We start from the raw sequence: 57,671 nt of genomic DNA on the forward strand, positions 1-57,671 counted from the left end.
TTTTTCACGGCACCGTAGAAGCTGTTCTCGTTGGAAGAGCCCATGGCAAATTCATCCATGTTGGTCTTACCGAGAGAAACCATGCCTGCGCTATTAAACTTATCCACTACTGTGGCATCGTATGGCGCAACAAAGTTGGACAGCATCTTAGACGCACAGGTGGTCAGCACGCCGTTGGTGCAGAAGATATCTTTATGGGCAACGGGTACGCCGGTCAGGGCTTTGGCGTTACCGGCCGCGCGAGTGGCGTCTGCCGCTTCTGCCTGCGCCAGTGCCTGTTCAGGCGTCACGGTGATAAAGCTGTTGTACTGGCTGTCCAGGGCATCAATACGCCCCAGAAAATGCTGGGTCAGTTCGACGCTGGAAAATTCACCGTCGGCAAGACCTTTGGCAAGTTCAGCGATAGTCTTGTTATGCATGGAGATAAAGTCCTTTGCTACGGTTTGATACCGCTCCCTTAAAATCTTTATTCACAGATCAATCCTCAGATTAAGCTGTCAGTGTATGCCGGTGCATATTGGATAAGCATGCTTGCAGCTACAACTGGTATTTAAGGGAAAGAGTCTTTTTACAGTTTTGGGTAATACTTTTTTAGCTTCTGACGTATTGAGTCAGGAGGCATCACTCGATAACTTTCGGTACCAGAAATAGCCCAGCTTCTTTGGCTGGCGCATTCTGCTGGAAGTGTTCGCGCTGATTGCTTTCGGTCACTTCGTCGTGGCGCAGGCGCTGAGTCGCATCCAGAGGGTGTGCCAGAGGATCTGTGCCGTCAATATCAACCGATTGCATCTGGTTAACCAGTTCTAAGATGCTGGTCAGATCACGGGTGTATTCCGGGATATCATTGTCTTCGATTTTGAGTCGCGCCAGGTGCGCTACTTTTTCAACATCGGATCTTTCTAGAGCCATGATGTTTCTTCCTGCCCTGATTGAACCAGTAATCAGCCAAAGGTCCTATTATGTGCAGTAACCAGAGTCTCTGCAGGCTGTTAAGACGCAGTGGAGTGATTTTGATTGGGTTAAATAACAAAATAAGCGCGCAATTTAACATATTTCCGAGCTGCTGACACATTTGTATCTTGCCGTGGGGGGGCTGCGGTTGATAGAGTTCTGCCAGCACAGGGTAAATTGGATTTAGGTGAAAAAAATCACATGTTTAAACGACTCAGAGGACTGTTTTCGAGCGATTTGTCCATCGACTTGGGTACAGCAAATACTTTGATCTATGTCCGCGGTCGCGGTGTAGTTCTGGATGAGCCATCAGTTGTGGCTATCCGTCATCATGGAAATCAGCGCACGGTCGCTGCTGTTGGTTTGGACGCCAAGCGTATGCTGGGTCGTACACCCGGTAATATCACTGCCATCCGCCCTATGAAAGATGGTGTTATTGCAGATTTCCACGTTACAGAGAAGATGCTGCAGCACTTTATTAATAAGGTGCATGAAAACAGCTTTCTGACTCCAAGCCCTCGTGTTTTGGTTTGTGTGCCTTGCATGTCTACTCAGGTAGAGCGTCGTGCAATTCGTGAATCAGCTATGGGTGCGGGTGCCCGTGAAGTGTTTCTGATCGAAGAGCCTATGGCGGCTGCGATTGGTGCAGGTCTGCCTGTTGAAGAGGCTAACGGCTCTATGGTCGTTGATATCGGTGGTGGTACTACCGAAATCGCGATTATCTCACTGAACGGTGTGGTGTATGCTCAATCCGTTCGTGTGGGGGGGGATCGTTTCGATGAAGCCATCGTCTCTTATGTGCGTCGCCATTACGGTAGCCTGATTGGTGAGGCAACCGCTGAGCGTATTAAAGAAGAAGTGGGTTGCGCTTATCCGGGTAGCGAATTGAAAGAAATTGATGTCCGCGGCCGGAATCTCGCAGAAGGTATTCCCCGCAGCTTTACCCTCAATTCCAATGAGATTCTCGAAGCCTTGCAGGAACCTCTGTCTGCAATTGTTCAGGCCGTGAAAAGTGCTTTGGAGCAGTCACCGCCGGAGCTGGCATCGGATATCGCTGAGCGGGGGCTTGTACTGACAGGGGGTGGTGCTCTGTTACGTGATATCGATAAACTGATCGCAGAAGAAACTGGTCTCCCCGTTATTATTGCAGAAGAGCCTTTAACCTGTGTGGCTCGTGGTGGTGGTCGTGCCCTTGAAATGATCGATCAGCACACATTTGATCTGCTATCAACGGAAGGTTAGATTCTGGCAGATGGCCTAAATCACAGCTAAAAAATGGCGGTTTGAATACCGCCTTTTTTTTGTTTAATCTTTCCTGAAACTGACTTCTCACCATTTATGATCTGATTTGACCTTCCTGACAGATCGGTGTCTGATCTGAGTTCTTCGGACAACAGACAGGCTTAAGGAGGCTGCAATTAACCCTTTGTTTGTTAAGGGCCCTTCATTAGGGCTGCGATTACTGGCTTGTCTGATCCTTTCTTTGGCGTTGATGTTTTCAGATTACCGCTACCAGCATATGGATCAGGTGCGTTCTTTTTTGACCGTTGCTGTAACGCCTCTGCAATGGGCTGTGGATCTGCCCAATCGACTCTGGTCCTGGGGTGCGGCAACATTTTCTGACCGTAATGCCTTACTGGAAGAAAATGCTCTGCTTAAAGAGCAGGCACTACAGTTATCCAGTAAAAACCAGCGTATGGCCTATCTTATTGCAGAGAATCTGCGTCTTCGGGAACTTCTGAATGCTAAGAAGCCTAATAAAGATCGTTTTTTGCTCGGGGAGGTCATCGGTCTGGATGCCGATGCTTTTACTCATCAGGTGCTGGTTAATCGCGGCCGCAGAGATGGGGTCTATGAAGGGCAGGCGGTTGTCGATGCCCTTGGTCTGATGGGGCAGGTTGTGTCGGTGAGTACTTATACCAGTCGTGTGTTGCTGGCTGCAGATACGGCCCATGCGGTTCCTGTCCTGATCAATCGAAACGGTTTTCGCGTGATTGCTATCGGCTCCGGCCTGATCGATGAGCTGACGCTAAGCCATGTACCGGATACGGCAGATATTCGTGAAGGTGACCTTCTGGTTACATCAGGCTTAGCTGGTCGTTTTCCCAAGGGGTATCCTGTTGCAGAGGTCAGTACTGTCCGGCATGAGCCCGGAAAACCTTTTGCAACGGTATCGGCACGGCCGCTTGCTCAGCTGGAGCGGAGCCGATACGTGTTAATGCTGAACCCTCTCGATGTGATTGATAATACAAATCTGCCAGTTACGGGCTCTGCCAGTCCGGAGACGAGGGAGCAGGAGTAGTTATGTTTGTAATTCTTTTAACCTTCGTGTTTGCTCTGTTATTGGCGGCTATGCCTCTGCCGGATACTTTTCTGTGGATCCAGCCTGAATGGGTCACGATGGTACTGATTTACTGGTGTATCGCCTTACCGCATCGCATTGGTGTTCTTGCTGGCTTTTTTCTTGGCTTGTGTATGGACCTGCTGGACGGTTCTTTACTGGGACAGAATGCAATGGCGATGTCTGTGATTGCTTATGTCGCACTTTTGCTTTATCAACGCATGCGTAACTACGGCGCTTTACAGCAGGCGTTAATGGTAGGGTTGCTAATCAGTATCAGCTTGCTGATTTTTCAATGGATACAAAACTTAACCAGTGTTGCTGCAGATACATTGGCATTCCTTCTGCCCGCGATCACAAGCATGTTGCTTTGGCCATGGTTCTTTATTGGCATGCGTACAATACGTCGTCGGTTTCAGATTCATTAACAATCTGCTCCAGAGGTTAAGTACTTTTCTATGCCTTGTGGAGCCAACCAATTTTTATGACAAGAAACGTTTAAACAGATGCAAAATAGCGATAGCTCTTATGATCTTTGTCTGGCTTCGGCATCACCGAGGCGTGAGGCATTACTCGAACAGATTGGTCTTAAATGCCTTAAGTATCCGGTTGACCTGAACGAAAGTGTTCTGCCAGGAGAGGCGGCTCCTTCTTATGTGATGCGACTTGCAGAGCAGAAGGCTTTGGCAGGGCAGGAGCGATCGGGCACAAACCTTCCTGTATTAGGCTCTGATACCTCAGTGGTACATCAGGGCAAAATACTAGGAAAGCCCAAAAATAAACGCCATGCTGTTGATATGCTGATGCAGTTGTCCGGACAGACCCATCAGGTTATGACGGGAGTTGCTGTATGTCAGGGCCGTCGCATTCTGTCACTGATCAGTGTGACAGATGTTTCCTTCAGGGTTCTGACGGAAGATGAGTGTCTGGCTTACTGTGATTCCGGTGAACCTTTTGATAAAGCTGGAGGATACGGTATTCAGGGGCTGGCAGCTGTATTTGTGCGCTCCGTTTCGGGAAGTTATAGCAATGTTGTTGGGTTGCCTTTGTTTGAAACAGCAGAACTGCTGAACCAATTTGGTATACGGGTGCTCGAACCTTCATAACGGCTTCATCGGTTCGGGGTTCAGGGTAGTTTGTCGCGGGGGAGAGAAGCGATGAGTGAAGAGATTTTAATTAATATTACACCGATGGAAACCCGCGTTGCGGTGGTTGAAAATGGTGTTTTGCAGGAAGTTTATATTGAGCGAACCCGTCGTCGGGGCATTGTGGGTAATATCTACAAGGGTAAAGTGGTCCGTGTTTTACCGGGTATGCAGGCGGCTTTTGTTGATATCGGGCTTGAACGTGCTGCATTTATTCATGCTGCTGATGTTGTACCTGCGGACAGACCTAATGGTGCTGAAGTTGAAAGTATCAACAGCCTTCTGCATGAGGGACAGTCTCTCGTTGTTCAGGTAACAAAAGAGCCCATTGGTACCAAAGGTGCCCGACTGACCACACATCTTTCTATACCTTCCCGATATTTGGTTTATATGCCACATACCCCTCATACCGGTGTGTCACAGAGAATTGAAGATGAGTCTGAGCGTGACCGCTTGCGCCAAATTGTTGAGAGTGCCGCTCCTGATGGTGAGACAGAGGGCGTTAGTAAGCAGGGCGGTTTTATTATCCGTACAGCTGCGGAAGGTTTTGGTGAAGATGAAATTCTTGCTGATACGCATTTTTTATACCGGCTCTGGCGTGCTGTAGAGCGTCGTTGTAAGGGGGCTAAAAACAAGACGATTATTTACGAAGACCTGCCGCTTTTTATGCGTACCATGCGTGACTTTGTCCGGCCGGAAATTGAAAAAATCCGCATCGACTCCAGAGAGAACTACACTAAACTGAAAGAGTTCGTGCAGGAGTTTGTTCCCAGCCTGGAAAGCAAAGTTGAGTACTATCCGGGAGAGCGTCCGATTTTCGACCTTTACGGTGTCGAAGATGAAATCCAGAAGGCTCTCGGTCGTAAAGTACAGCTAAAGTCCGGTGGCTATCTGGTTATTGATCAGACTGAGGCGATGACCACCATTGATGTCAATACCGGCGCATTCGTGGGGCACCGAAATCTGGAAGAGACGATCTTCAAGACCAATCTTGAGGCGGCGACAGCCATTGTTCGCCAGCTCAGGCTACGTAATCTTGGCGGTATTATCATTCTGGATTTTATCGATATGGAAGATCCTGAACATCAGCGCCAGGTGTTACGTCTGCTGGAGAAAAATCTGGAGCGTGATCACGCTAAGACGAAGCTGACGGGTGTGACGGAGTTGGGCCTAGTTCAGATGACGCGAAAACGCACTCGCGAAAGTCTTGAGCAAGTGATGTGTGAGCCCTGCCCGACCTGTGAAGCAAGAGGCACTCTTAAGACGCCGGAAACCGTTTGCTATGAGATCTTTCGGGAGATTCTGAGAGAGGAGCGCGCTTATGGTTCAGATACATACCTTGTTCTCGCATCCCAGCCTGTTGTTGATCGTTTACTTGATGAAGAGTCAGCAAGTGTGGCTGACCTGGAGCTCTTCATTAATAAAACCATTAAGTTTCAGGTAGAAACCCTCTATAGTCAGGAGCAGTTTGACATTGTTCTGCTCTAACCGACCACTATAGCCTTTTGATGGTATTTTATCCGAAGGCTTATTTGGTGTGGCCTGACTATTACAGAGTGATCGCTTTGCCTGTTCTTTTTTCGTTATCAATGCGCTTCTGCCGGTACCGGACTTAACTTATGTCTTTGCCTCGGCATATCTTTAATCACAGTATCATATGGCTGGTTCTGCCGGTGGTGGTGGTTCTGGCTCTGTATGTCAGCATTGGCCGCTATTTCTTTCCTCTACTGGAAAACTACCGCGACGATCTTATGTCCTGGGCCAATACACAGTTGGCTATTAACCTTCAAATTGATCAGTTGCATGGTCAGTGGAATGACTTTGATCCCTATATTCACCTTGATCAGATTGAAGTGTATGCCCCGCAGGTACATGCAGAGGACGGTATCAAGCCAGCCCTTGAGGTTCGCAACTTTAGCCTCGAGCTGGATAGTTTCAGGTCCTTCCGTTATCAGTTTCCTGTCATTCGCCAGGCCTCTATTCAGGGGGTTACGCTTCGTCTGAAACAAGAGGAAGATGCCCGCTGGTTACTCAATGGCTGGAATCAGCAGACTGGTGTTTCAGATAAAGCTGACCAGATTACAGAGCCATCTGGCAAAAGTTCAGATCCTCGTCAACGTGGCAGAAGTGATCGTCTGCGGGATGAGGTTGCTCCAATTACCCGTGTTCTCGAGTTCTTGCTGAGACAGCAACACTTGAAGATGGAACACGTCTGGCTCGAGTTAACAGACCGTTTCGGGCGCGAATACCGTGCCTATAGTCGTCGGCTTGAAGTTTATGAAGTTGAAGGGAAGCGCAGGCTTCAGGGGCAGTTGCAGCTGGACCCGGGCTCGCCTCAGCAGATTGGCTTTATTCTGGAGATTGCCGGTGACCCATTTGACCAGAAGTCATTAACCGTAGAGCTATATCTTCAGGCTGATTCTCAGTCATTAAGTTCCTGGTTGGAGAAAATAGAACATCTGTTGCCTTTTGATATACCTGAGCTTAATGGTGGCCTTGAACTATGGAGTGACTGGCAGGGCGGGCGATTGCAAAGCCTTAAGGGGCGTCTTAAGGATGGTGAGCTGGAACTGGATCTGCCGGAACAGCCTAAAGTATATCTGGCAAACCTTAATACAGAACTCTTTTGGCAACGGGAGGCATCGGGCTGGGAGCTGATTACAGATAACCTGTCTTTTTCTTTGCAAAATCGCCCGTTCGTTCTGAAGCAGGCTGTTGCGCGGCAAAAAAATGATGATTGGCAGGTACAGCTGTCGAACCTGGATCTGGAAAAGATCAGCGACACCTTTCTTGAGTGGCCGGACCTGCCAGAAAAAGCCCGGGATGCATTGGTACGATTAAAACCCCGGGGGGAATTACATAATCTGAGCATCAGCCAGTCAGAGAGCGACGGTTTTCTGGTTAAAACTGAGGTGGAGTCTGTTAGCGTTGATGCTTATTACGGTGCGCCGGTTTTACGCAATGTACATGGTTATGTGCAAAGCAGTGCCCATGATGGTTTTATCCGCTTTCATTCGGATGAGTTTTTCATGGGGTATCCTCAACTGTATAGCGGTGGCTGGTGGTTTGATAAGGCGATAGGAGAGGTGCACTGGCAGATAGGTGATATGTTACGGGTATTTGGCCTGGGTCTGCAGTTAAATCGTGGTGCTACAGAAATTGCCGGTGAATTTGATCTACTGCAACCTGAAGAGGGTGATGACCTTTTTTACCTGAATGTTGGCCTGACCGGTACGGACGAAGCGTTTGGGCTAAGGCTTGTTCCTGATCTTATTATTCCGGAGTCTTTGAGTAACTGGCTTGGTAGTAGTATTAAGTCAGCAGAGGTTAAGCAAGGCGGTTTTATTTATGATGGCACGTTAAACCTGAACGCATCACTTCCTGATAGAGAAGTGGCGACTCTTCTGTTGCTGGATGTCGAGAAGAGCAAGCTTCAGTTTCTGCCGGAGTGGCCCGCTGCTGAGGCTCTTGATGCTCAGGTCAGGCTTGATGGGACGGATCTTAATGTTAGTCTGAACTCGGGTCGTTACCTTCAGAATGAAGGTATTTCTGGTAATGTCACTTTGAGAGATGATGGTGTTGGCAGTGTTGTCGGCTTAAACCTTGAGGGGCGTGTTTATCCTGAGTGGGGGTGGCAGGTACTCACTGAGACTCCATTGAGTGCTCTCATTCCGGAGTCTCTGCTTGATTGGCAGCTGTCCGGTAAGCCGCTCGCATTTTCGACAAATCTTATTTTCCCTGTGGATGGGCGCAAGGGTAGCGGTCAGGTTAATGTTCAGGCTCGGGATGGAGTGCTACTCATTCCTGAGCTTGCTACTCCGGTATCCCGGCTCAATGGTGATGTTATCTATGATATTGATCGTGGGCTTTCTGTCCCGAAAGCAACCGCTGAGTTTTTAGGTGGCGAAACAGCCTTCGAGGTGGAGACGGATATGCGTACAGCTGCTGTTCGTGTTGCTGGCTCCGGGCAATCTGATCTGATAGCGATTAACCAGTGGCAGCCTATGCCGTTTTCCTCCTGGCTGAGTGGAACGCTGGATTATCAGTTTAGTGTGAATTTAAATAAAGAGAGTCAGCTACACCTAACATCAAAGCTTAATGATGTTGTGGTTAGCTTGCCGGAACCAATCGGAAAAGAGATTAATACGGAGCGCCCTCTTAAGGTTGATATGACCTTTGCACCGAAAGCGAATTACTTTTCTGTGGCTTATGATCACCGCGGCTCAGAAGGTTTTTTGATCAGTCATGGTATTTGGGGCGGGGATCAGCAGGGTTACGGTGTGGGTGTGTGGTACGGTGATGCGACTGAACACGCCAGATTACCGACAGTGTCAAATCAGAGAACTGATATTTATATTAAAGAGTCTATTTTTAATGTAGATCCCTGGGTTGAGTTTGCATCTGCGGAGATTGCCCGCCAGTCACTGGCAAGCTCTGTCCTCGATTCAGGTGGACAAGGAGTGGCTGAACAGGGTTCGGCAGCGGAGACACAGCCGGTCAGAATGCACCTCGAAACAGCAAAAGCTATCTATGGGGATACTGTAGTCAATGACCTGGCCATTGATGCTGTCTTGAAAAATAAGACATTGGACGCCCGTTTTGCAAGCCAGCAACTGGAAGGTGCCGCAAGGCTCACACCTGATCTTTTGCAGTTAGATATGCAACGTGTTTTTATTACACCGCCTCAGGATATAACCTCTGAACCCGCTAACGCGGTCTCAGCTAAAGAAAAACGTCATGATATGTTTGAGCAGGTTTTCAGGTCCGAATGGCCTGATTTTGACCTGAAAATTGCAGACTTTTCAATTTATGGTGTCAGTGGTCAGCAGCTGGATGCAGCATATAGAACTGAACGGTCTTCAAGGCAGGTTCGTTTGTCCAATTTATCCCAGGGCAGCGCTCATTTTTCGGGCACCCTTGATTGGTTGACCGGAGATGCAGCCGGTAGCACTGATGCTCAGACCTCTCTGATTCTGAATATCAAAGGCGGTGATTTAAAAGATATACAAACCGGTTTTGGTATCCCTGCCGCTATAACCAGCAGTAAATCGGATTCAACGATCCGTTTAAACTGGCAGGGACTTCCTCATGATGTTCGATCTGAAACGCTTAACGGGCAAGTGAGCGTTGACCTGGAGCGAGGCTCTTTTGAACAGGTCGTGTCAGTTCCCGCTTTAAAATTGTTATCATTGCTTAATTTTGAATCTTTGGTGCGTCGACTACAGCTCGATTTCTCTGACCTGTCCGGTAAAGGGCTGTCTTATGACAAGGTAACCGGTCGGGTTGACATAAAGAATGGCATAGGGGTTATCAGTGAGCCTGTTCAGGTAGAAGGGACAGCAACAAAGTTTGCAATGACAGGTGAGCTGGATTTTGTTGAGGAAAGGTTTGACCAGGAAATGGTTGTGACGCTACCCGTTGGTGAGACATTGCCTTTCGCGGCTATCTTAGCAGGCGCTCCCCAGGTTGGCGGCACTATCTACATCGTCCAGAAGGTATTTGGCGATCTGTTTGATAAGTTTACGCAGGCCACATATACCATCAGGGGTGAATGGGATGATCCACAAATTGAACTGAAGCGGGTTTTCTGATCCGTTCTGCGAGAGAGATTATGATTGAACAGGTTTCCCGGGAGCTTTTGTTGCCCGGTAATGTAAGTCTTGAGCAACTGGATCACTTTCTGGTTGAGACTATGGGGCCAGGCATCGATTTTGCTGACCTTTATTTTCAGCAATCGATGAGTGAAAGCTGGGTTCTGGAAGAAGGCATTGTTAAAGATGCCGGATACAGTGCAGATCGTGGAGTCGGCGTTCGCTCAGTTTCCGGTGAGAAAACGGGCTTTTCTTACAGCGGAGATATCAGTGCTCTGGCTATTTCGCAGGCTGCTCAGGCGGCTCGAAGTATTGTTCGTCAGGGGCAATCCGGTAGCGTTGAGGCTTTGTCTAAAGTGGACTTCAAACCTCTGTATGCGGCAGATAACCCTATCTTAGCTTTAAGCTCCGAGGAAAAACTGGCTATTCTGCAGCAGGCCGATAGCATTGCCCGCGATCAGGATTCCAGAGTTAAAGAGGTTACTGCTTCGTTATCAGCGAACTTCGAACAAATCTTGGTCGTTGCCAGCGATGGTACTCTGGCTGCAGATATTCGTCCATTGGTTCGGGTTAACGTTAGTGTGATTGCAGAACAAAACGGTCGCAGAGAGCGAGGTTCGGCAGGTGCAGGCGGGCGCTACAATCTGAAAACCCTGATGGATAAAACTCTGGCTGAGTCTGCTGCAAAAGAGGCTGTACGTCAGGCTCTGGTGAATCTGGAGGCTGTGGATGCTCCTGCCGGTAATATGCCGGTGGTTTTAGGCCCTGGCTGGCCTGGTGTTCTTCTGCATGAGGCTGTAGGGCACGGTCTTGAAGGTGATTTTAACCGCAAGGGTTCTTCAGCCTTCTCCGGCCGGATGGGGGAGCAGGTGGCATCTTCCCTGTGTACTATTGTTGATGATGGCACTTTGGCAGATCGCCGTGGTTCTCTCTCTGTGGATGATGAGGGGACGCCAACGCAAAATACGACACTCATAGAAAATGGCCGTCTTGTGGGTTATATGCAGGATAAGATGAATGCCCGCCTGATGAAGCAGTCGGTGACGGGAAATGGTCGCCGAGAGTCGTTTGCACATCTTCCCATGCCCCGAATGACCAATACCTATATGCTGCCTGGAGAGCATGCCCCTGAGGAGCTGATCTCCAGTGTGAAGAACGGCATCTATGCTGTGAACTTCGGTGGTGGCCAGGTTGATATTACTTCAGGTAAGTTTGTTTTCTCTGCCAGTGAAGCCTACCTGATTGAAAATGGTAAAGTGACCACGCCTATTAAAGGCGCAACTTTGATCGGAAACGGCCCGGAAACGATGCGGAATGTTTCTATGGTAGGTAACGATCTGCGACTGGATGATGGCGTTGGTGTCTGTGGCAAAGATGGGCAAAGTGTTCCGGTAGGTGTTGGTCAGCCATCGCTGAAGATTGATGAACTGACGGTTGGCGGAACCGGTCAGTGATATTTAGGGGATTTGTTAAGGGCATAAGAGGTCTGAAGCGACCTCTTGTGCGGTGTTATTCAGGGGGCGGCTTTTGGCTCCCTGTATTTAGCTGTATGTCTCAGTTTAAAGGCCGAAAATTTCCCGCAGACTCCGAAAAATTTTCCGGGCGGCTGCCGGAGGTTTCTCATTTTTCAGTTCTTTCTGGGCCGTTCGGATCAGCTGTCGCATCATTTGCCGATCAGTCTCTGGCTTTTCCTCAACCAGCGCGTTCAATACATCATCGCCTTCAGCGATCAGGCGATCACGCCAATGCTCCAGCATATGGAACTGGCGGTTATAAGCTTCGCTTGTGGTATCGAAAAGGGCAATTCTTTCAGCGATCGCCTCGGTATCTTCCCGACGCATCACTTTGCCAATATATTGCAGATGGCGTCGCTGAGCTTCGTGGGAGCGAATCCGTCGAGATTCATCAATGGCCGCCAGCATCTCATCGGAAAGCGGCAACTGTTTCACCTGATCTGCATTTAGGGTCAGAAGTTTTGCACCCATTTCCTGAAGTGCCTTCATTTCCCGTTTTATCTGGGATTTGCTCGGGCCTTCTTCGAACTCTTCGTAGTCTTCTTGAATCTGGTCGGTCATATTCTTCACTTGTACAGTTATTACTTACGGGAAGTTTAACACAGTTAGCAATTAAGGCCGATGCGGAGCGGAGTACTGACATGTGTTTGAGCCATTTTATAAAGAAAACAGAATTTTATAGGAGTCCGCTATGAGTCAGGACCAGAATCAAAGTCAAAAGAGGTTCTCTGCAGCAAATACTGAGCTCAGTGAGCAGATGGAAAGCTGGCAGCAGCAGCTGCCATCCTGCGCCGATAAAGTTCTGCAACTGGCAAAGCAGAAAGGAGCGACCAGCGCGGAGCTTTCTATCGGAGCCAGCAGAGGGTTATCAGTGAATGCCCGTATGTCTGAAGTTGAGACGGTAGAGTTTAATCAGGATCAGAGTTTGTCACTGACATTGTACCAGGGACAGAGAAAGGGACATGTTTCTATCACTGACCTGACTGATCCGGCGCTAGAGCAGGCGGTTGATATGGCGTTGGCCTTTGCTGAGCATACCGCAGAAGATCCCTTTGCGGGTCTTGCTTCTGCTGAATTGATGGCGGAATCCTGGCAGGACCCGGAGCTTTATTATCCAAAGCCTTTTGATGTTGATCAACTGGTCGATCTGTCTCTGGTTTGTGAATCTGTTGGTAGAAAGGATAGCCGCATTACGAACTCTGACGGTGCCGGTTTTCATATCGGAGAGCGTACGAGCTTATATGCAAACAGCCATGGTTTTCAGGGGCAATTATGGGGTACTAATTACTCTGCCAGCTGTGTACTGATCGCCGGTGAAGGGGATCAGATGCAGCGGGATTACTGGTATGACAGCCAGCGCCAATGGGATCTTTTAAGCTCGCCAGAGGTCATTGGTCAAAAGGCTGCAGAGCGAACCCTGATGCGTCTTAACCCGCAAAAAATCTCAACCCGCAAGGTTCCTGTCTTGTTTGCTGCTGAAGTTGCTTCTGGTTTGCTAAGTCATCTTATGGGAGCGATCAGTGGTGGTAGTCTCTACCGCAATGCCTCTTTTCTGAAAGATCGCCTGGGTGAACAGCTTTTCCCTGAGTTTGTTTCTGTTTTTGAACAGCCTCATCTCAAAGGTGGTGTTGCCAGCGCGCCTTATGATCAGGAGGGAATTGCAACCCGGGATAATATATTTGTTGCTGATGGTGTTCTGCAGCAATACATGTTGGGTTCATATTCTGCCCGCAAACTGGGGCTGGAAACGACGGCAAATGCCGGGGGTGCCCGTAACCTCAGAATTTCATCCACCGGTGAAAGTTATGACCAGATACTGAATAAACTGGGAACAGGTCTGCTGGTAACCGAGTTGATGGGCCAAGGGGTTAATATGGTCACCGGTGACTATTCCCGCGGTGCTGCAGGTTTTTGGGTTGAGAATGGCGTGATTCAGTACCCGGTACATGAGATTACTATTGCAGGAAATTTACAGGATATGTTCAGTCATATCGTGGCAATCGGCTCAGATGTGGACACCCGAGGTAATACGCAGACAGGCTCGATTCTGATTGAGCAGATGTCTGTCGCTGGGGCCTAGGGGGAAGCGGCTGAGAAATCAATAACCGCCTGATCCGTTGTGTCAAAAAGAAAGGCCGGATAGTGCTCTATCCGGCCTTTTTGATAAGTGGTGCTGTTTGTTCTGGTAGGCAGCGTGGTTTGTTCTGGTAAGTCGTGCTGTTCTTTTGGTCAATAGCGGTTTGAAAGAAGGCTTAAAGATAAAAAGCGGTGGCAAGCCCCAGGAATGCTAAAAAGCCGATGACATCTGTGACGGTGGTGAGAAGCACACTTCCTGCCAGGGCAGGGTCAATTTTCATCCATTTCAGCATCAGGGGCAGAGCAGCCCCCGCCAGAACTGCAATCAGGAGGTTAATGATAATAGCGGTGCCGATAATCGCACCAAGCTTAACATCATCAAACCATAGTATCGCAACACCGGCTACAACCAGGGCCCAGACAACCCCGTTGATAAGTCCTACGATAAACTCCCGGTTCAATAGCCAGGGGGTGTTGCTGGATGAAATATGCCCGAGTGCCATACCCCGGATAACGACGGTCAATGTCTGACTCCCGGCAATACCTCCCATACTGGCAACAATCGGCATCAGAACGGCCAGAGCGACGACTTTTTCAATCGTTGCGTCAAACAACCCGATGACAGCTGATGCCAGAAATGCGGTCAGCAGATTGATACCTAACCAGACGGCCCGACGTCTTGCAGTGAGAAGAATAGGTGAGAAGGTATCCTCATCTTCATCCAGACCTGCCATGCTCATCAAAGAGTGATCGGCATCTTCCCTGATAACGTCGACCACGTCATCAATAGTGATACGACCCAGCAATGTTCCCTGGTCATCGACAACAGGAGCTGAGATCAGGTCGAACTTTTCAAATAAGTTTGCGACCTCGTTATCCGGCATATCCGCGGGAATGACAATGGTGTCAGTATCCATAACTTCACGTACTGTGATATTTGGGTCTGAAACCAGTAGGCGAATAATGGGCAGCATGCCAATAAAGTGATCGCCCCGACTGACAACCAGCACCGAGTCGGTGGAGTCTGGCAGTGACTCGTGGCGACGAAGATAGCGCATAACCACATCCAGGGTGATGTCCGGCCGAACGGTGATGGTGTCTGTATTCATCAGACCGCCAGCAGTATCCTCAGGATAGGATAGTACCGATTCAACCCGGTGCCTGTCCTGGGTATCCATGGAGACCAGAACCTCCTGGATCAGAGTATCCGGCAGCTGCTGGAGAAGATCGGCAATATCATCGGTTTCCAGACCTTCAGTCGCCGTCAGAAACTCTTCAGGCTTCATGCGTTTCAGGTAAATTGCCTGAATATCATCTACAAGGTGCTGAAGAACCTCGCCCTGAAACTCAGGCTCAATCAGATTCCAGAGCAGATCTCTTTCTTTTGGAGGAGAAGATTCAAGTAGGTGTGCAACGTCCTGAGCAGGCAGGCCTCGGTTGAGCATGCGGCGAACCTGGGCAAACGCGCCTGAGTCCATTGCATTGGTCAGACGTTCGAGCACTGGAGGGATATCCTGTTTTTCGCTGGCCATAAATTACCGTGGTTGTCTGAAGGTATACTTAATATTATCGCCGATTCTGCTGTATCAGGCAGAAGATGATTTTTTCGCCGGGTAAAACGCTCCGGGTGTTTATGGCGTGGTGAATATATATTTTTATCCAGAAATCCGGTTGATACAGAAGCTATTTATGATTCTGGTACTTTTTGATTCTAATCAATATTTCAGTGTATTGATATTAACCGGATTTTTCTACGATAGCTAAACAGCAAGGGTATAGCTGAGTTAAATTCCGTCTCCAAGCCCTTTAGCGAATAGCTGGGTTATGGCTGCTTCGATCTCTGGTGCCTGTGTATCATCGGCATTCACCTCCACATGAAAGACAGTGCCTTGAGGTGAACTCATCATCATCAGAGCCATCATGTTACGGCAGTCTGCGCTACGCCCTGAATCATGGTGCCGAAGTGTGATGCTGGCACCTTCGAAACTGCTGGCCAGTTCCAGCAGTTTTGATGCTGGTCTGAGATGAAAACCCTTACTGTTCTTAACGGTAACAGTGAACTCTGCCATAGCGGTCAATCCTTATTGGCCAGGCTGAGATCCCGGTGTCTTACCAGTGTCTGCGGGTGCTGATGTTTAAATTTTTCTGCCAGCTGGTCTGCAACAAAAACAGATCGATGCTGCCCGCCAGTACACCCAATACCAACGGTTATGTAGCTTCGGCTACTGGCTATAATACTGGGGAGCCATTTATCCATAAAACCGGATATATCAGAAATCATGGCTCGTACACTGAAGTCCTGTTCTAAAAACTCGATGACAGGTGCATCCTGGCCCGTAAAACCACGCAGATGTGTTTCCCAGTATGGGTTTGGTAAACAGCGGACATCAAAAATAAAGTCGCAATCTTTGGGTGTTCCCCGCTTAAAGCCAAAGGATTGAAACTGAATGGCTACATTTTTTTGGTGAGAGGCGCTTTCGAGCTGCTGAGTGATGATTTCTCTCAGGTCGTAGATGCTGAGGTTACTGGTATCAACTCTCAGATCAGCCTGTTCAGCAATCAGCTCAAGCAGGTTGGCTTCCTGAGCTAAAGCTTCGGAGAGAGAAACAGTTTCTGACGAAAGCGGGTGTTTGCGCCGGGTCGCATTAAAACGGTCAATCAAAGTGCCATCATCAGAATCAAGATAGATAATCTGGGGATCATATCCCTCTGATTTCAATTTCTCTATGTGAGGCTGTACACCCTGTGGATCGGTAACAATATTTCTGGCATCAATGCTGACAGCAACCATTGGATTCGAATCAGGGAGATTCGATGGTAATTGGCTCAGAAGTCCGATTGGCAGATTATCGATGGCGAAGTAGCCCAGATCTTCAAGTACATGCAAAGCAATACTTTTGCCCGACCCGGAGCGACCACTAATAATAACCAGTTTCATGACACATCCCTTTCAGCTAATCAGTTTGTGCTGTGGCCGGCAGTTATGCGGAGTCTGGCATGTAAATATAGCCACAACAGGTGATCCTATCAGTGAAATCTAATCCGTTACAGAGGTGATGGTAGACATTGATAGGGTCGGCTGTATGACAACAGACCCTATCAATACGGTGTGAGCAGAACGTTATTCACATCGGTTGGGCTCAGGCTGTCACTCCTGTATCCATAGTTCATACAGATTCTCGGAGCTGGCTGCTTCACGCAGTTGACGACAAAAATCTGGGTCAGAGAATTTTTCTGCTAATCCGGACAAAAGTTGCAGATGCGCATCTGTAGCCTCTTCCGGAACAAGCAAAATAAAGACCAGGTCAACCGGGCGACCATCAATCGCATCGAAGTCGATCTTGTCTTTAAGACGAATAAACGTACCTATGCTTTCCGAGCAGTTTTTTACCCGGCAGTGAGGAATTGCAATACCTTCACCTACGCCGGTACTCCCAAGACGTTCTCTGGATATGAGGCTATCAAACACCTCAGTACTTTCCAGAGTTGGAATCTGTTGAGAGATAAACTTACTGAAGAACTCTAGGAGGCGTTTCTTGCTGCCTCCGGAAACCCCATCAAGGGTTCTCGGAGGAGTCAGAACAGAATTGAGTAACATAGATATCAGTTATGCTCAATAATTAGCGGGCTGTCGCACCCTGTTTACGGGCCTGGGCTTTTTCTTTGTGCTTGATCAGCTGGCGGTCAATTTTATCCGTCAGCATATCAATAGACGCATACATATCGTCAGCTTCTGCGTTGGCATGCAGATCAGCACCAGCAACGTGTAATGTAGCTTCTGCAATCTGGCGCTCTTTCTCCAGCTTCAGAACAACCTGTACATTGGTAATGTTGTCAACGTGACGTTCCAGGCGCTCAAATTTAGTGGAAACATACTCTTGAAGCGCTTCAGTTAGTTCCAGATGTTGACCGGTAATATTTAATTGCATAAATAGCTCCTTATTATTCGCGGTCTTGCCATTTTGATTGTATCGCTTTTCAGGTATTTGCAAAGCGTTTTTTCTAAATTGATTTTAAATCAATTTCTTACGTTCATTTGATGGCGGTATATTCATTGCTTCACGGTACTTGGCAACAGTGCGTCTTGCAACCTTGATACCTTGCTCTGCCAGCATGTTAGCGAGCTTGCTGTCACTGAAGGGCTTCCTGGGAGGCTCATCTGCGATCATTTTCTTAATCATAGCCCGAATTGCTGTGGAAGAGGCTTCTCCGCCAGCTGTTGTGCCGACATGACTTGAGAAAAAGTACTTCAGTTCAAAAATCCCACGAGGTGTATGAATATATTTCTGTGTCGTTACCCGGGATATCGTTGACTCATGCATTCCAATGGCGTCTGCGATGTCGTGCAGAACCAGGGGTTTCATCCCCTCTTCGCCTATCTCAAGAAATGCCTGTTGACGCTTAACAATTTCAATGCCTACCTTAAGCAGGGTTTCATTACGGCTATGCAGACTTTTCAGAAACCAGCGAGCTTCCTGGAGCTGGTTTTTCATAAAGGTGTTATCGCGGCTATTATCTGCGCGCTTGATGAGCCCTGAGTATGCCCCGTGAATTCTGATCTTAGGTGCAATATCGGGGTTCAGGTCGACTTTCCAGTGATCCTCTTCCCGGGTGACAAACAGATCCGGCGCTATATATTCTGCGTGTTCCGTTGAGATCGATGAACCTGGTTTGGGATTCAGGCTGCGAATCAGCGCAATAATTTCCTGCAGTTCAGGTTCTTTGACCCTCAGACGACGCATCAGCTGAGTGAAGTCACGACTGCCCAGCAGGTCTAAGTACAGTGTAATCAGCTTACGGGTTTTTTCCATCAGAAAAGCACTGGTATCCAGTGTTTCCAATTGAACCAGAAGACACTCCTGAAGGTCTTTTACTCCGCAGCCAATAGGATCGAGACTCTGAATATAGCCTTGTACAGCCTGAACATCTTCTATTTCCAGTTCGTATTCACCGGATTGTAGTTCACTTCTGCTTTGCAGACCTTCGTAGATCTCTTCGATAGGAGAGGACAGGTAGCCATCAGGGTCTATACTGTCGATAATAGCTTCAGCAATCATACGGTCCCCGGCAGGGAGACCAGACAGATTAAGCTGCCATAGCAGATGGTCCTGCAAAGTTTCAGTGACAACACCACGCTGTTCCAGGTATGAACCGTCATCATCGCTGGGGGCGGATGACTGTGTGTAGAGACTCTCCTGGTATACATCGTCCCATCCGCTATCTACGGGAAGATCCTCAGGTATGGAATCCTGCCAGCTATCTTCAGCGGTGGCGGTGTAACTTTCCAGTTCTGACTCCTGGGACTCAGCAGAGGTATTGCCTTCACTTTCAGGCTTACTTTGCTCCTCTTTGTTGCTGTCAGCATTGCCCTCAGTATCGCTACCTGAGTTAAATTCATCCTCAACTTCCAGCATAGGGTTTGATTCCAGGGCTTCCTGAATCTCTTGCTGGAGGTCAAGTGTCGACAGCTGCAGCAAGCGGATCGCTTGTTGCAATTGAGGTGTCATGGTCAGGCTTTGACCAATTTTAAGCTGTAAGGCCGGTTTCATAGGTTACGGCTTATTCCCAAAGTGGTTATAACTTGAACTCGTTCCCGAGATAGACATCCCGGACCTGTTGGTTATCCATGATATTAGCTGCATCGCCTTCGGCAATAATTTGTCCTGCACTGACGATATAGGCTTTCTCACAGATATCCAAGGTTTCACGAACATTGTGATCGGTAATAAGAACACCAATATTTCGTGCCTTAAGCTGGCGAATAATCGACTTGATCTCATTCACTGAAATAGGGTCGACCCCGGCAAAAGGTTCATCCAGCAGGATAAACGAGGGCTCTGTGGCTAACGCTCTGGCAATTTCAACCCGGCGGCGCTCACCGCCAGACAGACTCATTCCCAGGCTTTTTCGGATATGAGTAATACTAAATTCGTTGAGCAGGCGTTCCAAATGCTCTTTGCGCGCTTTTTTGGTGAGGCCTTTTCGGGTTTCCAGAATACCCAGAATATTGTCTTCAACAGAGAGTTTACGGAAAATGGAGGCTTCCTGAGGTAGGTAGCCAACCCCTTTCTGTGCCCTACCGTGCATGGGTAAAGGTGTTATATCCTCTCCGTCCAGCGTAACGTATCCTGCATCGGAGCGAACTAAGCCGACTATCATATAAAAGGATGTCGTTTTACCTGCGCCATTTGGTCCCAGCAAACCGACAACCTGACCCTGGTTAACCTCAAGACTGATATCTTTGACAACCTGGCGTTTTTTATAGCTTTTTGCCAGATGACCGGCCTTCAGTGTTTTCATTGTGCCTGCTCACCTTCACCCGGAAACAGAATGATTTTTACCCGGCCATCCGTTGACTGTTCATTTTGTGTTTTATTCTGTCCCCAGGCCTGAATACGCTTACTTTGCAGGTGATAACGAATACGTTCACCGCTGAAGCTGTCCTGGCCATTTTCCAGCTCAGCCTGATGGGTTAACTCAACCTGCTGTTGTGATGCAAGGTAGTCAATTTTCATCGCATAGGCTTTAACAATAGGGTCTTCTGGCTTAGGTTGTTGCTGCAGGTAAACGCGATCATTGAGGCCTTCGGCAATAATTTTGTCAATTTCGCCGTCTGATCTGCGATAAACAGTTACTTTATGGGCTTTAACCCTGAGACTACCTTGCTCTATTTCAACCTTACCTGTGTAAATAGCGGTGCCTTGGTCAGGGTTAAACTCAGCATTTTGTGCTAATACGCTGATGGGTTGTTGGGCGTCATTTTCCAGTGCTGATGCAGGTGTAAATGCAAGACCTGTCATGATCAGCAGTAAGAGCCGATAGAATGCCTTAGTAAAGAAACGGGATAAATGACGAATAGGTTGTGCCATGCTTATTTATCCTGTTGTGATTCCGGTACATTAGTTCTTTGGATCAGGGGCAGGCTTTGCTTCTGATAAAGGCTTTTGACCTGGTTTTTTAGCGTGATTTGGTTGGTCGTCAGATCAGCAAATAAGCCTATGGCGGAAGTCATGCCTTCCTGAGTGATAATCTTGATGGCCTTGTCTGTTGTTACCTGGTTTTTGTCCATATCAATATTCAGCTGTTCCGTGCTCAGCTGCATATCAACAGGAGCCTCAATCGTAGCATCTGACAGGTTTTCTGCCGATATCTGCCAGACTATAACATTTTGATTTAATTGAAAATGACTGCCGTCACCTTCGACTAAACCAGAATTGGCCATCGCTTGCCACTGAGGCATACCAGTGCTTCCATAACTGATGATCTCAGGGTTGACCAGCGCCGTTTCTTCAATATCAGGATAGTGCAGCAGGCGTTCACTCCTGAGTGAACGACTTAGTACACCATCGGCGTTATACTCCAGAAAGGTGCTGTTAACCGTATAGTAGTCTGGCTCAGATGGGGCATCAGGCAGATCGGAAAACAGGTCAAAAGACTGAGGGCGTTGTACGTCAAGGAAATGTACTGCAACGCCCAGAGCCATAAGACCAATAAGGCTGATAAAACGTTTTTTCAGACGTTTACCAAATAGCATTTTCAGCAACCCAGAATATAGTAATCGAGAGCGTCCTGTAGGGTTCCCTGCGCTTGCATGATGAAGTCGCAAACTTCACGAACGGCACCCTGCCCACCTTTTCGATTGGTACACATGTCCGCATGCTGAACCATATATTCAGGCGCATTGGGCACGGTAATACCCAGTCCAGAGGCTTTGATTGCAGCAAGGTCCGGCAGGTCATCGCCGCAATAGGCTATTTTTGACCAGTCCAGGCGCTTATTCTCTTTTATTGTTTTCAGGGCTGCCAATTTGTCCTCGCGGCCCTGGAATAACGTTTTAATTCCCAGCGCCTGAGCCCGCAGCTCAACCATCTTAGAGCGTCGGCCGGTGATAATTGCAACTTCAACACCGCTGGCCTGCAGCATTTTGATGCCATGACCATCAAGGCTGTTGAATACCTTACTCTCACTGCCATCGGCATGAAAGTAAAGGCTACCGTCCGTGAGCACACCATCGACGTCCAGTACCAGAAGGCGGATAGAACGGGCTTTATCTTTGGGTGTGTCGATATATGACATAAGAAGCTCCAAAAATGGCTCTGAATTCTGTGCTATGACAGAAGGGCTTTATACCTGGATTTAAGTCACGTGAGAGATTTAAATCACGCGAGGCCTGAGTGACGACCGGTTTAAATAACGCCTGCCCGCAGCAAGTCATGCATATTAAGAGCACCAACAGGGCGACCCTCAGTATCTGTCACTAAGAGTGCATTAATTTTTTTCTGCTGCATGATTTCTACGGCTTCAGCTGCAAGCTGTTCTGCTGAAACGGTTACAGGGCTAGCCGTCATTACATCATCCACGATGACCCTGTGGATATCTAAACCTTGGTCTAGCGTCCGGCGAAGATCACCATCGGTATAAATACCGGACAGCTGGCCCTGTTCAGAAACAACGCCTGCCATGCCGAGCCCTTTTTGGGTTATTTCCAGTAAAACTGTTTGCAGGACTGTTCCTGTTTTGACCAGTGGCAGGCGGTCTTCGGTATGCATGATGTCGGCTACTTTCAGAAGCAAGCGGCGTCCCAGACTGCCACCGGGGTGAGAAAATGCAAAATCCTCCGGACTGAACCCTCTGGCTTCAAGAAGCGCTATAGCCAATGCATCCCCCATGACCAGCGCTGCTGTAGTGCTGGACGTTGGCGCAAGATCTAATGGGCAGGCTTCCTGTTTTATATCAATAAACAGATGGGCTTCTGAGAACTTTGCAAGGGTCGAACTCTTTGAACCGGTAATGCTGATCAAAGGAATTGCCTGACGCTTCAGAAGTGGAAGTAGAGTCGTGACTTCTGAGGTTTCACCGGAGTTTGACAGGGCGATAACAACATCCCCACGGGTGATCATGCCCAGGTCACCATGGCTTGCTTCACCGGGATGAACAAAAAAAGCAGGGGTACCGGTGGAGGCCAGTGTAGCGGCAATTTTGTTCCCAATATGGCCGGATTTCCCCATGCCAGTGACAACAACTCTGCCGCTGCATGTTAGCAGCAGTTCGCAGGCATTCGTAAAGTTTGCATCAAGGTGGCGGGCCTGAGCAGTAACAGCTTCGGCTTCCAGTTTAATGGTTCGCTGTGCGGAGGTGATATAGTCATGCATGAAGAGGTCTCCGTCAGATTGCAGCCAGATAAACGGTATAGAGATAACCGATATAAATAAGACTCAGAATGCCGCCTTCCAGGCGGTTCAGCTTGCCTTTTTTACGCATAATAACGATAAGAGCGGCCACCAGCAGGGTAAGACCTGCCATTGTGAGGTAATCGCGCCCCATCACGTCTGGGTCAATAACCACTGTTGCAAAGAAACCCGGAACCGGCAATACAGCAAGCAGATTGAAAATATTTGAGCCAACAACGTTACCTAGGGCGATTTCATGATGACGTTTAAGTGCACTGGCAACACTTGCGGCCAATTCAGGCAGGCTGGTGCCAATAGCAACAATCGTGAGGCCGATAATGACATCGCTGATGCCGAAAGATGTTGCAATATTGATGGCGCCCCAGACCAGCATGCGTGAGCTGCCAATCAGAAGTGCCAGACCCAGCAGCAGCCAGAAAATTGCTTTTCCCTGGGGCATATCCGGGATCTCTTCCTCCTGGTCTGCCATCGAATCAGAGTCACCTTTAAATAACCACAGCAGACTAAGCACCAGAGCAGCCACCAGAATCAGAGAGTCAACAAGGGTGATCTGACCGTCGATCATGACGGCTCCTGCCAGGAGTGTAATACCAAGCAGTAAGGGAATCTCTTTACGCATCAGTTTCATATTGATGGGCAGAGGTGCAATTAATGCTGTAATACCGAGCACAAGACCTATATTGGCGATGTTTGAGCCAAGGGCATTACCTACGGCAAGTCCCGGATTACCTCCGATAGCGGCGATAGCTGACACCAGTATTTCAGGCGCAGAAGTCCCGATGGATACTATAGTCATACCTATCAGCATAGGTGACATGCCAAGATTTTTTGCTGTTGCAGCGGCGCCGGCAATAAAGCGGTCGGCACTCCAAACCAGCAGAGCTAAGCCAATAATCAAAGCAGCTATTGAAAAGGGGAGTGTTTCGGGAATCATAAGGCCTGTTTAATTCAGTTAAGTGTCGGGGGGGGCAATTAAAGAAGTTACGGTGGCCGAATGCAAGTCTGAAATTGTGAAACCTGCGTATAGAGTTGTAATGAAAGAGGGATGCATAAATTGATAAAGTGATCAATAAAACGATACTGATTAATATGAAAGCTGTATTTCTTTGCCCTCTACGGTAAAGTTCAGCCTTCTTAAAATTGCACATTTCGTACAGGGTTTCTTATTTAATATGTCTGATACTGCCAATTTGGTTGAGATCAACGGGCTCACATTTTTGCGTGAGAAGCGTGCGATTTTTTCAGATCTGAGTCTGCGTATACCTAAAGGGAAGATCACCGCTATTATGGGGCCCAGCGGAACCGGTAAAACCACCTTGCTTCGCCTGATAGGGGGGCAGCTGAAGCCCGATCAGGGTAATGTTGTTGTTGATGGTCTCGGAGTGCCGGGGTTGAGCCGTAAGCAGTTGTTTGAACTTCGTCAGCGAATGGGAATGCTTTTTCAGAGTGGTGCACTTTTTTCTGAACTCAGTGTTTTTGAAAACGTTGCTTTTCCTTTGAGGGTTCATACGTCACTGCCAGACGATATGATACGGGATCTGGTACTGATTAAACTTGAGTCAGTTGGTCTGCGTGGTGCCCGTGATTTAATGCCCTCGGAGCTTTCGGGCGGTATGGGCAGACGTGTAGCTCTGGCTCGTGCTATTGCGCTGGATCCTGAACTTATGATGTATGACGAGCCTTTTGTAGGGCAGGATCCTATAACGCTTGGGGTTTTGGTGAAACTGATTCGTCAGCTGAATGATGCACTTAATATGACAACAGTGCTTGTTTCCCATGATATTGATGAGTGTCTGAGTATTGCGGACCATGTTTGTGTGCTGAGCGGTGGGCAGGTATTGGTGGAAGGAACCCCTGAAGAGATTCTTAAAAGTGACCTGGCTGAAGTAAAACAGTTTATACAGGGGTTGCCGGACGGTCCGGTGCCTTTCAGGTATCCGGCGAGTGATTTTGCTGAGGATATTCTATTCGCCGGTAAGAGTGGAGTGTCAGTGTAATGCTGGATTGGTTGCAACATATAGGTCATAGAGTGCTTTCCGTTGTTGCCGGGTTAGGCCGTTCAGCACAGCTTCTGATAGCGGCGCTTTTTGGGGTTGGCTATGTTCTGAAAAATTTCCGACTCCTGGTTAAGCAGGTCTATGTAACAGGGGTTTTATCCATCGCCATTATTGGCGTGTCCGGCCTTTTTATCGGTATGGTTCTTGGGCTTCAGGGATATTCTATTCTGGTAGATTTTGGCGCTGAAGAAGCATTGGGGCAGATGGTTGCACTGACGCTGCTTCGTGAGCTGAGTCCTGTTGTTGCTGCATTACTATTTGCGGGACGTGCCGGCTCTGCCCTCACAGCAGAGATCGGTCTGATGAAAGCAACAGAGCAATTAGCCAGTATGGAAATGATCGGTGTCGATCCGATTAAGCGGGTTATTGCACCGCGCCTTTATGCCGGGATTATCGCGTTACCGCTTTTGTGTATTTTGTTTAGCGTGGTTGGTGTCTGGGGTGGCATGTTGGTTGGTGTGGAATGGCTTGGGGTTTTTGAAGGCTCCTACTGGGGTAATATGCAGGCCTCGGTTAGCTTTATTCATGATGTCTTAAATGGTGTGATTAAAAGTGTTGTCTTTGCTTTTGTCGTGACCTGGATCGCTGTTTTTCAGGGCTATGACCTGGAGCCAACATCAGAGGGTATCAGTCGTGCAACGACTAAAACGGTGGTGCATGGCTCGCTGGCAGTATTGGGGCTGGACTTTGTTTTGACTGCATTAATGTTTGGGGATTTTTGATATGACAACTCGTTGGATCGAGATCAGTGTGGGTGGCTTTGTCATCGCAGGTTCTCTGGCATTATTACTTCTGGCCTTTAAGGTCAGCGGACTTGACCTGAGTAGCGATGATAAAAACGCTTATACGGTTTATGCTCACTTCAATAACATTGGTGGCTTGAAGCCCAGAGCTAAAGTTACCATGGCGGGTGTTACCATAGGCCGTGTTTCCGCCGTGGAAATCGATTCACAGTGGTATGATGCCAAAGTGACACTGAAAATTGATAACAGTATGCGAAATAAGTTGTCCACGGATACAACGGCTATGATTCTTACCTCCGGGCTTTTGGGGGAGAACTACATTGGCTTGGTTGTCGGTGCGGAAGAAGAGATGTTGGCTGATGGCGGTGAGATACGGGATACTCAGCCAGCACTCGTGCTGGAAGATCTGATTGGAAAATTCCTTTCCAGTATGGGTAAAGAGTAAGCACCATCGGTTCACATATAAATCCGGTTCTTTCCGGAAATAAGATAAATCTAAAGAGTTAAATTATGCTGACGCAGCGATCTATATTCGGTTTTTTGGCATCTGTAGTTCTGGTGCTTGCTGTGGTTATGCCTGCCAGAGCGGTTGTCGAAACACCAAAAGACGTGGTAACCCGAACGGCCAATGAGTTATTGGGTATTATTGAAGAAGCTCGTATCTACTACGATGAAAACCCTCAGCGCTTTTATGACAATGTTGAGCAAATTCTGGCGCCTGCTATCGATATGCGTCGTTTTGCTGCAGGTGTAATGGCTAAATACTACCGGGTTGCGACCAAGGATCAGCGTCGCCGGTTTCTGGATGTGTTCAAGGGCAGTATGATCCGGACTTATGCTAAAGGACTGCTGGCTTTTTCCAATGAAGAGATTCGGGTGTTGGAGCCCAAAGGGCCATCCCGTGACCCTGACCGTGATACGGTGGAGATGGAAATAGTGGCGGTTGATGGAACCGTTTACCCTATTATCTACTCCATGCGTAAAGGAAATGATGGCCTCTGGCGTATTACCAATGTAACGGTCAACGGTATTAATCTTGGACTGACATTCCGCAATCAGTTTGATAGTGCAATGCAGGCCCATAACCGCGATTTTGACTATGTCATTGAGAACTGGCTGAAAAGTGATTCTGCCTCTGTCATTTCAGGGGATTCCGCTGAAGAAGCGAGCGAGTAACGATGAAGCCGTGTGCAGAAAAGAACCAGAGAGCGACCATCGTCACTAGCCCGTCTGGAGTGTTACAGGTGAGTGGTGTGTTGGATTTTTCAACAATTTTACCACTGCGGAAACAGGGTGAACTTCTGATAGTGGAAGGGCCTGAAAGTATTGAAGTGGACTTTTCTGGTGTTCATGCATCGGGTAGTGCTGCGGTTTCACTGATGATGTGTTGGCTGCGAGCTGCCTGTCGGGCTGATAAAGCGATTCATTTCACGGGAGTACCAGACCTTCTTGAGCGGATTATCGCGGTATCGGGTCTTTCCGGTCACCTTTCTTTTGAGCGCCCCCACCGCTGTTGTGAATAGTGTTCATCTGAAATGATTAGGGGCAAAAATCGCCTTTTGTCCTCTTTTCTAATAATATTGTCCTCTTAGCTTTATCAAGCGTGTGTCATCACCAAAGCTCATCTCTTTATCAGATGGCGCTTAACCCAAACGCGGAGACAAAAATGCAAGCCAGCGAATTGCAAAAAACTTTAGAGAGCAAACTGACTGACTGCGAAGTAATTGTTCAGGGTGACGATGGTCGTCACTTTGAGATTGTTGTTATTGGTGAAGTGTTCGCTTCTCTGACCCCAGTAAAAAAACAACAATATGTATATTCTGGTCTGAATGACCTGATTGCGTCCGGCGATGTTCATGCGGTTCAGATTCGCACATTTACGCCTGAGCAATGGAAAGATGCCGCTCAACTCCGCGTAGGTTAATCGCATACACATTTATTACGGATCGCAGATGGATAAACTACTTATTACCGGAGGTCGCCCACTTGATGGCGACATCCGTATTTCCGGTGCAAAAAACTCAGCATTACCTATTTTAGCTGCCACTCTTTTAGCAGAAGGGCCCGTGCGCATTGGTAACCTGCCACACCTGCACGACATCACGACCATGATTGAGCTGCTCAGCTGCATGGGGATTGAGCCGGTTGTCGATGAGAAAATGCGTATTGAAGTGGATGCCAGAACGATCCGCAATTGCCATGCTCCCTATGACCTTGTTCGCACCATGAGAGCTTCCATTCTGGTTTTAGGTCCTTTGCTGGCGCACTTCGGTGAGGCTCAGGTATCTCTGCCCGGAGGTTGTGCGATCGGTAGTCGTCCCGTCGATCTCCACATTCGTGGCCTTGAAGCCATGGGTGCTGATATTTTAGTTGAAGATGGATATATCAAAGCTAAGGTTGATGGCCGCCTGAAAGGTGCCAACATCTTATTTGATACCGTGACGGTAACAGGTACAGAGAATATCCTGATGGCAGCTTGTCTTGCTGATGGAATATCCGTCATCGAAAATGCTGCCCGTGAACCGGAAGTGACCGATCTGGCTGAATGTCTGATTGCGATGGGGGCCAATATTTCAGGTTTAGGCACGGATCGTCTTGTGGTTGAGGGCGTCGAGACACTACATGGCTGTCAGCATGACGTGGTTGCTGACCGGATTGAGACCGGCACCTATCTGGTAGCCGCCGCCGCATCACGGGGGCGTATACGGGTTAAAGATACCCGGGCTGATATTCAGGATGCTGTTCTGCTGAAGCTTGAAGAAGCGGGTGCGCACATCTCAACCGGCGAAGGTTTTATCGAGCTGAATATGAACGGTAACCGCCCGAAAGCGGTTAATCTGCGTACTGCACCTTATCCCGCTTTCCCTACAGATATGCAGGCTCAGTTTGTTGCAATGAATGCAGTGGCTGAAGGCAGTTCCCGTGTTACGGAAACCATCTTTGAAAACCGTTATATGCATGTTCAGGAAATGCTGCGTATGGGGGCGAAAATTGATGTTCAGGGAAATACTGCAATCATCAATGGTGTTGAACGATTAAAAGGAGCTCCTGTGATGGCAACAGATCTGCGGGCATCTGCAAGCCTGGTTATTGCGGGTCTGGTTGCGGATGGTGATACTCTTGTTGATCGTATCTATCATATTGATCGTGGTTATGAATGCATTGAAGAAAAAATGCAGCTTTTAGGTGCTAAGATCCGTCGAATCCCAAGCTAACAGGTTTTATTCATTACTATGAGCCAATCGCAAGAGCCACAACAACTGATTATCGCTCTGTCAAAGGGGCGTATTCTTGATGAGACTCTGCCGCTTTTTGAGCAGGCAGGGATCTATCCGCTGGAAGATGTCCGTAAAAGCCGGAAACTGATTTTCGATACCAATCTGGATCATGTGAAACTGATCATTATTCGTGCCACGGATGTTCCGACCTATGTTGAACTGGGGGCTGCTGATATGGGCGTTTCCGGTAAAGATGTACTGATGGAGCATGGTGCCAAGGGTATCTATGAGCCACTGGATCTGAATATTGCCCGCTGTCGTCTGATGACGGCAGGTATGAAGGGGCAAAAACGACCGGAAGGTCGTATACGTGTCGCGACTAAATTTATCAATGTTGCCAAACGGTATTATGCTGAACAGGGTGTTCAGGCTGACCTGATTAAACTTTACGGTGGCATGGAACTGGCACCTATCATGGATCTGGCCGATGAAATTGTTGATATCGTAGATACCGGCAACACATTGAAAGCCAATGGTCTGGAAGCCCGTGAAGATATCGCACCCATCAGCACCCGATTGGTGGTTAGTCAGGGCGCGATGAAAATGAAGCATCAGCTCATACAGCCTATTATCGAGCAATTGCGTTCTGCCGTTAACGGGTAAGACGTAAACAGGGTTCAGTTTTTAGCTTACCCTGTGCTTTCCCCGGAGGTTAGCGTCTGCCTCCGGCTATTTTTCCTCAAGTCTTTTTTAAACCGGAAAATCCCTATGTCATCGAACGTCTCTGTAAAACGTCTTGTTTCCTCCCAAGCTGATTTCTCCCAACAACTTGATACTTTGCTTGCCTGGGAGTCAGTTTCTGATACCGCTGTAAATGAAGCGGTGACTGATATTTTGCATCAGGTTAAGCATCAGGGTGATAAAGCGGTTATGGCATTTACAGAGCGCTTTGATCATCTGCATGTGGAGGATTTTTCCAGTCTTGAAATGACTCAGGAGCGCCTTAAGCAGGCACTGGATGGCCTGCCGGCAGAGCAGCGGGCAGCCCTGGAGCGTGCCGCAGAGCGTGTGCGTTCTTATCACGAGAAGCAAGCTCAGGGTCAAGGTTCCTGGGAGTACACTGAAGAAGATGGCACCTTGTTAGGGCAACAGGTTATGCCGATGGATCGCGTCGGTGTTTATGTGCCCGGTGGCAAAGCTGCATACCCGTCCTCTGTGCTAATGAACGCGATTCCGGCTAAAGTTGCAGGTGTTGAAGAGATCATCATGGTTGTGCCTACACCTCATGGTGAGCTGAATGAGTTGGTTTTAGCCGCTGCCTGTATTTCAGGGGTTGATCGTGTTTTCACGATTGGTGGTGCTCAGGCAGTGGCCGCTCTGGCCTATGGCACCGAAACAGTACCTCGGGTCGATAAGATCGTCGGGCCTGGTAATATCTTTGTAGCGACTGCCAAACGCATGGTTTTTGGTGCTGTCGGTATCGATATGATTGCGGGCCCTTCTGAAATTCTGGTGGTGTGCGATGGTAAAACGAACCCTGACTGGATTGCCATGGATCTGTTTTCTCAGGCAGAACATGATGAAGATGCCCAGCCTATTCTGGTGAGCTGGGATAAAGATTTTATCGATCAGGTTGAGGCCAGCATTCAGAAGCTGATGCCAACACTTGAGCGTGAGCCTATTGTTCGGGTTTCTATGGCGGAGCGGGCGGCCCTGATTCAGGTGAAGGATCTGGATGAAGCGATTGAGGTGACGAATCGCATTGCTCCGGAACATCTTGAGCTTTCCATTGAAGATCCCAAAGCGGTTGTAAGCCGGATTCGTCATGCCGGAGCCATCTTCATGGGACGCTATACAGCGGAAGCTCTGGGTGATTATTGTGCAGGGCCTAACCACGTTTTGCCTACATCGGGAACCGCGCGTTTTTCATCACCTTTAGGGGTCTATGACTTCCAGAAGCGTTCATCATTGATCATGTGTTCGGCAGATGGTGCCTCTGAGATGGGTAAGATTGCTTCCGTTCTGGCTCGTGGGGAGAGTTTAACGGCACATGCTCGCTCTGCGGAGTATCGCATTAAGGGTTAAGCCCGATCTGTATTTTTAAACCGGCTTAGGCCGGTTTTTTTGTTTCCAGAGAGATATCCGCATGAATACTTTCAGATTTGACCGGGCTTAATAACCGGTTTTGCTCTGAGTGTCACAGGACTGGCGATAAAACCACCGGCTACGACAAGCAGCAAGGCCACGAGTAATATAAAACTCCATTCACTGATGCCAGCCAGAACCAGACTAAAAGCGGTGATTAAAGGGGCGGCAAAGCTGGATATGGCCAGAAGAGAGCGGTTGCCCTGTTTTATACCGATGTCCCAGAGATAGAAGGCTCCCCCCACTGGGCCCAGGCCTAATAGCAGAGCGCCTATAATCTCTGTAGTGGAAAACTGCCAGTAAGGTGTTTCGAAGGAAAAATGAGCAATCAGAGAAAGTAGGGCAACGACCAAGGATAGCCAACCAATATTGTCGGCACTACCTGTGTTTTTTGAGAGATACCAGGAGTAAGTCGACCAAATTAAAGCGCAGGATGCAGCTAGCAGGTAGCCGGTCAGGTAATCAGAAGATATATCCGCAAATGCTGAGCCTCCCTGGTGCTGACTTATCACAAGGCTTACTCCGGTAAAGCCGATCAGACCACCATATAACGCCTGTTTTTTTCTGCCTTTTTCAGCTACAAACAAGGTCAGAATCAAGGGCCACAGATAGACAATCAGGCTGACCTGAATTGCCGGAGCAAATCGAAGCGCCATAAAATAACAAAAATGGAACCCGAATAGGCCTGCTATGCCAATAAGCCACTGAGGCGAGCTCATGGTCGGGCGCTCAAAAAGTGCAGTATGCTGTGCTCCACGCTTTATAAACATCAGGGCTGCAGATATTGAAAAGCAGATAAAAAGCAGCTGAAATGCAGGGATTTTACTGGTAAGACTGCCGAGTAGGGCAAGTACGCCCCATGAGCTGATAGCAGTTAAGCCTAAGAAAGTGGGCATGTTGCTGACTCCATACTGAATGACCGATAAGTTATGGTCAGAATTTTAGAGTCAGTTTAGAGGGCATAGTGTGCTGAAAAGCTGATGTTTTATACTTAAATAGACATTTAAAGGTCCTTGATAAGGTATTTAAAGCGGAGACTTAGCGAGCCCGGTAGGCTTTAGGTGGCTGCCCCCAGTATTGACGAAAACTGCGACTGAACGCTGATGCATCGGTATAACCAACATTTTGCGCAATAATTGCAACGGGGATATCACTGTGACTGAGTAGTGCTCGTGCCTTTTGCATGCGCAGTACCTTAAGGTATTGCAAAGGAGGCTGACCATAGATATCTGTAAAGCGCTGCTTGAAATGGCTCAGGCTTAAACATGCGATATCCGATAACTGGCTAAGCTCAGGCGTATAACTGAGATCTTTTTTCAGAAAATCGATGACTAACTCTATTCTTTTATCCTTCTGTGCGTAGGGCTGCTGTTGAGATAGTAGGTGATAAAAGATATGACCCATGGGTTGCTCAATATCTGGGTCGAGCTGGTTATTGAGTTGCTGCCCTGCAAAAAGACAGAAGTCAAAGAAGTGGCTACTGACCGCTAGAAGAGGTTTCTTCAGTTGAGTCAGATGTGCTGGGAGGCTGTGGATATCTGCAACCAGAAAACGGGATTCCTGGTGAGAGGAGAAGCGATGAATGTGGCCCGGAGGAATAACAACCGCCTGTTTCACTCCTAACTCTGATTCAAACCTGAAGGGGATATGCTCACCGGGCTCAGAAGAGCCAATTGCCAGTTTAATTCTTCCCTGCAAGGGAATGACAACCTGAGCATGATCATGTCGGTGCTTTCTGGGGTTCAGGGTGTACGAGCGAAGTGATAATCGTGTATGCACAGTCTGTACTTAGCCCCCTACAGACAGTGTTTCCGGCAAAAGAGGCAGCTGTATCATAACTTTCAACCCTTCACCTGGTTTGGATGCTGTCTGAATACTGCCAGCGAGGGCCTGAGAAACCTGATTGTAAACGATATGCATACCAAGGCCGATACAGTTGCTGTCCCGCCTGGAGGTGTGAAAAGGTTCAAACAGTTTATTAAGTTCCTGCTGTGACATGCCCTGGCCATTATCCTGATAGCAGATCGAAAGCCCGTCCGGTGTTTCCCTGATTGAGATGGCAATATTATTGGACGGATCAGAGGACTTAAAGCCGTGGATAATGCTGTTATTAATCATTTGGTGGAATATTTGCACCCAGCTTTGAGTGATGGTTGGCCAATTCAGATTATCTTCACAGGTGAGCTGAACATTAATCTGTTTATCCTGAAGTTTTTGCTGCAACCCGATAATGATATCACCGAGCAGTTGCTTAACATAGACAGGCTCAACTCTGCCTTGTCCGCTCTGTGCTGCAGTCTGCTTGAATACCTGTATCAGGCGAACAACCTGCTGCAGATTTGCTTGCATTAGCTTATAGGCTTCAAGGTTGTGGCCTTCTTCTGAATCCGGCTCAAGCATCATGCCCGCTGTGATGGCAGCTCCCAGGGGGGTGTTAATTTCGTGGGCGATACCGGAGATTAGAGACGCCAGTGCAGCCATTTTCTCACGCTCTATAAGTTGGTTTTGAGTGATTTCAAGTTTATGAAGAGATTGCTCAAGCTCAAGTGTCCTCAGAACAACACGTTTTTCCAGTGTTTCATTAAGCTCCTGAAGTGCTTGTTCCGCCCGCTTGCGGGAGGTGATCTCAATGGCTGAGCCTCGCATGCTAACCTCTTGGGAATGGGAGTCTACCCGTGTCCCATGAAAGATAAAATTGCGCTCTTCACCCCGGAGGTTAAGTTTGACCTCTAGTCCTTTGAAATCATGACCCTGGCTCATAGCCTTGGTCATCTCACTGTTCGGAATAAGATCTGTCAGCTTGTAGTTACAGATCTGAATATCTGTTATACCCAACTGAGTTTGCATCTGCTCTGAAGCGAACGTAACTCTGCCATCAGCATCGGTTTCCCAGAGCCAGTCAGAGGCTGAGTTGGCAAAGTCAGTAAAGCGGTCTTTCTCTGTTTCTATTTCCCCATAGAGCCGGTTTAAGGTGTGGCTGAGCTGGTTAACTGAAAGAGCCAGTACACTGATTTCATCGTGCTCTGAGGTTATAAAGGGGACATGGTCCAGTTGCAGAGTCTTGAGCGGCTGGTTTGGCCGAAAGTGATCCAGGTAGTTCAGAATTCTCAGAATCCGCCGGTTTACGCTAAGCTGGAAAACCCAGAGAATCAAACCTGAAACGATAAATGTTTTTATGCCATTGGCGATCAGTGTTGATAGAAGCGTTTGCAGAAGCTGTTGGTAAATGCGCTCCGATGAGGACTCTACATAGAGCTGCCCCAGCATAAAGCGTGTATCGTCATCCGGGCCACTGTATTGAAGAGGAATAAACCGGTTAATTTTATCACCGGTCACTTCTTTGCCTGCCTGCCAAACCTGATTGCTGGTCGCAGAGGTAACTCTTATAAAAGATATATCCGGTAATTTAACCAAGCCTTCCAGTCGAATATTGAGCTGGTGCTCATTAAACTCCCACAAATTAATTGTCAGTGATTCGACATGGACATCTTTTAGCTCCTGAAACCGTGTTTCGACAGAGCTGACTTCTGTGTGGTAGTCGCTATAAAGTTGAATCAGAGTGGAGGTCAGGGTAATCAGGCTGCTGATTATGACGAGAACAATCATAATCCTGCGACCGATAACACTGGCAAAGGGATGTCGTGAAAGCTTGTGTGAAGTCGACAGCTGCATAGAGGCTACCAGTCACCCAATAAAATGTGGTTAACGCATTATTTTCAGCATAAAGGCTGAATAAGGTACTGGCAACTGTATTCAGCAGGCTTTGCCAGGCCTGAAAGTACCAAACCCCGAGTTTCCCCGGGGTTTGGTCTGTCTTCATATATCAGAGCTGGCGACACTCAGCCGCCCTCACTCTAGTGGCTAGTGGCGGAAGTGACGCATTCCGGTAAACACCATCGCCATGCCGTGCTCATCCGCTGCATCAATAACTTCCTGATCGCGCATAGAGCCACCGGGCTGAATGACGGCGCTGATACCGGCTTTAGCTGCCGCATCGATACCATCACGGAATGGGAAGAAAGCATCGGATGCCATTACAGACCCTGGTACTTCCAGGCCTTCATCCTCGGCCTTGATACCGGCGATTTTTGCACTGTACACACGGCTCATCTGGCCGGCACCTACACCAATGGTCTGACCGTTTCTTACGTAAACAATGGCGTTGGACTTAACGAATTTCGCTACCTTCCAGGCGAAGGCCAGATCACGCATCTGTTCTTCAGTTGGTGCTTTTTTAGTCACAACTTTCAGGTCTTCGTCGGTCACCATGCCCAGATCACGATCCTGAACCAGCAGGCCGCCATTGACACGTTTGTAGTCCAGGCTGTGATCACGCTCACCCGGCCAGTTATCGCCGCAGTCCAGCAGGCGTACATTAGCTTTAGTCGCAACAATTGCACTAGCTTCTTCAGAAACTCCGGGTGCGATAATAACTTCAACAAACTGGCGATCCACAATCGATTTTGCAGTTTCAGCATCCAGAGGGCGGTTAAAAGCGATGATGCCGCCAAACGCTGATGTCGGGTCGGTCTGGAAGGCGAGTTCATATGCCTGCAGTGGGTTGTCTGCAATCGCAACACCGCAAGGGTTCGCGTGTTTTACGATAACACAGGCTGGTTCTACGAATGATTTAACACATTCGAACGCAGCATCGGTATCTGCTACATTGTTGAAAGACAGCTCTTTACCCTGCAGCTGTTTGGCTGTGGATACACTGGCCTCAACCGGGTTTTTCTCAACATAGAAAGCCGCTTTCTGATGCGGGTTTTCACCATAGCGCATCTCTTGTTTTTTCTCATACTGCACATTATAGGTACGTGCAAAATCTTCGCTGCCACCTTCAACCAGGCGACCAAAGTAGTTGGCGATCATGCCATCGTAAGCAGCGGTATGCTCAAACGCCTTAATGGCCAGATCAAAACGGGTCTGCTGCTCAACGGCACCGCCATTAGCGTCCATATCCGCCAGAATACGACTGTAATCATCTACATCAACGACAATAGAAACAAAAGCGTGGTTTTTTGCCGTAGAACGCACCATGGTTGGCCCGCCGATGTCGATATTTTCTACTGCCATTTCCAGGGTGCAGTCATCACGGGCAACAGTGGCTTCAAACGGATAAAGGTTTACTGCAACCAAGTCGATACCCTGGATGCCATTCTCAGCCATCACAGCATCATCCTGACCGCGACGGGCCAGAATACCGCCGTGAATTTTTGGATGCAGTGTTTTAACGCGACCATCCATCATTTCAGGGAAGCCGGTGTAGTCAGAAACTTCAATCGCTGGTACACCCTGCTCTTTCAGCAATTTGTAGGTGCCGCCGGTGGACAGAATTTCAACACCGCGCTCGGTCAGTGCTTTGGCAAAGTCAACAACGCCGGTTTTATCCGAGACGCTGATTAATGCCCGGCGAACCGGCAGATTTTGTGCTTTGGCAGACATAATGTGCTCTTTTCTCTTATATAGGTGAGTAAGAAAACAGAAAGCGGCAGAGGTAATCTGCCGCTTTCATCAAAAAGTCGGTTTGGGTTACAGCATGCCGTAGGTCTTTAGCTTTTTGCGCAAGGTACCACGGTTGAGGCCGAGAATCTCAGAAGCCTGACTCTGATTGTCTTTCGTGTAGGCCATAACAGCTTCCAGCAGAGGAGCTTCAATCTCAGCCAGTACCATCTGGTAAAGATTACTGGCCGGCTGCCCATCAAGATGGGCAAAGTAATTACTCATCGCTTCTTCAACACTGGCACGCAGTGTCTTCTGGCCTGCCTGAGCCTGGGTGATGATCTCAGGGGGATTATCGGAGATATCTGTATTACTGCTCATATTCTTATCGCTAAGTGCGTTCACAACAGCGCCTCCTCCATAAAGGAAGACACGTCATCTGCCTGATCCGGTTTCAGTATAAAGTGCTTAATAGCGGCTTGCTGCTCTTTGGGCTGCTCCAGTCGGTTAAAATACCGACGGAAGTCTGCACCGTGTTCATGTGAGCCCAGGTACCAGTTGACGTGTTTCCGGGCGATGCGAACCCCCATCACCTCTCCGTAAAACTGATAAAGCTCGTTCAGGTGACGACTTAAAATGTCCAGGCGCGTCACCGCGTCAGGCTCAGGTAAATGTTCACCGGTTTCCAGAAAGTGACTGATCTGCCGAAATATCCAGGGATGCCCCTGAGCGCCTCGACCGATCATGACGGCATCTGCCCCCGTGTAGTCCATAACATAACGGGCTTTTTCCGGTGATGTAATATCACCATTGGCGAATACAGGAATTGAAATGCTCTGCTTTATTTGAGCAATAGTGTCGTACTCTGCTTCGCCTTTGTAGGCATCAGCACGGGTTCGGCCATGGACAGCTAACGCCTGAATTCCGCTTTGTTCAGCAATATGAGCGATGGTAACGCCATTGCGGTGCTCGTGATCCCAGCCAGTGCGAATTTTGAGTGTGACCGGAATATCCACAGCGCCGACAACGGCATCCAAAATATCGGAAACAAGCTTTTCATCTTTTAACAAAGCGGACCCTGCGGCTTTATTACAGACTTTTTTGGCTGGGCAGCCCATGTTGATATCAATAATCTGAGCGCCATGTTCTGCATTCAGACGGGCAGCTTCAGCTAGCATATCCGGATCCCCACCCGCAATTTGCACGGATCTGGGCTCTTCTTCGCCGCTATGATTCATCCGCAAGCGGGATTTTCGGGTATTCCAAAGCTTCACATCTGAGGTGACCATTTCTGACACCACAAGACCTGCACCCATTTCACGGCAGAGTTGCCGGAAGGGGCGATCGGTAACGCCAGCCATGGGGGCAAGAATAACCGGGCTGTCTAAGGTGTAAGAACCAATTTTAACCATGGGTAACCGTAAAATATAAACGCTACACCAGGGTATTGGCGCAGAGTTTCGTTAGGCTTTAAAAAAGCGCTAAGCATTGTAAATCGAGGGGCGCTAATGATACTAGGAATCCGGCAAGTGTAAAGCTGAACTCAGAATATATTGATCAAAATATATACAATATTGCACCCTGATATGGAAGCCCTGCTCTACTCATGCAGATAGCAGGGCGTAGTTTGGTGGGAAAGCTGTAAGCGTTGCGCTGTTTATGATGGCCTCTATTATTTGCAGGCGCTAGACAACGCCCTGTTCGATCATGGCATCTGCCACTCGGCGAAAACCGGCAATATTTGCCCCCAGTACCAAGTTGTGTGGCTGGCCGAACTCTGTCGCTGTTTTGCTGCAGCGCTGATGGATATCATGCATGATCTCTTTCAGGCGACTTTCAACCTGTTCAAAAGAAAGTTGCTGCATGCTGGCATTCTGACTCATTTCCAGCTGACTGGTGGCGACTCCGCCTGCGTTGGCTGCTTTGCCTGGGCCATAATGAATTTTGTTTTCCAGAAAAATTTCCACAGCTTCTGGTGTTGAAGGCATATTGGCCCCTTCACTGATACAGCGGCAGTTGTTGGCTATCAGAGCTTTTGCATCAGATTCGGTCAGCTCATTCTGGGTTGCGCAAGGGAATGCGGCATCGGCCTGATAACGCCAGACGGCATGTCCGTCTTCCGGGTATTCATTGATAGGGGTAAACTCCGCATGGTGATGCTTTTCCAGATAGTGCTGCAAAGATACCCGCTTTAGTTCTTTCAGCTCTTTCAGTAATGCTAAATCAATACCTTTTGCATCGAAAAGGGTGCCGGATGAATCTGTGGCGGTTACTGGCTTCGCGCCTAACTGGTACAACTTTTCGATAGTGTAAATGGCAACGTTGCCAGCCCCGGAAACCAGACAGGTTTTACCCGCCAGACTACTGCCTGCAGATTCCAGCATATTTTGGGCAAAATAAACACAACCATAACCGGTGGCTTCTTTACGTACCAGTGAGCCGCCCCACAGCAGACCCTTTCCAGTCAGAACGCCGTCATATCGACCTGTCAGTCGCTTGTACTGACCAAACATATAACCGATCTCCCGGGCACCAACACCGATATCTCCTGCCGGTACATCGGTTGTTGGGCCGATATGGCGATAGAGTTCTGTCATAAATGATTGGCAAAAACGCATGATCTCCTGATCGGAGCGACCTTTAGGGTCAAAGTTACTTCCGCCCTTTCCGCCGCCGATCTGCAGACCGGTTAGTGCATTTTTGAAGATCTGCTCGAAACCGAGAAATTTAATAATGCCGGCATTTACAGATGGGTGAAAACGCAGGCCTCCCTTGTAAGGGCCAAGTGCCGAGTTAAACTCAATTCGATAACCCTTATTGATGCGAACCTCTCCCTGGTCATCGACCCAAGGGACACGGAACATGATTTGCCGCTCCGGCTCAACCATTCTCTCTATAATATGGTTCTTTTGGTACTGAGGGCTCTGGGCCAACAAGGGCTCCAGTGATTCCAGTACTTCTTCAACGGCCTGATAGAACTCAGTTTGCGCTGGGCTTGAAGCCATTAAGCCAGTAATAGTGTTGTGGATATACGGCATAGGTTCCCCTGTTTGAATACATCATCATGGCAGCTCTTCCAGCTCGTTATGAAAGATACCGACTTGCTTATGCTTTTTTTGCATGCGGCGATGATAATAAAGAATAGGGTCGACATAAATGCTCCAAAAGTGGTCATTCAGATTTATTTTGGTGCAAAATATGGCTGGCGTATCTATTTAATAGCTTTTCTGTATTTTTTTGGTGCACGAGTGCTTTATCTTGGTGATAAGAAGGAAGGGTAGGTAGATGCTGAAGCAGATTTTTTACGCTTAAAAAGAAGATGCGTCCTTACTTGCCTGCCGGCATTTTAAAGCCGGCTGGATGGGAAGAGGTAGACACTGAAGCTGTGAGGCGTATTTGTTTTTGCTCGGACCGGGAGTGTTAGTGCGATAGGGAGGTCTGGAGGTAGCATCTGATCAGCAAAAGGTTTGCCTTGCAGATAGGTCTCAGGCTGATAGATAAATTCGGCGATAGCTTTACCGCGTTCATCCCGCAGCTCCAACTGAATGGCTGGGAAAGGCAGCTCATTGGTCGTTGGGTTGTTCAGCACCAGGTCGGCGCTGGTTTGAGTGCCCTCTGTTTTAATTGCTTGCTGGGATACCTCCAGCACATCAAAGTCTGAAGGAAGGTAATGTTCGCAGCTTGAAAGGCTGCAAATCGCTTCGGCAAATCCTGAAAGCCCAGGAGATTGGCTGAGTGCCCGGGTATTACTCCAGAGCAAAATTAAAATCAGAAGCACAAGCCCCGCTGCGGCGCTGGCCGGAATCCACGGGACTCCCCGGGGGATAGGAATTTCCACCTTTCTTTTGGCCGGAGGTGGTGTATCTGCTTGTGCAGAAAAATGCAGGTCAGGACTGATAGGCGGAAGGTCTTCACGCTCTGCTGTCAATGCTACATCGTTGGGATGTTGGTGATCCGTGAGCTGATTTTCCTTATGGACAGAAGTAGGGGGTTCCTCACTTAAAGGTGATCCCAAGGGAATATCTTCTGCCTGGAGGTGCTCGGGAGGCAGGCTGCTGGCCTGCTCTGCATTACACGGTGATGTGGTTACAGGTTGTATTTCGTTGTCAGGCTCTTCTATCTGAGACTGAGGTGCGACGGTATGTTGCTTTGATCCTAGTTCAAACAAATGGTTAGCTGCATTGAAAATTTTCTTACAACGGCCGCAACGTGCAACGCCAAAGGCCTGTTGCAGGTCTGCATCAGAAATAACAAAGCAGGTTGAGCAGTGCGGGCAGCGAGTAAGCCGGTCATCCATCATCGGTCTGTCATTTTTCCAACAAGAGTCTGAGTTACATCATAAGATTATGAAAGCAAACAGGCAATCCCATTCGTCGGGGATCCCCTGTTTATAACAGCTTCAAGTCATTGAGCAAAGTGTACTTTTTTCGTTTTGAGCGTAGCCTGGCAGATCAGGATTGGACTTTTGTAGCGCTCAGGCAGACCCACTCCTCTTTCTGATGTACAGGCTCAAAGTCAAACCATGGCTGGTAAGCGGCAATGACCTCATCAGCCTGATGTGACAAAATGCCAGACAGCACCAGGTTACCCTGATCTTTAACCAGAGCCGCAAGAGTCGGGGCGAGGTCGATCAGAGGGCCTGCCAGAATATTGGCCAGCATCAGGTCTGCTTGTATATCATCGATTTTTCCGGGGTAATAAACGTCAAAGCTATCTGCCGGAAGGCTGTTCCGATCTGTGTTTTCCCGGGTGGCAACCAGAGCTTGAGGGTCATTATCTACGCCATAAGCCTTTTCGGCACCTAACAGCAAGGCAGCAACTCCCAAAATACCTGAACCACAGCCATAATCGATAACCGTTTGGCCTGATACGTCGTGCTGATCGAGCCACTCCAGGCACATAAAAGTAGTGGGGTGCGTGCCGGTACCAAAGGCCAGTCCCGGGTCTAGCACCAGGTTTGTTGCTTCTGGGTCCGGAGCTTCTTTCCAGCTTGGGCAAACCCAGAGCCGGTTACCAACCTGTATGGGGTGGAAGTTTTCCATCCACTCCCGCTCCCAATCTTTGTCTTCGAGGATCTCCAGGCGGGATGCCGGAAAGGGTTGATCCGGGAATACAGAAGCCCAGCCACTTTGCAGTGCTTCAATCATGGCCTTACTGTCTTGTTCGGCATCAAACAGCCCTGTAATACGGGTTTGTTGCCAAAGGGGCGTTGTACCTCTGATGGGCTCAAAAAGAGGCTGGTCCGCACCGTCTTCCAGAGTTACAGCATTGGCATCAGCGGCCAACAGCAACTCTTCCAGAACTTCCGCATGGGCAGGTGTGGTATCGATCTTAATCTGAAGCCAGGGCATGGTTTTCTCCGGGACTGAATCTCTGAATTCCTGAGCCAACACTGGCTCTATGTGGTGCATTGTACACTGAATTCGGTAATGATTCGGAGAATGAGTTTCTAAAAAGTTAGTCGTAAATGATGGTGGGTTTGCTCTGCAGAGCCGTCGCAGGTGATATTTTTCCTGTATCCATATCAAAAAAAACCGGAAGCACCTGGCTTCCGGTTTTCAGCGGTTGGTTATCCACAAAGATATTAACTGAATGGATTACAAAGACAGTTTTTTCTCAAGGTAGTGAATGTTGGCGCCACCTTCCATAAAGCCGCTGTCACGAACCAGGTCTTGTTGCAGTCCAATGTTGGATTTAATGCCATCAATGACAATTTCATCCAGAGCACTGCGCATGCGGGTTAGTGCAATCTCGCGGGTTTCACCCCAGGTAATCAGCTTGCCGATCAGGGAATCATAATAAGGCGGTACGCTGTAGCCGTCATATAGATGACTATCCATCCGAACACCCAGACCGCCGGGAGCATGGAAGTGGTCGACTTTACCCGGTGAGGGCAGGAAGGTTTTAGAGTCTTCCGCATTGATGCGACACTCAAAAGAGTGGCCACGAATCACGATGTCTTCCTGCTTGATACTCAAAGGCAGGCCGCTGGCAATACGTAGCTGTTCTTTCACGATATCAACGCCGGTAACCATCTCGGAAACCGGATGTTCAACCTGTACGCGGGTGTTCATTTCAATGAAGTAGAAACCGCCATCTTCGTAAAGAAACTCGAATGTGCCGGCGCCACGATAGCCAATTTCAACACAGGCCCGCACACAGCGTTCCTGCACTTCACGGCGAATATCATCAGGAATACCCGGTGCTGGTGCTTCTTCCAGAACCTTCTGATGCCGACGCTGCAATGAACAGTCGCGATCACCCAGGTGAATTGCACTGCCCTGACCATCTGCCAGCACCTGAATCTCAACGTGACGAGGGTTCTGCAGGAACTTCTCCATGTAAACCGTATCATCACCGAAAGCCGCTTTGGCTTCTGCTTTCGTTACTTGTACAGCGTTTACCAGGTGTGCTTCGGTATGGACAACGCGCATACCCCGGCCACCACCACCGGCGGCGGCTTTGATAATGACCGGCAGTCCAATACGGCGGGCTGTCTGAACCACAAATTCAGGGTCATCCGGTAACGGGCCATCAGAACCTGGAACCGTAGGGACACCGGCTTTTTTCATCGCATCAATGGCAGATACTTTATCACCCATCAGGCGAATAACGTCAGCAGTCGGGCCGATGAATTTGAAGCCGCAGCGTTCTACCTGCTCTGCGAAGTCAGCGTTTTCCGCAAGGAAACCATAGCCGGGGTGGATACCCTCGGAATCGGTAACTTCTGCGGCACTGATAATGGCAGGAATGTTCAGGTAGCTATCGGTGGAGGATGCCGGGCCGATACATACAGATTCGTCAGCCAGACGAACATGCATCAGGTCGCGGTCAGCGGCAGAGTGAACGGCTACAGTCTTTATGCCCAGTTCTTTACAGGCACGCAGAATACGTAGCGCAATTTCACCCCGGTTTGCAATAAGTACTTTATCAAGCATGATCGAGCCTTATGAATTCTGGAGTCAAAAAAGAGATGTCAGTCGTTTTGGCAAAACTTAAACGATAGACACCAGTGGCTGATCAAATTCAACAGGCTGACCATCTTCAACCAGAATCTCGCCCACAGTGCCGTCTTTATCTGCTTCGATCTGGTTCATCATTTTCATGGCTTCAACGATGCAGATAGTATCGCCTTTCTTAACCTGCTGGCCTACTTCAACGAAGACTTTTGCGCCTGGGGCTGGTGAACGGTAGAAAGTACCTACCATTGGGGATTTGACCAGATGTCCTGCAGGGGCTGCTGGAGCAGGAGCTGATGCCTCAGCCGTTGCTGGAGCCGCAGCTGCTGGGGCCGGAGCCGCCATTGGAGCCGGTGCATACTGAACCTGAGCGGTGCTCATATTACGGCTGATGCGAACAGACTCTTCGCCTTCCTGGATTTCGATCTCAGCAATGTTGGATTCTTCCAGCAGCTCAATCAGTTTTTTTACTTTACGAATATCCATGATCAATCTCTTTTCACTTGTGTGTGGAACATGAGTCAGCGTCATACGCTGGCTGTTATTGGCTTTCTGCAAAGGCAGAGAATTTCAGGCCTGATAGGGAGGTGCCCGATCAGACAATCTTTAGTGTTCTATCATTAAGAAACTTTAATGCCGCTGAAAGGGCAAAGTCGTAACCTTGTGCTCCCAGACCGCAGATCACTCCCTGAGCCACATCGGACAGATAGGAGTGATGACGGAAAGGCTCCCGGGCATGAACATTGGACAGATGGATCTCAATGAAGGGGATCTGAACACCCAACAAGGCATCGCGCAATGCAACGCTGGTGTGAGTAAAAGCTGCAGGGTTGATAATGATAAAGTCTGTATTTTCGTCGCGAGCGGCATGAATCCGGTCTATTAGTGCATGCTCGGCATTACTCTGGAAGCATTCAAGCTGATGGCCCTTCTCAGCGGCTGTTTCCGCCAGATGTTCAGAAATATCAGCCAATGTCTGGCTGCCATAAATTTCAGGCTCGCGGGTTCCGAGAAGGTTCAGATTGGGGCCGTTTAACACCAGAATGGAAGCCATAATTAACTGAATATCCAAGTGACGAGAATGCGAAAAACAAAAAGCAAACAGTCGTTTGAGTCTGTTTGCTGCTAAAATCGGTAAAAAGAAGTTTAACTGTATTTAATATCGGTTAAATGATGATAAAGCGGCAGTTTCTTCTTTGTGTGTAAGCGTAGTTTGCCGAATTTGAGAGATCTTGTCCAGTTTTCGTCTGTTCTGCTTTGTTTGGCTGCTTTTTACTGCGTGTTACTGAATTTTACCTGTTTGTAGCAGGCTTGGGGAAACGTCCCTTTTCTGGCTTCAGATCCGCCCTGGCAGCACTGAAATCAATGCTTCGCAGGTTTGTTTTTAGGAGCCCGGTGCAACTAGTCGTTCCGACGACTTAAGACTCTGATTATCGTGCATTCTGAACAAGGTTAAGCTGCTGGGTGTGCGGTGGATAGCACAGGCCCGCTTCTGCGCATCCCTGGAAGGTAACCTCGATAACGGCACCCTGTTTGAGCATTTTTGCTGGCATACTGAACTGGTAGCTGAGTACTGCTTTATGCCTGAGTATCTCGACATCGCCCTGAAACTCATCCACAACCTGCTCACCTCGTGGAATTTCAATAATGGTCAGATCGGCATTTTCTGGCAGAACAGGCAACACTTTAAAGCGGGAGCGATAAAGATAATGCTCTGGCTCAATTCTCCAGGTCAGGGTTAATGTTGTCCCTTTAAGGCTGCCTTCCAGTTGGAACGCCTGCTCTACAGGAAGAAAGCCATCAGCGGACGCACTGCCAAAACCGTCCGGCTTCTGGTCAAAAAAGCCCGCTTTAGCGCTTAGTGAAAGTGTTGTCATTATCAGAAAAGTCAGTAGTGAAAAAGAGTGTTTTAGGTTCAAGATAAGTCTTCCTTTGGTTATGATCGTAAAAGGCTAACCCCGTTTTATCCTGTGCTGAGGTGTTTATGTCAGCACATTGGGTTTTACCCAAACAAGCCCCATAATAGTAACAGGTAGCTAATAAGATTCTGTCTCTTGTACAGGGTTCCGACTAAAGTGAAATTATCAGCACGCACGAGGAATATAAAATGTTAAAGCAGCTTGGAGCGAAAGTCGCTGACCAGTGGGATAACCTGAGAGACCTTATGCCGGGTAGTATGATGGGTAAAGTGATTGGTAGTGGTCTTGCGGTTTATCTTGTTGGTGCTGTCGGTGTGGGCTGGTACTGGAGCCAGGAGCCGGACTCGTTCTCTGTCGCTGAGAATGCCCGGGCAGAGGCGCAGCTGCATGGTCATACGGATAAAGCCGGTACGATTGGTTATGCAACAACAACAACGTTAGTTCGTATTGCAGAGACGTTGCTGGATAAACCTGGCGGTTACCTTGCTAACGACCGCTTACCTCCAGGGCTTTGGTTGGACAACATCCCCAGCTGGGAGTACGGGGTTCTGATTCAGCTTCGCGATATGAGCCGCTCCTTGCGCAAGGATATATCACGCTCACAGTCCCAATCCACAGAAGATAAAGACCTGACGATTGTTGAACCTCAGTTTAACTTTGATAGCAATAGCTGGATTCTTCCATCTTCGGAAGGAGAGTATCGTCAGGGTATTAAAGCGTTGATTCGCTACCGCGATCGCTTGGTGGATGATAACCAGAGCGATGCTCAGTTCTATGCGCGTTCTGATAACTTAAGAAACTGGCTAATGGATGTGGAAACCCGTCTGGGTAGCTTGTCACAGCGTCTGAGTGCCAGTGTAGGCAAATCACAGGTTAATATTGATCTGGCCGGTGACCCCTCGGCAACGCAGTCGAGCTATAAACCGGATCAGCAAGAGGTAAAAACACCCTGGTCAGAGATTGATGATGTTTTCTATGAGGCTCGGGGAACGGCCTGGGCTCTGATTCATATTCTTAAAGCAGTAGAGACTGATTTCCAGGGCGTATTGAAGGACAAAAATGCAGAAGTAAGCCTGCGTCAGATTATCCGTGAGCTGGAAGCAACTCAGGACGCGCTCTGGAGTCCTATGATTCTGAATGGTAGTGGTTTTGGTATGTTTGCTAATCACTCTTTGGTGATGGCGTCATATATATCGAGAGCTAATGCAGCGATTATTGATCTGCGCGAACTATTATCAAGGGGTTGATCGGGGCGACGAAAGGCAATATGTGAGTCGCGAGTTATGATATGACTCAACGTAATTATAAATAGTATTTATCTTACATGAGAAACCGGCTTTGCATACTTTGCAACAGCCGGTTTTTTTGTCACTCTCGGAGGTGTGTTTTAGTCGATAAAACAAAGAATAAAGGATACAGGTATGAATATGGAACATTTTAAAGTTGCTGTTATCGGTGCAGGACATGCCGGTATTGAGTTACTGGAGAGATTACTTGAAGCTGATTTTGTCGATATCGTTGGTGTGGCTGACAGTAATGAAAACGCTCCGGGTATGCTGTTGGCCCGAGAGCATCAGGTGTTGACCACAACCGATATGAATAGCCTGTTGGTGAATAGCACTGAGATTGACATTATTATCGATGTGACCGGTGTGAAGGCGGTTCGGGACGCTCTGCGCAGCCATATGCAGGAAAGCGGTAACTACCATACAGTGATTATGCATGAGCGAATTTCAGCGCTGCTGTTATCACTGTTTAACGGTGAGATGGTAGAAACGAAAGCCAGCGACGAATTCTATTAGTAAAGCGCATATTAGACGACGGGTTCACCCAGGCGAAGGCCCCCGTTTTACCGGGGGGCTTTTTTACGACTTATCGCCTTTTTACGGCTTATTAAGGCGTAAGGAATTAACGTTCAATCAGCATGGCAATGCCCTGGCCGCCACCGATACAGAGGCTGACTACGGCATATTTACCCTGTACACGTTCCAGTTCGTACAGCGCTTTAACGGTGATGATGGCTCCCGTTGCTCCGACCGGGTGACCCAGAGAGATACCGCTGCCATTAGGGTTTAGTTTGTCCTCCGGCAGGCCCAGATCTTTAGCTACAGCCAGTGCTTGGGCGGCAAAGGCTTCGTTTACTTCCCAGACATCGATATCGTCAACGGATAGCTGATGTTTTTCCAAAAGCTGACGAATGGCCGGAACCGGGCCAATCCCCATATATTGAGGCTCAACGGCGGCAAAGCTATAGCCTACCAGTTTGGCCATCGGTGTCAGCCCGAGCTTCTGGGATTCACTCTCTGACATCATGGTGACTGCCGCAGCGGCATCATTAAGGCCGGATGCATTACCTGCCGTCACAGACCCCTCTTTTTGGAATACCGGGCGGAGCTTGCTCATATCGGCATCTGTACAATCCTGGCGAATATGTTCGTCAGTAACAAACTCCGAAGTGCCTTTACGGGTTTTAAGCTCAACGGGCAGAATCTGATCTTTAAAGCGACCCTGTTCAGTAGCGGCCTGGGCGCGCTGATGGCTGAGTGCTGCCAGTGCATCCTGCTGCTCCCGGCTAATATCCCACTTCTCTGCGATATTTTCAGCCGTTACACCCATATGGTAGTTTTCCATCGGGCAGGTCAAAGCGCCGGTCATGGAGTCTACAATCTGGCCATCACCCATGCGTTGTCCAAAGCGTGCCGCAGGTACCCAGTATTGCGCGCGGCTCATTGATTCAGCGCCACCGGCAACGGCTGCATCGCAAACACCCAGTTCAATCTGTTGTGCAGCGGAGATAATCGCCTGAAGTCCGCTGCCGCAAAGGCGGTTAACAGTCAGGGCCGGTGTATTTACAGGCAGGCCAGCTTCCAGTGCGGCCACCCGGCTGATGTACATATCGCGACGGTCGGTGTGCAGTACGTTACCAAAAACAACATGGCCGATCTGTTCCGGTTTCAGAGTTGCCCGCGCAACGGCTTCCCGTGTTACTGAGGCGGCCAGATTTGTTGCCGGAATATCTTTTAAGCTACCGCCAAAACCACCAATAGCGGTACGTACACCGCTAAGGAATACTACTTTTTGTGTCATGTTTTGCTCCTGAGTATTCGCTCTGGCTACCCTGTTAAGTAGCCAGAGAGAGTATTTATACCTTGAGTATTTTTGTTAATGATGTCCGTGACAGCTATCCGCAGGTCATATGTGTAGCGTCCGCCGATAGCTTTGATTTATGCCAGCAGCGCGCGGATCTCTTTTTTATTGATCTTGCCAACGGAGGTTTTAGGAATATCATCGACCATGCGAATCTGGTCCGGAATCGCCCATTTAGAGATATGCCCAGAGTCGACATACTGGATCAGGTGTTGCTGTAATGCCTCCTGAGTCAGCGTCTCATTTTTGGGTACAACCATTGCAAATGGTCGTTCGCCCCATTTGTCATCCGGCACGCCAACTACCGCGACAGCGGCTACACCCTCATGCTGACTAATCAGGTTTTCCAGCTCGATGGAGGAAAGCCACTCTCCACCGGTTTTGATTACGTCTTTGATGCGGTCTTTGATTTCAACGAAGCCGTTTTCATGGATGCTGGCAACATCGCCGGTGTGTAGTCGGCCGCCTTCCCAGAGCTCTTCCTGTTTCTCTGTTTCTTTAAAGTAGCCCTGGGTCAGCCAGGGGGCCTGAACTGTGATTTCACCAACAGCTTCGCCATCGTGGGCCGCCAGAGAACCGTTTGCCTCAGTAATTGTCAGGTCAACCATGTTCGATGCAACGCCAGTCAGAGTGCGGTATTTCAGTTGCTTGTCTATTGGCAGAGCACGTTGCTCCTGATTCAGGTGGGTTACAGTGAGTAGCGGGCAGGTTTCGGACATACCGTAAGCGCAATAGATATCAGCACCCTTGTCCATGGCAGCTTTTGCAAGCCCCTGGGGCAGAGCGCTACCGCCAATCAGAATTTTCCAGTTATCAAAGTGCGCTTCTTTGCCTGACTCACAGCCAAGTAGCATCTGCAGAATAGTAGGTACACAGTGAGAGAAGGTGACATTATACTCATGGATCAGGTTAACCAGCATATCCGGCTCGTAGCGACCGGGGTAGACCTGTGTGCAGTTCAGCATAACGGCGGCATAGGGAACCCCCCAGGCGTGTACATGAAACATTGGGGTGATCGGCATATAGACGGAATCAGAGCGAAGTAGCGGCAGGCCTGCATAGCTGCCCAGCATGCCCACCATATTCAGGGTGTGTAATACCAGCTGGCGATGACTGAAGAAAACGCCTTTTGGGTTGCCTGTCGTCCCTGTGGTGTAAAAAGTTGTGGCAATACTGTCTTCATCAAAATCCGGAAACTCGCATACAGGCTCTTCCGCCCGCAGCAGGGTTTCATATTCACCGACAAAGGAAATATTTCCCACGGCCTGACTACCGGCCTGGTCGGTTAATCGGATATAGCCATTAACTGTGCTCAGGTGACCGTCCAGTTGTTCAACGAGGGGAATAAAGTCATCATGCACAAGAACCAGCTTATCTTCAGCATGGTTCATGGTATAGGCGATCTGTTCCGGAGACAGGCGGATATTAACGTGGTGCAGAATGGCACCCAGCATCGGCACTGCAAAATAGCACTCCAGGTAACGGTGACTATCCCAGTCCATGACCGCTACGGTATCTCCTGCCTGAACACCCGCTGCTTTCAGCGCATTGGCCAGTTGTTGCACCCGCTGTCGAAAGCTCCGATAACTGAATCGGGTTTCGCCCCGATAGATAATCTCGTTATCAGGCTCAAAACGACCTGCAGAAGCAAAAATTTGCTTGATAAGTAATGGGTAAGATTCTGCGGCTTTAGCGCCTGGTAGAATTTTGGTTGGCATACTGTATCTCCGATTATTTTTGTTCTTACTGTCTGAGCTTGTTTACACCCTGCACTGTTTACAAGTTGATGCCCCTTCACCTATAGGTTTTAGCGGGTCAGGCGTCAAACATGAACGAGGGAAGTATGATTTTTGAGCGAAACATGCCCTGGCAACAAGGTCTTGTCGTCTTAAGATGGTTTAATGGCGTGAAATGATTATTTTTATATCATAGGATAGTCTGAGTGGTGACGCCGTTTTGCGAAACCCGTAAGTCATTTTGGAGGCATATGTTCAGGCAAGCGGATCAGATTAGTGTTATTGGTAGCTGGCCTTTAGTGATTAGTCGGGCTCTTGATCAATACCATATTGATGGCAGTGCGCTCTTAGCACGGGTCGGGATTGACCAGTCAGCAGCAAACCAGCCGGAAACCCGCTACTCTCTGGCGACCCTTGACCGGCTTTGGCGACTTGCCAGGAATTTATCCGGTGATGAGGCTGTCGGCCTTACGGTGGCGCGATTTGTAAGACCGACATCCTGGCATGCTTTGGGTTTTGCCATTTGGTCCAGTGATACTTTGATGGAGTGCTTTCGCCGTTTGGCAGAAAATGTACGTATGTTTGCGGATTATGCTGATATGTCCGTTACGCCTTTTGGCTCTGATGTTGAGGTCAATGTACGACTGAAAACCGGCCTGCGCCGGGATCAGCTGGCATCAGAGGAGTTGGATGCCTTTATCGGTACCTCTGTACTGACGGCCCGGCATATTTATCACCCTGATTTTTCACCGAAAAGTATTTGGCTGAGCCGTCCTCAGCCTCTGGACCCAACATCCTGGCAGCGATTGTTTAAGTGCCCGGTTTTTTTTAATGCGTCCTACGATAAAATTGTTTTTGATGCTGCCGCTATGTATCGGCCATTACTGACAGCCAGTCCTGAACTTGCTGAACAAAATGATGCTCTGGTAGCTGACTATCTGGCGCGATTGGATCGAAGCGACCTTATTGCCCGGCTTGAATCCCTTTTATTGAACCACTTACCTATGGGGAGCTTACCTCTGGAGGTCGCAGCTGCTCAGCTGAATTTTAGTCCGCGCACTTTTCAGCGGCGGCTGCAGGAGAAAGGGAGTAGTTATCAGCAGGTACTGGATGAGCTTCGGCAGAAGCAGGCTTTACATTGGGTTCGGCTGAACTATCTGACAATAGGCGAGATTAGCTATCGGCTGGGCTTTAATCATCCCGCAAATTTTACCCGGGCTTTTAAACGCTGGTTTGATGAAACACCGAAAAAGCTGCGGAAAAATCTTCTGAATTAGATCGCTTTATGGGGTAGACCACCCGGTGATGCAGATAATAAAAAACGCCGGATAAACCAGCGTTTTTTATCAGAACTCTGCTCACATGGCGGGGCAGAGTGATAACAGCTTCTTACTTGCTGTTATTGTAGGCTTCGATAGATTTAACAATCTCAGCACGAGCTTCGGCAGCATTGCCCCAGCCTTCAACTTTAACCCACTTACCTTCTTCCAGATCTTTATAGTTTTCAAAGAAGTGGGAGATCTGCTCACGTAGCAGGGCTGGAATGTCTTCAACATCCTGAATTTCTTTGTAAACTGTGGTCAGCTTGTCATGAGGTACGGCGATTAGTTTCGCATCAGGCCCTGCCTCATCAGACATATTCAGTACGCCAACCGGGCGGCAGCGAACGACGGAACCAGGCAGAACTGGGTAAGGTGTAATTACCAGAACATCCAGTGCATCACCATCTTCAGACAGGGTGTGAGGGATGAAGCCGTAGTTCGCAGGGTAGAACATTGGGGTTGCCATGAAACGGTCAACCATGATCGCATTGTAGTCTTTCTCGATCTCATACTTGATCGGTGAGCTTTGCGCGGGAATCTCAATTGCTACATAGATATCGTTTGGTGCGTCTTTACCGGCAGGAATTTTTTCAAAATCCATTATTCTGACCCCAGAAATAGAAAACGTTGAATGGAAATTCAGGGAAGATCCCCTCATTAAAAGCTGGCAGGATTATATAGTCACTCACCTTTGATTGCCATTATCACACCATAGATTCCTACTAAAGAACACACTGGCAGGCTGTCTTTATAGCTGTTGAAGGGGATGTGTTCTTTGTGAGGGAAGGTTCCCCCTGTTACAGTTTTTATACTCACAGTGGGATAGCTGTTACGACAAACACTATTGCATAATATTTGCATATCATCCGATCAGTTAAACTGCAGTATTCAGACCGGCGTCTGAATACGCTAGTGCAGTGCAAAAAATATGCAGTTCACCGGAAAACGATCTGAGTTGGTGCAATGACCCGAGATAGTCAATTAAAAATCAGTTATGGCCAGGCCTTTATTGCGCCGGACAGAAACTCAATACGATCGACAATGTCGGTCAGAATCCCTGAAGGCTCTGGTCTGGCCGTAAAAGGTGTGTCTGCCGTTGTGGCGGATTCTACCTGGCGTAATGTTATTGCCAAGCAAGCGGCAGAAACCTGTGTACGGGGATTTTTGGCAGATTACTATGCTACGCCGGATAACTGGGATGTGAAAACGTCGGCGACTAAAGTGTTGAGTGCCCTTAATGGCTGGCTGTTCAGTCAGGGAAAGAATGTTACTAATGGCAACTATATCAGTTCATTCAGCAGTGTCGTTTTAAAAGGGCGTCATGGTCACCTTTTTCATATGGGAGATACACTGGTTTATCGTTTACGGGGTGGTGAGTTTGAGCAGCTGAATCGCGAGCACACCAACTTTATTGGTGGTTATCGTTACCCGTCCCGGGCCCTTGGCCTGGACCCCAGTGTTGATATTGATTATCACCAGTTTTCCTTAAAGCAGGGCGATATCCTGCTGTTTACCACTCAGGCCAGTAAAGGCACTCTGGTGGCATCTGATTATGTTCAACAGATTCGCCATAATGCTTCAGATCTGAATGAGGCCTGTGATCAGCTGTTGAATGTTGCGATGGAAAAAGCCAGTGCCCGCGGTTATAGCAGCACTCATTTTTGTTTTCAGTTGGTACGTATCGATATGCTTCCTGAAGAGTCTGGTGACACGATAGGAGAGGCATTTGGTGCTTTGCCGGTGCCCAGAGAGCTGAATATTGGTGACGATCTGGACGGTTACCGTGTGATGGAAGTGCTTAATAAAAGCAATATGAGCTGTATCTACCGGGTAGAAGACAAGCATACCGGCCGGGAGATGGTGCTTAAGGCACCGTCACCTCAACTGGAAAGTCGGAAAGACTTTTTACGCCAGTTTATTATGCAGCAGTGGGTGGTTGAACGGGTAAACTCGCCTTATGTGGCTAAAATTGTCGATGCTTCCCGCCCCAGAAACTATCTTTATTATCTGCGGGAGTTTGTTGATGGCCGTACTTTGACCGAGTGGATGCTTCAGAATCCCCATGCAGAATTGCGTCGCCTGATTGATCTTATTGAGCAAATGGTAAAAGCAGTTCGGGCGTTACACCGGCGGGATATTCTCTGCCAGGGGCTACATCCGGATAATATTCTGGTGGATCAGCGAGGCATGATCAAGCTGATCGATTTTGCATCATGTGCTGTTCCGGGGACAGATGATTTGCCTTCGCCATTATCCATCGTGCGTATGGTCGGCCTGACCCCCTTTAGTGCGCCGGAGTATCGCCTGAATCGTGAGCCAGGGCCTAATGCAGATCAGTTTTCGTTGGCCGTCATTGCCTACTGGATGCTAACCGGGCAGCAACCTTATGCGGACCAGATGGAGCACTTTCATAGTCGGGTGGATTTTTCTCGACTTGAATATCTGCCAAGCTATCAGTTTAATCCGATGGTGCCGGTATGGCTGGATGGAACTTTGCGTCGGGCTCTGCAGCCAAACCCGGAACTTCGTTACCGCCGCCTGTCTGAATTTATCTATGACCTGAAAAAACCTAATCCACATTACATGAAAGAGGGGGCAATGCCATTAGTGGAGCGTAATCCTCTGATGTTCTGGAAAGGGTTATCGGGTATCCTGCTACTTTTATTAATAGGCAGTATGGTGACTTAATCGATCTGCCCAGCAGATGATTTTACAGTTAAAATACCTGTGAAAGCAGATATTAAAAGGAGTCGGCCCTGACTCCTTTTTTATTGCACCGCATGAAACAGAAAAGGCCGGTCAGATACTATGGTTGAGAAAGAGATACCTGCTGTAAAGAAGCAAGTCGCCACATCACAAGATCCTTTGCATGGGGTAAAGCTTGAGCAGATTCTGAACGAGTTGGTTGCAGAATATGGTTGGCCGGGTTTGCATCAGAGGATTGCAGTGAACTGCTTTAAATCAGAGCCAAGTATCAGATCCAGTCTGAAGTTTTTGCGTAAAACGCCTTGGGCGCGCCAGAAGGTAGAGAGCCTGTATTTGAAAATGAAGGGTTTTTCTACTGATAAAAGAGCAACGAAAACAGAGGCGCAGCTGGTAGCAGAGGTGAAAAAGTCGCTCGATAAAAACAAAGCTCAGTCTTCAGATGTTGCTTTGAAATCGAAAGACCCCTGGCTTAAAGCAAAAGGCACACTTGGTCTGAGAAAAGACTAGTATACTTGTCCAATATACCTGACGTCCCAGCTGTTTTCTTATACTGGGTGCAGCTTCGGCCGTGACAACAATGGATAGTATTGCAGATATCGGCGCGCTTTATGCCGCCATACTGAGACCTAGCAGGTCACAACAGAGATTTAAGAGAGGAAAAAAGGCATCCTGCCCTGCCATTTATCCATTATGGCGATTCCATATAAGCTTTCCCAGCATCTTTATAATGGCCAAACCCTTAGATGTAATTTAACCCCTGTCTGTGACAGGCAGATGACACCATACATATCAGGCGGCTTTAAACTCTGCAGCAGCAAAACGCTTAGGTGTCAGAGGGAGATGCACAAGGGCAGCCAGTAAGCCAAGGCCAGCACTTAAGCTCAATGCAATACTGTAATCACCGTACCATTCAAACAGAAGGCCACCCCACCAGCTGCCAAAAAAAGCACCTACCTGATGGCTGAACATGACAATTCCAAATAGTGATGCCAGATTTTTCGTGCCAAAAAGGTGCGCAACGCAGCCGCTGGTCAGGGGGACGGTGGACAACCATAGCATTCCCATAACAACAGAGAAGGCATAAAACACTTCATAGGTGGGCGGGAGTATGATCAGCATAATGATCAGCAGGGTTCTCAAACCATAGATCAGGGTGAGCAGATAAGGCTTGTGCCAGCGATCCCCTGCCCAGCCGACGGTGACGGCACCAATCACATTGATCAGCCCGATTAAGGCGATCGAGTTGGATGCCACACTGGATGGCAGACCACAGAAGTTTACAAACCCTGCCATATGCACGGTGATAAAGGCAACGTGGAAACCGCAGACAAAGAAGCCGATATTCAACAGCTGATATTCCGGCACCTGTATCGCTTTGCCAATGGCCTGCCAGTCAAAAAGTCGGGTTGGTGAGGAGATCTGAGCTGAGCGGCGTTCTTCCCTGAGTTGCTTGCTCTCGGCTAGCAACCAGGCTAGGGCAAAAACGATCAGCGTCGAGCCTGCAAACCACATAAAGGTATCGGACCAGCCGATTACAGGGCTAATTTTTCCCAGAATAAAGGCGTAGCCGAACTGACCTAATGAACCGCCAGCACTGGCGATGCCAAGGGCCAGGGTACGCTTATTCGCAGGAAATTTTTGCCCGACAGCAGCAAGAACAATGGGGAAGGTGGTCGCACCGACACCGATACCGACCAATAGGGCGTTACCGATAAAGAAAAGCATGTTGTCCTGTGCGATGGCGGCTAACACCATGCCCAGTCCATAGAGCAGTGCGCCCACAAGTAGAATACGCACCGTGCCAAAGCGCTCTGCCAGAAGGCCGGCTACGGGAGAAACGGCACCCCAAAGTAAATTTTGTACGGCAAAACCAAAAGCCAGGTCAGACTGACTGATACCGAGGTCGCTGTTGATGTTTGGAATAAGCAGGCCAGTGGATAGGCGAACGCCCATGTTGTAAGCCAGAATAATGCCGGCGGCGAGAACAACCCACCAGGGGTTAATGCGTGCGGTGTTCATATTTTAGTCCCTATTCAGCAATGCCCCCTTAGATGAGGATCGAATATATTCCTGCAAAAAAGTTATTAAGGGAAATGAGTTTTGTGAATAGGTGTGATTCTGCAAAATAAAAAAGCCCCGATATGCGTTTATCGGGGCTCTTATTTCAGTGCTAAAGCGTGTTATCGATTATGATATTACGCTTTAAATTCCGGCAGCTTTTTCTCTGCCAGCTGATGACTCAGGCGAACATAAGTTGGCAGACCGGTTTTTTCGTCGTATGGCAGCTCGGCTTCGCCACGGATCAGAGGTTCCAGATACTCACGGCAGGCTTCGGTGATACCAAAACCATCTTCGGTGATAAAGTCCCGTGGCATAAACTTCTCAACATTGGCCACTTTATCCAGAGGGGCTTCTTCAATAACCCACTCAAACGGCGCGTTGCTCTTACGGATAATCGCCGGCATAACGGCATTTTTACCCGCAACCGCCATCTCGACAGCAGCCTGACCTACGGCATAGGCCTGCTCGACGTCAGTTCTGGAGGAGATGTGACGAGCAGCACGCTGCAGGTAGTCGGCAACCGCCCAATGGTATTTGTAGCCCAGGTCTTCACGGACCATGTTCGCCAGTGTTGGTGCCACGCCGCCGAGCTGAGTGTGGCCGAAAGCATCTTTAGTGCCAGCGTCCGCAATGAAGGTGCCGTCTTCGTAGTGCGCGCCTTCTGAAACAACGATGACACAGTAGCCGTTGTCTTTCACGCTTTGATCAACCTTCTTCATAAAGGCTACACGGTCAAAAGCGATCTCAGGGAAGATAATGATATGTGGCGGCTGGCCTTCTGCTTGCTGTGCCAAACCACCGGCTGCAGCAATCCAGCCGGCATGGCGACCCATCACTTCAAGGATAAACACCTTGGTGGAGGTTTCGCACATAGACTGGATATCCAGGCCCGCTTCCATAGTGGAGAGTGCGATATATTTGGCCACAGAACCAAAACCCGGGCAGGTGTCGGTGATCGGCAGATCGTTGTCAACGGTTTTAGGCACATGGATCGCTTTGATCGGGTAGCCTAATTTCTCGGAGATTTGCGATACTTTCAGGCATGTATCTGCTGAGTCGTTACCGCCGTTATAAAAGAAGTAGCCGATATCGTGGGCTTTAAATACTTCGATAAGACGCTCGTACTGCTCGCGGTGCGTCTCCATGTCTTTCAGTTTGTAGCGGCAAGAACCGAATGCGCCACCAGGGGTGTGACGTAGTGCAGCAACGTCCTGCTCAGAGATAGCATTGGTATCGATCAGCTCTTCAACCAAGGCGCCGATGATGCCGTTTTGACCGGCATAAACAGTACCAATTTTGTCGCTGTGTTTACGTGCAGTTTCGATGACACCACAGGCACTGGCATTAATAACAGAAGTAACACCACCTGACTGGGCATAAAACGCGTTTTGCTTGCTCATCTCTGAA

At 48.6% G+C, this 57,671-nt stretch carries 56 protein-coding genes (1 of these 56 only partly in view); 23 read left to right on the forward strand and 33 right to left on the reverse strand.

The annotated features are described in order from the left end of the window. A protein-coding gene (gene gatA, locus BTA35_RS13240) for an Asp-tRNA(Asn)/Glu-tRNA(Gln) amidotransferase subunit GatA (protein WP_078320285.1) crosses the window boundary here: on the reverse strand, window positions 1–419 show its start. 1,036 nt of this gene lie to the left of the window's left edge; the window shows 419 of its 1,455 coding nt (coding positions 1–419); it begins with the start codon at window positions 417–419; its stop codon lies off the left edge, out of view. A gap of 202 nt (window positions 420–621) precedes the next feature. Then, window positions 622–909, reverse strand: a complete 288-nt coding sequence (gene gatC / locus BTA35_RS13245; RefSeq protein WP_078320286.1) for an Asp-tRNA(Asn)/Glu-tRNA(Gln) amidotransferase subunit GatC — start codon at window positions 907–909, stop codon at window positions 622–624. Window positions 910–1,152: 243 nt separating this feature from the next. Here gatC and BTA35_RS13250 point away from each other — a divergent pair, with 243 nt between their 5' ends. The 7 genes from BTA35_RS13250 (at window position 1,153) to tldD (ending at window position 11,482) form a co-directional block, all read left to right on the forward strand. Beyond that, on the forward strand, window positions 1,153–2,193 hold the full coding sequence (locus BTA35_RS13250; RefSeq protein WP_078320287.1) for a rod shape-determining protein: 1,041 nt from the start codon (window positions 1,153–1,155) through the stop codon (window positions 2,191–2,193). Window positions 2,194–2,377: 184 nt separating this feature from the next. Next, complete coding sequence (mreC, locus tag BTA35_RS13255) at window positions 2,378–3,253, forward strand: rod shape-determining protein MreC (RefSeq protein WP_139363665.1); 876 nt, start codon at window positions 2,378–2,380, stop codon at window positions 3,251–3,253. 2 nt (window positions 3,254–3,255) lie between these two features. Continuing rightward, window positions 3,256–3,720, forward strand: a complete 465-nt coding sequence (mreD, locus tag BTA35_RS13260) for a rod shape-determining protein MreD (RefSeq protein WP_078320289.1) — start codon at window positions 3,256–3,258, stop codon at window positions 3,718–3,720. Between the two features lie 78 nt (window positions 3,721–3,798). Next, on the forward strand, window positions 3,799–4,398 hold the full coding sequence (locus BTA35_RS13265; RefSeq protein ID WP_078320290.1) for a Maf family protein: 600 nt from the start codon (window positions 3,799–3,801) through the stop codon (window positions 4,396–4,398). Window positions 4,399–4,449: 51 nt separating this feature from the next. After that, the gene (gene rng / locus BTA35_RS13270) at window positions 4,450–5,925 is read left to right on the forward strand and encodes a ribonuclease G (RefSeq protein WP_078320291.1); all 1,476 of its coding nucleotides are present in this window, start codon (window positions 4,450–4,452) and stop codon (window positions 5,923–5,925) included. Between the two features lie 131 nt (window positions 5,926–6,056). Next, on the forward strand, window positions 6,057–10,028 hold the full coding sequence (locus BTA35_RS13275) for a YhdP family phospholipid transporter (protein WP_078320292.1): 3,972 nt from the start codon (window positions 6,057–6,059) through the stop codon (window positions 10,026–10,028). A 20-nt stretch (window positions 10,029–10,048) separates the two neighbouring features. Beyond that, complete coding sequence (gene tldD, locus BTA35_RS13280) at window positions 10,049–11,482, forward strand: metalloprotease TldD (RefSeq protein ID WP_078320293.1); 1,434 nt, start codon at window positions 10,049–10,051, stop codon at window positions 11,480–11,482. Between the two features lie 105 nt (window positions 11,483–11,587). Here the strand turns inward: tldD and yjgA are convergent, their stop codons facing one another. Beyond that, on the reverse strand, window positions 11,588–12,103 hold the full coding sequence (gene yjgA, locus BTA35_RS13285; protein ID WP_078320294.1) for a ribosome biogenesis factor YjgA: 516 nt from the start codon (window positions 12,101–12,103) through the stop codon (window positions 11,588–11,590). Window positions 12,104–12,233: 130 nt separating this feature from the next. Between yjgA and pmbA the strand changes: the two genes are divergently transcribed. Next, window positions 12,234–13,622, forward strand: a complete 1,389-nt coding sequence (gene pmbA / locus BTA35_RS13290; protein WP_202931263.1) for a metalloprotease PmbA — start codon at window positions 12,234–12,236, stop codon at window positions 13,620–13,622. 172 nt (window positions 13,623–13,794) lie between these two features. Here the strand turns inward: pmbA and mgtE are convergent, their stop codons facing one another. The 12 genes from mgtE to BTA35_RS13350 form a co-directional block, all read right to left on the reverse strand. Further along, window positions 13,795–15,150 carry a magnesium transporter gene (gene mgtE / locus BTA35_RS13295; RefSeq protein ID WP_078320295.1) on the reverse strand — a complete coding sequence of 452 codons (1,356 nt, stop codon included), beginning with the start codon at window positions 15,148–15,150 and terminating at the stop codon, window positions 13,795–13,797. A 252-nt stretch (window positions 15,151–15,402) separates the two neighbouring features. Continuing rightward, complete coding sequence (locus tag BTA35_RS13300; protein ID WP_078320296.1) at window positions 15,403–15,687, reverse strand: HPr family phosphocarrier protein; 285 nt, start codon at window positions 15,685–15,687, stop codon at window positions 15,403–15,405. 5 nt (window positions 15,688–15,692) lie between these two features. Continuing rightward, window positions 15,693–16,556, reverse strand: coding sequence for an RNase adapter RapZ (gene rapZ, locus BTA35_RS13305; protein WP_078320297.1), 864 nt, complete (start codon window positions 16,554–16,556; stop codon window positions 15,693–15,695). Window positions 16,557–16,766: 210 nt separating this feature from the next. After that, window positions 16,767–17,216 carry a PTS IIA-like nitrogen regulatory protein PtsN gene (gene ptsN, locus BTA35_RS13310; RefSeq protein WP_078320298.1) on the reverse strand — a complete coding sequence of 150 codons (450 nt, stop codon included), beginning with the start codon at window positions 17,214–17,216 and terminating at the stop codon, window positions 16,767–16,769. Between the two features lie 22 nt (window positions 17,217–17,238). Continuing rightward, window positions 17,239–17,547, reverse strand: coding sequence for a ribosome hibernation promoting factor (gene hpf, locus BTA35_RS13315; protein ID WP_078320299.1), 309 nt, complete (start codon window positions 17,545–17,547; stop codon window positions 17,239–17,241). Between the two features lie 84 nt (window positions 17,548–17,631). Beyond that, window positions 17,632–19,167 (reverse strand): RNA polymerase factor sigma-54, encoded by a 1,536-nt coding sequence (locus BTA35_RS13320; protein ID WP_078320300.1) that lies wholly within the window; start codon window positions 19,165–19,167, stop codon window positions 17,632–17,634. A 25-nt stretch (window positions 19,168–19,192) separates the two neighbouring features. Next, the gene (gene lptB / locus BTA35_RS13325) at window positions 19,193–19,918 is read right to left on the reverse strand and encodes an LPS export ABC transporter ATP-binding protein (RefSeq protein WP_078320301.1); all 726 of its coding nucleotides are present in this window, start codon (window positions 19,916–19,918) and stop codon (window positions 19,193–19,195) included. Next, on the reverse strand, window positions 19,915–20,487 hold the full coding sequence (lptA, locus tag BTA35_RS13330; RefSeq protein ID WP_078320302.1) for a lipopolysaccharide transport periplasmic protein LptA: 573 nt from the start codon (window positions 20,485–20,487) through the stop codon (window positions 19,915–19,917). The genes lptB and lptA overlap by 4 nt, the downstream gene beginning before the upstream one ends. A gap of 2 nt (window positions 20,488–20,489) precedes the next feature. After that, window positions 20,490–21,152, reverse strand: coding sequence for an LPS export ABC transporter periplasmic protein LptC (lptC, locus tag BTA35_RS13335; protein WP_078320303.1), 663 nt, complete (start codon window positions 21,150–21,152; stop codon window positions 20,490–20,492). 2 nt (window positions 21,153–21,154) lie between these two features. Further along, window positions 21,155–21,694, reverse strand: coding sequence for a KdsC family phosphatase (locus BTA35_RS13340; protein ID WP_078320304.1), 540 nt, complete (start codon window positions 21,692–21,694; stop codon window positions 21,155–21,157). Between the two features lie 110 nt (window positions 21,695–21,804). After that, on the reverse strand, window positions 21,805–22,770 hold the full coding sequence (locus BTA35_RS13345; RefSeq protein WP_078320305.1) for a KpsF/GutQ family sugar-phosphate isomerase: 966 nt from the start codon (window positions 22,768–22,770) through the stop codon (window positions 21,805–21,807). A gap of 13 nt (window positions 22,771–22,783) precedes the next feature. Continuing rightward, window positions 22,784–23,743, reverse strand: coding sequence for a calcium/sodium antiporter (locus BTA35_RS13350; RefSeq protein WP_078320306.1), 960 nt, complete (start codon window positions 23,741–23,743; stop codon window positions 22,784–22,786). Window positions 23,744–23,981: 238 nt separating this feature from the next. Between BTA35_RS13350 and BTA35_RS13355 the strand changes: the two genes are divergently transcribed. The 9 genes from BTA35_RS13355 to hisD all read left to right on the forward strand — a co-directional run bounded on the left by BTA35_RS13355 (window position 23,982) and on the right by hisD (window position 30,912). Further along, window positions 23,982–24,806, forward strand: coding sequence for an ATP-binding cassette domain-containing protein (locus tag BTA35_RS13355; RefSeq protein ID WP_078320307.1), 825 nt, complete (start codon window positions 23,982–23,984; stop codon window positions 24,804–24,806). Further along, window positions 24,806–25,588 carry a lipid asymmetry maintenance ABC transporter permease subunit MlaE gene (gene mlaE, locus BTA35_RS13360; protein ID WP_078320308.1) on the forward strand — a complete coding sequence of 261 codons (783 nt, stop codon included), beginning with the start codon at window positions 24,806–24,808 and terminating at the stop codon, window positions 25,586–25,588. Before BTA35_RS13355 ends, mlaE begins: the two co-directional genes overlap by 1 nt. A 1-nt stretch (window position 25,589) precedes the next feature. Next, complete coding sequence (mlaD, locus tag BTA35_RS13365) at window positions 25,590–26,054, forward strand: outer membrane lipid asymmetry maintenance protein MlaD (RefSeq protein WP_078320309.1); 465 nt, start codon at window positions 25,590–25,592, stop codon at window positions 26,052–26,054. A gap of 65 nt (window positions 26,055–26,119) precedes the next feature. Next, complete coding sequence (locus BTA35_RS13370; protein WP_078320310.1) at window positions 26,120–26,785, forward strand: MlaC/ttg2D family ABC transporter substrate-binding protein; 666 nt, start codon at window positions 26,120–26,122, stop codon at window positions 26,783–26,785. Between the two features lie 2 nt (window positions 26,786–26,787). Further along, entirely contained in the window at window positions 26,788–27,132 is a 345-nt protein-coding gene (locus BTA35_RS13375) for an STAS domain-containing protein (RefSeq protein WP_078320311.1), read from the forward strand. 143 nt (window positions 27,133–27,275) lie between these two features. Then, window positions 27,276–27,533, forward strand: a complete 258-nt coding sequence (locus tag BTA35_RS13380) for a BolA family protein (RefSeq protein WP_078320312.1) — start codon at window positions 27,276–27,278, stop codon at window positions 27,531–27,533. Window positions 27,534–27,561: 28 nt separating this feature from the next. Continuing rightward, window positions 27,562–28,824 carry a UDP-N-acetylglucosamine 1-carboxyvinyltransferase gene (murA, locus tag BTA35_RS13385; RefSeq protein ID WP_078320313.1) on the forward strand — a complete coding sequence of 421 codons (1,263 nt, stop codon included), beginning with the start codon at window positions 27,562–27,564 and terminating at the stop codon, window positions 28,822–28,824. Between the two features lie 18 nt (window positions 28,825–28,842). Further along, window positions 28,843–29,490 carry an ATP phosphoribosyltransferase gene (gene hisG / locus BTA35_RS13390; RefSeq protein WP_078320314.1) on the forward strand — a complete coding sequence of 216 codons (648 nt, stop codon included), beginning with the start codon at window positions 28,843–28,845 and terminating at the stop codon, window positions 29,488–29,490. Between the two features lie 105 nt (window positions 29,491–29,595). Continuing rightward, a complete protein-coding gene (gene hisD / locus BTA35_RS13395) occupies window positions 29,596–30,912 on the forward strand; it encodes a histidinol dehydrogenase (RefSeq protein ID WP_078320315.1) in 1,317 nt (438 codons plus the stop codon). A gap of 71 nt (window positions 30,913–30,983) precedes the next feature. On the opposite strand, the gene BTA35_RS13400 is transcribed toward hisD, so the two are convergent. The 7 genes from BTA35_RS13400 to gdhA form a co-directional block, all read right to left on the reverse strand. After that, the gene (locus tag BTA35_RS13400; RefSeq protein ID WP_078320316.1) at window positions 30,984–31,868 is read right to left on the reverse strand and encodes an EamA family transporter; all 885 of its coding nucleotides are present in this window, start codon (window positions 31,866–31,868) and stop codon (window positions 30,984–30,986) included. Window positions 31,869–32,010: 142 nt separating this feature from the next. Next, complete coding sequence (locus BTA35_RS13405; protein WP_139363666.1) at window positions 32,011–32,751, reverse strand: helix-turn-helix transcriptional regulator; 741 nt, start codon at window positions 32,749–32,751, stop codon at window positions 32,011–32,013. A 9-nt stretch (window positions 32,752–32,760) separates the two neighbouring features. Then, entirely contained in the window at window positions 32,761–34,644 is a 1,884-nt protein-coding gene (locus BTA35_RS13410) for a PAS domain-containing sensor histidine kinase (protein ID WP_078320318.1), read from the reverse strand. Window positions 34,645–34,833: 189 nt separating this feature from the next. Continuing rightward, window positions 34,834–36,417: a bifunctional phosphoribosylaminoimidazolecarboxamide formyltransferase/IMP cyclohydrolase gene (purH, locus tag BTA35_RS13415; RefSeq protein ID WP_078320319.1), complete on the reverse strand. Its 1,584-nt coding sequence runs from the start codon at window positions 36,415–36,417 to the stop codon at window positions 34,834–34,836. Between the two features lie 87 nt (window positions 36,418–36,504). Then, window positions 36,505–36,819: a DNA-binding transcriptional regulator Fis gene (gene fis, locus BTA35_RS13420; protein WP_202931264.1), complete on the reverse strand. Its 315-nt coding sequence runs from the start codon at window positions 36,817–36,819 to the stop codon at window positions 36,505–36,507. Further along, window positions 36,816–37,826, reverse strand: a complete 1,011-nt coding sequence (gene dusB / locus BTA35_RS13425; protein WP_078320320.1) for a tRNA dihydrouridine synthase DusB — start codon at window positions 37,824–37,826, stop codon at window positions 36,816–36,818. Before dusB ends, fis begins: the two co-directional genes overlap by 4 nt. A 273-nt stretch (window positions 37,827–38,099) precedes the next feature. Next, window positions 38,100–39,452 (reverse strand): NADP-specific glutamate dehydrogenase, encoded by a 1,353-nt coding sequence (gene gdhA, locus BTA35_RS13430; protein ID WP_078320321.1) that lies wholly within the window; start codon window positions 39,450–39,452, stop codon window positions 38,100–38,102. A gap of 12 nt (window positions 39,453–39,464) precedes the next feature. Between gdhA and BTA35_RS13435 the strand changes: the two genes are divergently transcribed. Further along, on the forward strand, window positions 39,465–39,695 hold the full coding sequence (locus tag BTA35_RS13435; protein WP_078320322.1) for a hypothetical protein: 231 nt from the start codon (window positions 39,465–39,467) through the stop codon (window positions 39,693–39,695). A 65-nt stretch (window positions 39,696–39,760) separates the two neighbouring features. Here the strand turns inward: BTA35_RS13435 and BTA35_RS13440 are convergent, their stop codons facing one another. From BTA35_RS13440 to BTA35_RS13465, 6 genes are all read right to left on the reverse strand, one after another. Then, window positions 39,761–40,714, reverse strand: a complete 954-nt coding sequence (locus tag BTA35_RS13440) for a DUF3426 domain-containing protein (RefSeq protein ID WP_078320323.1) — start codon at window positions 40,712–40,714, stop codon at window positions 39,761–39,763. Window positions 40,715–40,865: 151 nt separating this feature from the next. Next, window positions 40,866–41,765 carry a 50S ribosomal protein L11 methyltransferase gene (gene prmA, locus BTA35_RS13445; RefSeq protein ID WP_078320324.1) on the reverse strand — a complete coding sequence of 300 codons (900 nt, stop codon included), beginning with the start codon at window positions 41,763–41,765 and terminating at the stop codon, window positions 40,866–40,868. A 246-nt stretch (window positions 41,766–42,011) separates the two neighbouring features. Then, the gene (gene accC / locus BTA35_RS13450) at window positions 42,012–43,352 is read right to left on the reverse strand and encodes an acetyl-CoA carboxylase biotin carboxylase subunit (RefSeq protein WP_078320325.1); all 1,341 of its coding nucleotides are present in this window, start codon (window positions 43,350–43,352) and stop codon (window positions 42,012–42,014) included. 57 nt (window positions 43,353–43,409) lie between these two features. Then, a complete protein-coding gene (accB, locus tag BTA35_RS13455) occupies window positions 43,410–43,859 on the reverse strand; it encodes an acetyl-CoA carboxylase biotin carboxyl carrier protein (protein ID WP_078320326.1) in 450 nt (149 codons plus the stop codon). A 109-nt stretch (window positions 43,860–43,968) separates the two neighbouring features. Next, a complete protein-coding gene (gene aroQ / locus BTA35_RS13460) occupies window positions 43,969–44,427 on the reverse strand; it encodes a type II 3-dehydroquinate dehydratase (protein WP_078320374.1) in 459 nt (152 codons plus the stop codon). 376 nt (window positions 44,428–44,803) lie between these two features. Further along, window positions 44,804–45,292, reverse strand: a complete 489-nt coding sequence (locus tag BTA35_RS13465) for a protein-disulfide reductase DsbD domain-containing protein (protein WP_078320327.1) — start codon at window positions 45,290–45,292, stop codon at window positions 44,804–44,806. Between the two features lie 188 nt (window positions 45,293–45,480). Between BTA35_RS13465 and BTA35_RS13470 the strand changes: the two genes are divergently transcribed. Further along, complete coding sequence (locus BTA35_RS13470; RefSeq protein ID WP_078320328.1) at window positions 45,481–46,539, forward strand: DUF2333 family protein; 1,059 nt, start codon at window positions 45,481–45,483, stop codon at window positions 46,537–46,539. Between the two features lie 174 nt (window positions 46,540–46,713). Then, entirely contained in the window at window positions 46,714–47,094 is a 381-nt protein-coding gene (locus tag BTA35_RS13475; RefSeq protein WP_202931265.1) for a Gfo/Idh/MocA family oxidoreductase, read from the forward strand. A gap of 106 nt (window positions 47,095–47,200) precedes the next feature. On the opposite strand, the gene bktB is transcribed toward BTA35_RS13475, so the two are convergent. Together bktB and BTA35_RS13485 are read right to left on the reverse strand one after the other, a co-directional pair. Beyond that, window positions 47,201–48,379 carry a beta-ketothiolase BktB gene (gene bktB, locus BTA35_RS13480; protein ID WP_078320329.1) on the reverse strand — a complete coding sequence of 393 codons (1,179 nt, stop codon included), beginning with the start codon at window positions 48,377–48,379 and terminating at the stop codon, window positions 47,201–47,203. 137 nt (window positions 48,380–48,516) lie between these two features. Beyond that, window positions 48,517–50,157, reverse strand: coding sequence for a fatty acid--CoA ligase (locus BTA35_RS13485; RefSeq protein ID WP_078320330.1), 1,641 nt, complete (start codon window positions 50,155–50,157; stop codon window positions 48,517–48,519). A 269-nt stretch (window positions 50,158–50,426) separates the two neighbouring features. On the opposite strand from BTA35_RS13485, the gene BTA35_RS13490 reads away from it, so the two are divergent. Beyond that, window positions 50,427–51,452 (forward strand): AraC family transcriptional regulator, encoded by a 1,026-nt coding sequence (locus BTA35_RS13490; protein ID WP_078320331.1) that lies wholly within the window; start codon window positions 50,427–50,429, stop codon window positions 51,450–51,452. A 112-nt stretch (window positions 51,453–51,564) separates the two neighbouring features. On the opposite strand, the gene ppa is transcribed toward BTA35_RS13490, so the two are convergent. After that, window positions 51,565–52,098 carry an inorganic diphosphatase gene (gene ppa / locus BTA35_RS13495; RefSeq protein ID WP_078320332.1) on the reverse strand — a complete coding sequence of 178 codons (534 nt, stop codon included), beginning with the start codon at window positions 52,096–52,098 and terminating at the stop codon, window positions 51,565–51,567. Between the two features lie 362 nt (window positions 52,099–52,460). Here ppa and BTA35_RS13500 point away from each other — a divergent pair, with 362 nt between their 5' ends. Both BTA35_RS13500 and BTA35_RS18945 read left to right on the forward strand, forming a co-directional pair. Next, a complete protein-coding gene (locus tag BTA35_RS13500; protein WP_238377599.1) occupies window positions 52,461–54,185 on the forward strand; it encodes a bifunctional serine/threonine-protein phosphatase/kinase in 1,725 nt (574 codons plus the stop codon). A gap of 120 nt (window positions 54,186–54,305) precedes the next feature. Then, entirely contained in the window at window positions 54,306–54,710 is a 405-nt protein-coding gene (locus BTA35_RS18945; RefSeq protein ID WP_078320334.1) for a VF530 family protein, read from the forward strand. A 282-nt stretch (window positions 54,711–54,992) separates the two neighbouring features. Here the strand turns inward: BTA35_RS18945 and BTA35_RS13510 are convergent, their stop codons facing one another. Together BTA35_RS13510 and BTA35_RS13515 are read right to left on the reverse strand one after the other, a co-directional pair. Then, entirely contained in the window at window positions 54,993–56,222 is a 1,230-nt protein-coding gene (locus tag BTA35_RS13510) for an MFS transporter (RefSeq protein WP_078320335.1), read from the reverse strand. 176 nt (window positions 56,223–56,398) lie between these two features. Next, a complete protein-coding gene (locus BTA35_RS13515) occupies window positions 56,399–57,664 on the reverse strand; it encodes a 6-phosphofructokinase (RefSeq protein ID WP_078320336.1) in 1,266 nt (421 codons plus the stop codon). Between the last annotated feature and the right edge of the window lie 7 nt (window positions 57,665–57,671).

It is taken from the genome of Oceanospirillum linum (genome assembly GCF_001995095.2).
Classification (GTDB): domain Bacteria; phylum Pseudomonadota; class Gammaproteobacteria; order Pseudomonadales; family Halomonadaceae; genus Oceanospirillum; species Oceanospirillum linum.

Bases quoted from the DNA above. Each gene is read 5' to 3' on its own strand.
- gatC (WP_078320286.1), bottom strand. From the start codon at position 909: ATGGCTCTAGAAAGATCCGATGTTGAAAAAGTAGCGCACCTGGCGCGA.
- BTA35_RS13250 (WP_078320287.1), top strand. From the start codon at position 1,153: ATGTTTAAACGACTCAGAGGACTGTTTTCGAGCGATTTGTCCATCGAC.
- mreD (WP_078320289.1), top strand. From the start codon at position 3,256: ATGTTTGTAATTCTTTTAACCTTCGTGTTTGCTCTGTTATTGGCGGCT.
- BTA35_RS13265 (WP_078320290.1), top strand. From the start codon at position 3,799: ATGCAAAATAGCGATAGCTCTTATGATCTTTGTCTGGCTTCGGCATCA.
- rng (WP_078320291.1), top strand. From the start codon at position 4,450: ATGAGTGAAGAGATTTTAATTAATATTACACCGATGGAAACCCGCGTT.
- BTA35_RS13275 (WP_078320292.1), top strand. From the start codon at position 6,057: ATGTCTTTGCCTCGGCATATCTTTAATCACAGTATCATATGGCTGGTT.
- tldD (WP_078320293.1), top strand. From the start codon at position 10,049: ATGATTGAACAGGTTTCCCGGGAGCTTTTGTTGCCCGGTAATGTAAGT.
- yjgA (WP_078320294.1), bottom strand. From the start codon at position 12,103: ATGACCGACCAGATTCAAGAAGACTACGAAGAGTTCGAAGAAGGCCCG.
- pmbA (WP_202931263.1), top strand. From the start codon at position 12,234: ATGAGTCAGGACCAGAATCAAAGTCAAAAGAGGTTCTCTGCAGCAAAT.
- mgtE (WP_078320295.1), bottom strand. From the start codon at position 15,150: ATGGCCAGCGAAAAACAGGATATCCCTCCAGTGCTCGAACGTCTGACC.
- BTA35_RS13300 (WP_078320296.1), bottom strand. From the start codon at position 15,687: ATGGCAGAGTTCACTGTTACCGTTAAGAACAGTAAGGGTTTTCATCTC.
- rapZ (WP_078320297.1), bottom strand. From the start codon at position 16,556: ATGAAACTGGTTATTATTAGTGGTCGCTCCGGGTCGGGCAAAAGTATT.
- ptsN (WP_078320298.1), bottom strand. From the start codon at position 17,216: ATGTTACTCAATTCTGTTCTGACTCCTCCGAGAACCCTTGATGGGGTT.
- hpf (WP_078320299.1), bottom strand. From the start codon at position 17,547: ATGCAATTAAATATTACCGGTCAACATCTGGAACTAACTGAAGCGCTT.
- BTA35_RS13320 (WP_078320300.1), bottom strand. From the start codon at position 19,167: ATGAAACCGGCCTTACAGCTTAAAATTGGTCAAAGCCTGACCATGACA.
- lptB (WP_078320301.1), bottom strand. From the start codon at position 19,918: ATGAAAACACTGAAGGCCGGTCATCTGGCAAAAAGCTATAAAAAACGC.
- lptA (WP_078320302.1), bottom strand. From the start codon at position 20,487: ATGGCACAACCTATTCGTCATTTATCCCGTTTCTTTACTAAGGCATTC.
- lptC (WP_078320303.1), bottom strand. From the start codon at position 21,152: ATGCTATTTGGTAAACGTCTGAAAAAACGTTTTATCAGCCTTATTGGT.
- BTA35_RS13340 (WP_078320304.1), bottom strand. From the start codon at position 21,694: ATGTCATATATCGACACACCCAAAGATAAAGCCCGTTCTATCCGCCTT.
- BTA35_RS13345 (WP_078320305.1), bottom strand. From the start codon at position 22,770: ATGCATGACTATATCACCTCCGCACAGCGAACCATTAAACTGGAAGCC.
- BTA35_RS13350 (WP_078320306.1), bottom strand. From the start codon at position 23,743: ATGATTCCCGAAACACTCCCCTTTTCAATAGCTGCTTTGATTATTGGC.
- BTA35_RS13355 (WP_078320307.1), top strand. From the start codon at position 23,982: ATGTCTGATACTGCCAATTTGGTTGAGATCAACGGGCTCACATTTTTG.
- mlaE (WP_078320308.1), top strand. From the start codon at position 24,806: ATGCTGGATTGGTTGCAACATATAGGTCATAGAGTGCTTTCCGTTGTT.
- mlaD (WP_078320309.1), top strand. From the start codon at position 25,590: ATGACAACTCGTTGGATCGAGATCAGTGTGGGTGGCTTTGTCATCGCA.
- BTA35_RS13370 (WP_078320310.1), top strand. From the start codon at position 26,120: ATGCTGACGCAGCGATCTATATTCGGTTTTTTGGCATCTGTAGTTCTG.
- BTA35_RS13375 (WP_078320311.1), top strand. From the start codon at position 26,788: ATGAAGCCGTGTGCAGAAAAGAACCAGAGAGCGACCATCGTCACTAGC.
- BTA35_RS13380 (WP_078320312.1), top strand. From the start codon at position 27,276: ATGCAAGCCAGCGAATTGCAAAAAACTTTAGAGAGCAAACTGACTGAC.
- murA (WP_078320313.1), top strand. From the start codon at position 27,562: ATGGATAAACTACTTATTACCGGAGGTCGCCCACTTGATGGCGACATC.
- hisG (WP_078320314.1), top strand. From the start codon at position 28,843: ATGAGCCAATCGCAAGAGCCACAACAACTGATTATCGCTCTGTCAAAG.
- hisD (WP_078320315.1), top strand. From the start codon at position 29,596: ATGTCATCGAACGTCTCTGTAAAACGTCTTGTTTCCTCCCAAGCTGAT.
- BTA35_RS13400 (WP_078320316.1), bottom strand. From the start codon at position 31,868: ATGCCCACTTTCTTAGGCTTAACTGCTATCAGCTCATGGGGCGTACTT.
- BTA35_RS13410 (WP_078320318.1), bottom strand. From the start codon at position 34,644: ATGCAGCTGTCGACTTCACACAAGCTTTCACGACATCCCTTTGCCAGT.
- purH (WP_078320319.1), bottom strand. From the start codon at position 36,417: ATGTCTGCCAAAGCACAAAATCTGCCGGTTCGCCGGGCATTAATCAGC.
- dusB (WP_078320320.1), bottom strand. From the start codon at position 37,826: ATGGTTAAAATTGGTTCTTACACCTTAGACAGCCCGGTTATTCTTGCC.
- gdhA (WP_078320321.1), bottom strand. From the start codon at position 39,452: ATGCCGTATATCCACAACACTATTACTGGCTTAATGGCTTCAAGCCCA.
- BTA35_RS13440 (WP_078320323.1), bottom strand. From the start codon at position 40,714: ATGATGGATGACCGGCTTACTCGCTGCCCGCACTGCTCAACCTGCTTT.
- prmA (WP_078320324.1), bottom strand. From the start codon at position 41,765: ATGCCCTGGCTTCAGATTAAGATCGATACCACACCTGCCCATGCGGAA.
- accC (WP_078320325.1), bottom strand. From the start codon at position 43,352: ATGCTTGATAAAGTACTTATTGCAAACCGGGGTGAAATTGCGCTACGT.
- accB (WP_078320326.1), bottom strand. From the start codon at position 43,859: ATGGATATTCGTAAAGTAAAAAAACTGATTGAGCTGCTGGAAGAATCC.
- aroQ (WP_078320374.1), bottom strand. From the start codon at position 44,427: ATGGCTTCCATTCTGGTGTTAAACGGCCCCAATCTGAACCTTCTCGGA.
- BTA35_RS13470 (WP_078320328.1), top strand. From the start codon at position 45,481: ATGTTAAAGCAGCTTGGAGCGAAAGTCGCTGACCAGTGGGATAACCTG.
- BTA35_RS13475 (WP_202931265.1), top strand. From the start codon at position 46,714: ATGAATATGGAACATTTTAAAGTTGCTGTTATCGGTGCAGGACATGCC.
- bktB (WP_078320329.1), bottom strand. From the start codon at position 48,379: ATGACACAAAAAGTAGTATTCCTTAGCGGTGTACGTACCGCTATTGGT.
- BTA35_RS13485 (WP_078320330.1), bottom strand. From the start codon at position 50,157: ATGCCAACCAAAATTCTACCAGGCGCTAAAGCCGCAGAATCTTACCCA.
- BTA35_RS13490 (WP_078320331.1), top strand. From the start codon at position 50,427: ATGTTCAGGCAAGCGGATCAGATTAGTGTTATTGGTAGCTGGCCTTTA.
- ppa (WP_078320332.1), bottom strand. From the start codon at position 52,098: ATGGATTTTGAAAAAATTCCTGCCGGTAAAGACGCACCAAACGATATC.
- BTA35_RS13500 (WP_238377599.1), top strand. From the start codon at position 52,461: ATGACCCGAGATAGTCAATTAAAAATCAGTTATGGCCAGGCCTTTATT.
- BTA35_RS18945 (WP_078320334.1), top strand. From the start codon at position 54,306: ATGGTTGAGAAAGAGATACCTGCTGTAAAGAAGCAAGTCGCCACATCA.
- BTA35_RS13510 (WP_078320335.1), bottom strand. From the start codon at position 56,222: ATGAACACCGCACGCATTAACCCCTGGTGGGTTGTTCTCGCCGCCGGC.
- BTA35_RS13515 (WP_078320336.1), bottom strand. From the start codon at position 57,664: ATGAGCAAGCAAAACGCGTTTTATGCCCAGTCAGGTGGTGTTACTTCT.